Genomic DNA, 55708 nt, shown 5'->3' on the forward strand with positions numbered 1-55708 from the left:
CCCCTCGTGGGGCTTTCTTGCGTTTTAAGCCTTCAAACACCCCACATCCGATGGCCTATGCTCGCCATCAGGAGGCTGGTCAGCTCGCGCGGGCGAGTTCGATGATCCAGTCTTTCGTCTGCTCGACGGAGAAGCGACGACGGGAGGCGGATTTGACGACGAGAAACTCACGATAGGTGCTCGTTCTCTCTTCGATCGGAAGCCTCACCAGGTCTCCCTTCTCGACGGCCTGACGGACATAGGGGTGCCAGCCGAGGGCAACCCCGTGTCCGAAGCGCGCGGCCTCCAGAACCATGGCGTAGGTCGTCAGTCGCCGGATGATCGGGTTTACGCCCGTTTCGAGCCAGGTATTCCAGTCCATGAGCGGGCTGGTGAAATTCTCGAGTTGCAGCAGGGGAACGCGGCCGAGGCACTGCGGCCCCCTTAATTCATGGGCAGCTATGAACTCCCTGGATGCGACGGGATAGACCTGCTCCTCCAGAAGCGGATAGCTGTCCACGTTCGGCCAGGACCCGGTCCCGAAACGGATTTCGAGATCGAAGTCGCTGTTGCTGAACTCCGGCAGTTCGTCGATGCAGACCAGATGCAGCCGGATATCGGGAAACCGGGCATAGAAGGCGCCCAGCGCCGGCATGAGCCAAAGCGAGGCGGCGGCGACGTTGACGCGGAGCGAGACGACCCCGTCATCCTCGCGCGGCAGGGCCTTCGCCGCATGTTCGATGCTCCGAAAGGCGGTCGTGACGGCATTCTGGAACTGCTGCCCGGCGGCGGTGAGCCGGATCCGCGTTCCCTGCCGCTCGAACAGGTCCGTTCCGAGGGCCTGTTCGAGCTGCTGGATGCGCCGGCTGATCGCCGGCTGGGCGACGAGCAGTTCACGCGCCGCGCGGCTGAAATTGCCGTGCCGCGCGGCCGCCTCGAATGCCACGAGGTTATCAAGGGTTCCGACGGTCTTCCTCAGATCGCTCATGCATATTCCAATCGGCGCGGCGAGTACGGGTCGTACCAGCGGCACATCTTATAACGCCAGCGTATAACGACTATCAGACTTTTCGCCGTTCTCTCAACCGGCATTTGCCCGCAAGCTTCCTCTCCGGCGGGCTGAAGACGCCGCATGAGAAAAAGGGAACGGACATGAACAGATTGAAGACCATGGTGGCGTCTACGCTGCTGACGCTGACCACGCTCCTGGCGCCTGCCGCCAAGGCGCAGGAGGCAACCGATACCATCGCGCAGATCAAGCAGGCCGGCGTCCTGAAGGTCGGCATGGCCGACTCGGTGCCCGCCCAGCAGAAGAACCCGATTTCCGGCGAATGGGAGGGGTTCAATGTCGACATGGCGAAGAACCTCGCCGAGGTCTTGGAGGTGAAGCTCGAAATTGTCGATACGACCTGGTCGACGATCATCCCGTCGCTGGTCCAGAAGCAGTTCGACCTTGCCATGGTGGACATGTTCCGGACCCCGGCGCGCGCCATCACTGTCGATTTCACCGACAGCTACATGACGACCGGCAACACCTGGCTGGTCGGCGCCGATGTGGATGTAACCGACTGGAAGCAGCTCAACGATCCGAAATACTCGGCGGTGAGCATCGCGGGCATGGCGGCGGTTGCACAGAGCGATCGTCTCCTGCCCGAAGCGCAAAAGAAGGTCATCGTCTCGGACAACGCAGTCGCCGGGCAGCTTGAAGTCGCGGCGGGTCGCGCCGACGCGCATCTCAGCGACCTCTTGCAGAACGCGCTGTTCATGAAAGCCAACCCGAACGCCAAGGTGAAGGTGCTGGGTGCGGATACGCCCATCGAGGCGACGGGCTATTCCTACGCGGTGCGCCCGGGCGACTATCACTTCCACGCGTTCCTCAACACCTGGATCGCCTATACCAACACGACCGGTTTCATCTCGCAGACGAAACTGAAGTGGTACGGCATCGAGTAAGCGGTTTCGCACGCGATGTTCGATACACTCGCTCCGTACATCCCCGCTTTGGCGCAGGGATTTCTCCTGACACTGTTCTACTTTGCGCTCGGAACCGTCGGATCGATGGTTCTGGGGCTGCCCGTGGCCTTGGCCCTGGGCAGTCCCTCGGCCATCGTCCGCTTTCCGGCCGTCGCGTTCGTGGAGTTCTTCCGCAACACACCCTTGCTGGTGCAGTTGTTCTGGCTCCATTTCGCCTTGCCCGCGCTGACGGGGTTCAACACCACGGCGCAGCAGACCGGCGGGATCGCGCTGGTGATCGTGATGACCGCCTACATGGCGGAAGTCTATCGCACCGGCTTCAATTCCGTGGCGCGGGGGCAGCATGAGGCGGCGCTGGCGCTCGGGCTCAATCCGCGGCAGCGGTGGCGGCTCGTCGTCATCCCGCAGGCGCTCGCCATGACGATGCCGGCAATCGGCAACACATTGGTCAGCCTCCTCAAGGCCACCGCGATCCTCTCGATCCTGGCGGTCCCCGAACTGATGCGTACGACCTCACGCATCAGCGACTACACGGCCGATCCGATCCTGTTCTACTCCGTCGCCGCCCTGATCTACATCGGCACCGGTCTGGCACTGGCGGGCGGCCTCCACAGGCTGGAAGTGCGGCTCAACCGCTGGAGGCACCGGTAATGTTCGATTATCAGATCGTCATTTCGGCCTTTCCGGCCCTCTTGCAAGGGCTTCTCACGACGGTGCTCGTCACTGCCGCCGCCTTTGTCCTCGCAACGTGCCTGGGCAGCGTTTTGGGTGCCGTCTCCTTGTCTCCGCGGCGCGCCCTGTCACGAAGCGCGATGGGCTTCCTGCATGTCACCCGGGCCACGCCGGAAATGATCGCGATATTTTGGGCCTATTACTGCCTGCCCATCCTGCTCGGTGCCAACCTCTCCGGCCTGACCTGCGGCGTGCTGGCGCTCGGTCTCATCGGCGGCGGCTACATGGCGGAAATCGTGCGCGGCGGCATTCTCGCCGTTGACCGGGGGCAATGGGAGGCCGCTCGATCGTTGGCTATCCCGAGGCCCGTCATCTGGTTTCGCGTCATTGCGCCTCAAGCCGTCAAGAAAATGCTGCCGGCGGTGGTCAACTATTTCACCGACTTGCTCAAGGCGACGACATTGTTGGCCGGCATCGGCGTGGGAGAGGTTGCCTATGTCGCCTATCTGAATGGATCGGCCTCGTTCCGCTATCTCGAGCCGCTGACGGGTGTCGCTATCCTCTTCTTCCTTCTCATCTTTCCGCTCAGCGTGATGGCGCGCCGCCTCAACGCCAGCGGCTCCGGTCATTGAAAAGTCGTCATGATGAACTCACCCGCTACCACCTATCTGCCGTTCGATGCCGTCTGGAAAATGCGGATCGACCACCCGTATTCCCTGTTCGTCCGGGAAGGCGCGATCCTCTGGTCCTGCGGCCAGTGCCCGCTGGACACTCTCGGAAATGTCCTTCATCCCGGCGATCTCCTGCGTCAGGCGCAAGCCGTGGCCGGTTTTATTCGCCGGTTCCTGGGGGACATGCAGAGCCGGACCTCCAGCATCGGCCGGCTCGTCGTCTATTACGTGAAGACCGGGCCGGAGGATGCAGTGCTTCTGAAGGAACTGTTCCACCACGAGTTCGGGCAATCGGTTCAGGTCATGCCGGTGGCCGTACCGCATTTTTACTATGACGGCATGCTGATCGAGGTGGACGTGTTTGCTTCGGACGAGAAGGCGGGGGACACCCGCTTCGTCGATGAGGAAAGCGGCCTGACACTTGAGCTATGCGATGCCGGTCCCTTTTTCTGGGCGACGGTATCCTCTCCACGTGCTGCCGGTCAGGAAATCGGTCCACGATTGAACCGGCTGCTCCTCCGCGCAAACCTTTCGCCCGACACCCTGCTTGCGGAGCAGTGGTTTCTTCCGGCCGGCTTCGACATTTCCGAAACAGGCTTCTCGGTGAGGAAGGGACCTGCCGCGCGAAACGGCGCGCGGGTTTCCGATGTGGACACTGATATCATGGCGGAGCTGACGTTCGCCAAAGCGCCGGTCTCGGATGGCGGCTTGCAAGCGATGGTCGCCGATGTCGAGCATGTATCGATATCGCTTCATATGGCCGGCGGCTATTTCCACCTGACGGCTCTCGATGCCTTGCCGGATCGCGACCTTGTGGAGCAGACAGCGACGATCATGCGGCGTGTCGAGGCTGTCTTCGCGCAGGCCGGCTTGAGTTTCCGGGATGTGCGCAAGTCGACCACCTACTACATCGCCGGCAGCTCGGCCGATGAACTGCACGACAACATGTCGGTTCGAAACGGCTACTACGCAAAACCGGGGCCCGCTTCGACCGGCCTGCCTGTCGAAGGCCTGTCGGCCCGGGGGGCGCAGATATCGATCAGCCTGTTCGGAGTGATGCCGCTTCATGGCCGCTGAAAAGATTATCGTTGCCGGAGAGGGGATCGTCGTCCATCGCTTCGGCATTCCCGGCTCCCGGCCGAAGGTGTATCTGCAGGGTGCCCTTCATGCCGACGAGGTCTCGGCCACCGTGGCCCTTGCCGAACTGGTCGGTTTGCTGCGGGTGGCAGATGCTGCGGGCCAGGTTCGTGGTGAGATCATCGTCGTGCCGCACTGCAACCCTCTCGGGGCGAAGCAATTCATTCTCGGGCGCCATTCAGGCCGCTTTTCCCTCGATGGCCGAAATTTCAACCGCGCCTTCCCGCACGTGGGAGAACGGGTGGTCGAACACCTGAAGCGGCTTTGCCCGGACCAGCGAGCGGCCGATGACGCCCTGCGGATCGGCGCGGGAATCCTAGACAGTCTCACGCGCGTCGGCACCCCGGTCGAGCGACTGCAGGCGGCCCTGATGGGATTGGCATGGGGTTCCGACGTGATCGTCGATGTTCACGCAGATATGGAGGCCACCCTTCACCTTTATACATCCGAGAAATCGTGGCCTGTGTTCCAGCCTCTGGCACGAAGGCTCGATGTGCCTGTTGTCATTCTCGCGGATAAGTCGGCAGATTCTCCGTTCGACGAGGCACAGGGCGATGCGTGGTCCATGATCAATGCGCATCTGGGCGAAAGCATCGACCGGCCCGCATTCCGTCCGGCGGCCTGTACGCTGGAGCTGCGCGGACTTTCCGATGTCACCCCCGAATTGGCCGCCTCCGACGGCCGGGCGCTTCGCGATTTCCTCGTTCAGTTGGGCGCTGTCGCTGGCACGGGCGAAAGCGCTGTTGGCTCGGCCCCGCTCGTCACGGCGCTCGATGCGGTCGAGGTGGTGAAAAGCACGATGACCGGCGTGCTCATCCACCTGAAACCGTTGGGCGTGAAGGTTACTGCGGGCGAGTGCGTCGCAAGGCTTTACGATCCTTTCGAACCGGAAGCGAAGGCGAGCTGGCAGGATGTCGTCGCCGGAACCGACGGCGTCATCTTTGCACGCTGGCACCAGCGCATGATCCAGGCCGGCATGGCGGTGGTCAAGATTGCGGGTTCGGATGGGCCGCTTTTCGACCGGCCGGCGCGATTGCTTGACTGAGAAAAAGATCTCTCCTCCGGGGGAACCGATGACCGGCGCATGGCTCAACTGCGCCCTCAGGCGCGCGCTGGGAGCGGCCGCCGTCGGATTTCCGTCAGTGACCTGGGAACGACGAAGGCGAGGCCGGTCGTTGAAAGGCGGCTATCGAGTAGATACGTCCCCCAGCCCGGCCAGACTTTCCTTACCAAACTGCTACCGAGGGAATTTGTAGAAACGAGATCCTTGGTCGGTGTGGCGCTGCGTGGATAGCTCACCCACTGCAGCGAGGGCGCATCGGTAGCTTCGTAGCAAAGCTGCCGCCTTTCGCACGGCTGGGCGGCAATGCCCGACAGGTCTCGCGTCAGATCCGGTTCCTTCCATTTCCACCGATACTGGCATTTCCAGCCGGTCGAGCGTCAGGTGGGCATCGGGAAATCCTTCAGTTCCCGATGCCTTCGAAAAACCCTGTTGACGTGCCGCATCTGCCTGTGTATCCATTTAGACAAACGTTTGACTAATTTGTTTTCGACCGTTTTCTACGGGTGGGGAGTTTGTTTCGTGTTTTTGGGGATCGATCTCGGCTTGGGAAGCCTGAAGGTGTCGCTCGTGGATGGGGCGGGCGTACTTGTGGCCGATGCGTCCTCCGGCGTTCGCACGGACAATCCGGCGCCGGGACGGGCTGAACAGCATCCTGCGGACTGGGAGCGCGCCATGGTCGAAGCGTTGAAGGCGCTTGGCGACCGGTGCGACCTTTCGAAGGTCGAAGCCATCAGCTTCACCGCCGGAACCCATTCCAGTGTTCTGCTGGACGAGGGCGGTGACGTCTTGCGGCCGGTGATCATGTGGTCGGACCAGCGGGCCGGCGCGGAGGCGGAAGACCTCAATCGCCGCATGCAGGATCGCTTGATGGCGATCGGCCACAACAGGGCTGCGCCGACCTGGTCCATCGCGCCGCTCTATTGGCTGCGCCGCAACGAGGCCGATACCGTCGGTCGCGTGCGGACCGTGCTGTTTGCCAAGGACTGGCTGCGTTCGCGGTTGACGGGTGACCGGCTTACGGACCGTATCGACGCGCAGGGCGCGCTGATGCTCGACGTCGATCGGCTGCAATGGTCTGGGGAGCTTTGCGATGCCATCGGCTGGGACCTGCGGACCATGCCTGAGATTCGCAATCCGACCGATCTTGCCGGCCATGTCCTGCCGGAAGCGGCCGCGCGCTACGGATTGCGCGCCGGCACGCCGGTCTATGTCGGAACCTGCGACACGGCGGCGGAGGTGTGGAGCGCAGGAGCGATCCGTCCCGGCGATACGGTGGTCAAGCTCGCCTCGGCCGGCGTCGTCAACGTCGTCTGCGACCGGCCGACGAAAGTGCCCGACGTGCCGTCGAAGGGCTTCGTCATGCTGGGCCTATTCTACGCGCTCGGCGCCATCAATTCCTGCGCCACGGCGCATAAATGGATCGCGGAACTGCTGTTTGGGCAGGCGGCCGATGGCGATGCGTTCGGAGAGCTCGATACGCTTGCGGGACGCATCTCGGCTGGCAGCGAGGGACTGTTGTTCCACCCCTACCTGCTCGGAGAGCGGGCACCCTATTGGGATCCGGGCCTTCGGGCCAGTTTCGTCGGCATGAACATCACCCACGGCCGCGGCCATGTCGTGCGCGCCTTCTACGAGGGGATCGCCTTTGCGCTGCGCGACGCGGCGCATCCGATGCGGGCAGCCGGCCTGACGATTGGTCCCGCTGCGCTGATCGGCGGCGGCGCGAAGAGCGATCTTTGGGCGCAAGTGATTGCGGATGTGCTGGGCGTTCCCCTGCGTCGTCCCGTCCATGGCGATGCTTCCTACGGCGCGGCGCTGATCGCGGCCGTGGGGGCGGGCGCCTTTGCGAACGAGGCGGAGGCGATCGACAAATGCGTGGCCTTCGGGCCGGATATCGCGCCCGATCCGGAACGCGCCGCCGTCTATGACGGCCTGTTCGACCGCTATCGGCGGGTGAAGGTCCTGCTGACCGAGATCAATCACGAAATTTCCGGCCGCTGAGGGCGACCGGTCATCAGCCGCGCGACCGCGCGCATTTTGAGGGAGGAAGCAATGAAACTGTTCAAAACCCTGGTCCTGGCCGCGGGTACCTTGTCCCTTGCCGGGGGCGCGTTTGCCGAGGAGGAGACGTTCAAGGTCGGCATGGTGACCTATCTCACCGGCGACTGGGGCTATCCCGGCACTTCGACGAAACGCTCGCTCGAAATCGCGGCCGAAACGTACGGCACGGTTCTCGGCAAGAAGATCGAACTGGTGATCGTCGATGCGCAGAACCCGAACAACCAGATTCCCGAAGCGCAGCGCCTCATGGCGCAAGGCATCAAGCACTTCATCCAGGGCTACAACCTCGTGCCGGTTCCGCTGGCGCGCTATGTCGTCGACAATGGCGGTCTGATGGCCGACGGCACGAGCTGGTTCCCGGACCTCACGGAGGAGGGCGGATACGATAACTATTTCATGTTCATGCCGTCCTGGAAGGTCTTCTCCCAGACGCTCGTCGATTATTCGCTGAAGTTCGGTGAAGAGAACCTCGGCAAGAAGCCGGAAGAGCTGAAGATCGCACTCATCGGCAACCCGATCATGAGCTATGTCGGTGACGAGGCCGCGCGCATCCTGACCGAAAAGGGTTATCCGCCGGCGATCCACGAGACCTACGGCAACGATATCGCCGACTTCACGCCGATCATCACCAAGATGAAGGAAGCCGGCATCGATATCGTCATTCCCTACCAGCTCGGTTCCGATGCCGAACTCTACCGCCGCCAGGCCGCCGGCCTCGGCCACACGCCGCCGATCCTGCTTGCCGCCGGCGTCGGCTACGACCAGCCGGAATTCGCCAATATGGGCGATGCGGCGCTCGGTTCCATGTCGCTCTCCTACACGGTTCCGGAAATGCGCGAGGAATTCGCGCCCGGCCTCAAGCAGTTCAAGGAGACGTACCAGCAGAAATACGGCGAGCAGCCGGTGACGCACGGCCTGCAGACCTTCGCCACCGCCATGGCCTTCTTCCAGATGGTCGACAAGGCGGGCAGCCTCGATATCGACAAGGTCAGCAAGACCATGGCGGAAACCGAGATCGAACGCGGCAAGCTGCCAAACTACTGGGGCGTGAAGTTCGACGCGAACCACAACAATCTCTACGCCAATCCGCTCATCATCGGCCAGTGGGTGCCGGGTGAGAACGGCAAGCCGATCTACAAGGTCGTCTATCCGGAAGAGCTGGCCGTTGAAAAGCCGCTCATCCCCTACTTCAAGAAGTAAGTCCTCCCGGACAGCGAGGGCGGCCGGACCATCCGGCTCCGGCCGCCTCGCCTTACCGATACGGGTTCGATCATGACCTTCGACGTCTTTGCGACGCTCCTTTTGAGCGGCATCTTCACGGGTGCGCTCTACGGCCTCTTCGCCAGCGGCCTCACCTTCCAGCTCGGCTCCCTTTCCATCGCGAATTTCGGCTATGGAAGCTGGCTGATCCTCGCCATGTACACCACCTACTTCGCGCTGCAGGTCTGGGGTGTGCCGCTTGTCGCGGTCATCGTGGTGCTGCCGCTCGCCTATTTCGCCGCCGGGTATCTCATCCGCAACATCTTGCTGCGGCAGGAAACGCTTGCGGTACAGATCCTGACGACCCTCGGCATCGCCATGATCGTCGATGGCGTCATCATCATGGCCTATTCGCCGGCACCCCGCACACTCGGCATTGTCGAGCCGCTGTTCTACATCACGCCGGGCATCCATGTCGGGCAGTTGCGCTTCCTCGCCTTCGTGGTTGCCGCCGTCGCCCTGATCGCTTTCCAGGTCTTTCTGCGACGCTCCTATCTCGGCAAGATGATCCGCGCCGTGGTGGAAGAGCGCGAGACCGCGCAGCTGATGGGCATCAACTCCGACCGCGTGCTCGGCATCGCCTTCGGCCTCAGCTTCGTGCTGATCGCGATCGCCGCCATGCTGATGATCCATCTCTTCCCGGTGACCACGTCGGCCGGCGCGGTCTATCAGCTCATGAGCTTCCTCATCGCCACCATCGCAGGGCTTGGCAACATGCGCGGCGCCTTTCTTGCCGGCATCGCCATCGGCGTTCTCAACGCCTTTCTGCTCTACTTCGCGGCGTCCTATGCGACGGTGGTCCTGTTCACGGTCTTCGTCGTCGTGCTGGTTCTGTTTTCGAACCGCACGGCCGGCATCAAGCACATCTGAGGGCCGATCATGTCTTTCCGCTTCCTTTCGCCCGCAGCGCTCCGCACCACCGGTTATGCCGGCGTGGCGGCGCTCGTCGCGGCCGTGGCGATCCTGCCGTTCTTTCCCTCGCCCTCCGTTACCTACGCGATGGGCCTGATCCTGCAGATCATGCTCTTCGTCTATCTCGCGCAGGCCTGGAACATCGCCGGCGGTTTTGCCGGCCTGTTCAGCCTCGGCCACAGCGCCTTCTTCGGGCTCGGGGCCTATTCCTATGCCATCGGCGTTGCGAAATACGGGCTGGACCCCACGATCTGCTTCCTTATCGGCAGCGTGCTTGCCGCCGGCCTCGGTGTCGTCACGGCGGTCATCAGCACGCGACTTTCCGGCATGTTCTTCGCCATGGTGACGCTCGGCCTCAACGAGATCCTGCTGAACCTTGCCTCGCAGCTCACCTGGCTGACGAATGGCGACGCCGGCACGTACCTGCGCAAGCAGTTCACCGTCAGCGCCGGCACGGCCTACTATCTCTTCCTCGCGCTCTGCATCGCCATCTTCGTGCTGGCAGCGCTGGTGCGGCATTCCAAGCTCGGTACCATGTGCGTGGCGGTCAAGGAAAACGAGGCTTTCGCGCGCGCACTTGGCGTCAATCCCGCGCCGTGGAAGATCGCGGCGGTCGTCATCAGCGCGATCGCGACCGCTATCGGTGGCGGGTTCTTCGCCATGTACCAGGGCATCGTCATGCCGACGATGGTCTTCACCTTCTCCATTTCCATCAAGATGCTGATCGTCACCATGATCGGCGGGGTGGGCACGCTGTGGGGGCCGCTGGTCGGCGCCTTCCTCGTGCTCTTCGACGAGCTGGTGCGCGCCTCGCTCGGCGCCACCTTCGGCGGTGTCTCGCTGATCGCCTATGGCGCGATCCTCGTCTTCTCCGCGCTGTTCCTGCCCAAGGGCATCATGGAAGCGGTGCGCAGGCATCTTCTCGACAGGAGCGCCCGCCATGGCTGACGCCGACATCCTCAAGGTCGAAGGACTCACCAAGGTTTTCGCCGGCCTCACCGCCAACGAGGACATTACCTTCAGCGTGGCGCGCGGTGCCATCTCGGGGCTGATCGGCCCGAACGGCGCGGGCAAGTCGACCCTGTTCAAGACGCTGCTCGGCGTGCACAGGCCGACGCGCGGTCGCATCCTGCTCGACGGCCGCGACATCACCGCCGACAGTCAGCAGCAGCGCTGCCGGCAGGGGCTGTGCTGCACCTTTCAGATCGCCGAGAGCTTCCACGACCTGTCGATCCTGGAAGCGGTGATGGTGGGGGCCTATTCACGCCTGTCGCGCCGGGCCGAGGCACGCGCCGCCGCCCGCGAGGCAATCGCCGCGGTCGGCCTCTCCGACTGGGAGGATCTGCGCTATTCGGAGCTGAATGCCTTCCTGCGCAAGAAGGCCGAGCTTGCCACCGCGCTTGCGACGAAGCCGCAGCTCCTGCTGCTCGACGAGCTCTTCGCGGGCTGCTCGCATCAGGAGATCGCCGAACTGATTTCCCTCATCGACGGGCTCAACCGGCGCGAGGGCATCACCTTTATCATCGTGGAGCATGTGCTGCACGTCATCATGAGCCTCTGCGCCAAGGTGATCGTTCTGGAAAGCGGCCGCATTCTCGAAGTGGGCAGCCCCCGCGAAATCTCCACGTCGCCCGCCGTGCTGACGGCCTATCTGGGGGAGGACTACGATGCTGATGAGCATCAGAAATTTGGACGTTAGGCTCGGCCGCCTCGACGTCATCCGCGATGTCAACCTCGATGTCGAGGAAGGCCGCATCACGGTCATCGTCGGGGCGAACGGCGCCGGCAAGTCGACGCTGCTGCGCACCGTCGCCGGCCTGAACAAGGTGGCGCGCGGCAGCATCCTCTTCAAGGGGAAGGAGATCGCGAACCTGCCCGCGCATCGCATCGCCGCGATGGGCATTTCCATGGTGCCGGAAGGCCGCCATCTCTTCCGCGAGATGACGGTGGCGGAAAACCTCGAAATGGGCGGCTATCTCTGCCGCGGCAAGCCGGGAGCGATGGCAGCCAACATGGAACGGGTCTTCGATCTCTTCCCGGTGCTGAAAGAACATCGCCACCGCAAGGCAAAAACCTTTTCCGGCGGCCAGCAGCAGATGATCACCATCGGCCGCGGCCTGATGAGCGATCCGCAGCTGCTCATCGTCGACGAACTGTCCCTCGGCCTGGCGCCGAAGGTCATCAGCGAGATCCTCGAGAAGATCGTCCTGCTGAACCGGCAGGGGATGAGCATCTATCTCGTGGAGCAGAATGTGAAACAGGCGCTGAAGATCGCGCATCAGGGCTACGTGCTGGACAACGGATCGATCACGATCCGCGGCAGCGCGGAAAACCTGCTCGCCGATCCGGAAGTCCAGCGCACCTATCTGGGACTTTGATATGTACAGAACAGTGGAAAATCCGTCGCATCGCGTGCTCGGCGCACCGCGCGAATACGTGCAGGGGCCGGGCGCTCTCGACGAACTGCCGCATCTTGCCGCCCGTCACGGCAAGGGCCACCTCCTTGCCGTCATCGACGGCTTTCTGTTCGACGCCTTGTCGAAGCGGTTGGACGCCTTGTTCGCCGCGCGGGGCCAGCGCGTGACGTGCCTGCGCTTCGCCGGCGAGGCGACGCGGAGCGAGGGAGAGCGCATCGTCGCGGCGATGGGCGAGGCGGACGTGGTGGCCGGCATTGGCGGCGGCAAATGCATCGATATCGGCAAGTTCGCCGGCCTGCATGGTGGCAAGCCGGTCTTCTCCGTCCCGACCATCGCCTCCAACGATGCGCCGACGAGCCGCCTCATCGTGCTCTACACCGAGGAGCACGCCGTCGCCGGCACGGAATTTCTCGACTACAACCCCGACCTCGTTCTGGTCGACACCGACATCATCGCCGCCGCCCCGCCCCGCCTCTTGAGGGCCGGCATCGGCGATGCGCTGACCAAACTCTACGAGGCGCGGGCCACTGCCGTTTCGAACGGAGCAAACAGCTTTTCCGCCCGTGCGCCGTTTCTCGGCCGCAAGCTCGGCGCGATCTGCCGCGAGGTCATCCGGCACTCCGGCCCGCCCGTGCTGGAGGCGCTTTCGCGCGGCGAACGGCATCCGGATTTCGAGGAACTGGTCGAGACCCTCATCCTGATCAGCGGCATCACCTTCGAGAGTGGCGGCCTTTCCGTCGCCCATTCGATGATCCGCGGCCTTACGCGCGTTCCCGCACTCGCCGGCTACCTGCACGGCGAGCAGGTCGCCTACAGCACGCTGGTCCAGATCGTGCTCGAAGGCGATGCGGACGAGCTGCAGGATGCCGTGGCGTTCAACCGCAGCATCGGCCTTCCCGTCAGCCTGGGTGAACTCGGCGTTCCACCGGAAGCCCTCGTGGCGGCCGCGGAAGACATTGCCGCCGGCACGATGACCGCCCCCTACATCACCAACTTCCCGCGAAAGCTCGAGGCGCGCGACATCGTCGACGCGATCCGCAAACTCGAGGCAGAGACATCGGAGCGCCCAGCAAATGCCGGTCATTGATCTCGTCGAACTCTACTATGCCAGCGCCGACCTGCCCGCGCCCTTCGAGCCTGCCTGGGTGCCCGGCAGCCGGCGCATGAAGACCGGCTTCTATCTCATTCGCATCGCCACCGATGACGGCGTCGAAGGCTGGAGCGGCTTTTCCGCTTCCGGCAAGGAACGCGCGGGCATCGGCGACGGCATTGCCGACGCCTTCCTCGGGACCGACCCGACCGATATCGACCTCGTGCACGAGCGCATCAAGATTCTCGCCAACGGGGGGCTGCGTCACTGGTGGATCGAGCCGGCCTTCTGGGACGTCAAGGGAAAGCTCGCGGGCCTGCCGGTCTACAAGCTGCTCGGCGGAACCGACGACAGGATCTGGCTCTACGCGTCCTCCGGCGAGGTGCGCGGCATCGAGGCGCGGCGGGAGGAGGCGGAGGCGCGTTTCGCCGAGGGCTTCAACGTCATGAAGATGCGCGTGCACGACTGGGACGAAGCGGTCGACATTGCCCAGATCCAGGATCTGGCGGACCACATGAAGGGGCGCATGCGCATCGCGGTCGATTGCAACCAGGCCTTCCGCATGACGCTGCACGGCAATGCCCCCATCTGGGACCTCGGGCGTGCGAAACGCTTCGCGGATGCTGCAGCCGAGGCCGGGCTCTTCTGGGTGGAGGAACCGCTCTACATGGAATGGTACGACGACATGGCCGCGCTCGCCGCCTATTCCCGCGTGCCCATTGCCGGCGGCGAATTGCACACGTCCGGTTATCCGGAACTGCGCTACATGGCGCAAAAGCGCTGCTACGACATCTTCCAGCCGGATGCGATGTGGAGTGGCGGCATCAAGCAGGTGCTGCAGGTCGGAGAGTTCTGCCGCAGCCAGGGGCTCGGTTTCAGCCCGCACAGCTGGGGCAACGGCCTCGGCTTCCTGATCAATGCCCATATCATGGCGGCCAGCGGGTTCGCGAAGGAGTATCCGTTCGAATATCCCTATTGCCCGCCGGGCTGGACGCTGGAGGCCCGGGATGCCATCCTTGCCCGCCCGTCGATGCACGAGAACGGCTGGTTCTCCATGCCGCAGGAGCCGGGGCTCGGCATCGAGATCGACCGCAAGGCGCTGGACAAGCAGGGTGTCTGCTTCTTCCGCGCCACGCGCAAGGAGCGGCACTGGATGCCGGAAACCCTCGATGGAAGCGCCATGCGCCGGGAAATCAGTCGGGAGGGCGCGCAATGACCTACGGCTTCCAACACCAGGAGGGCCTTGTCTGGACTGGCGGGGAGATTTTCGAAACGAGAAATCCCGCTCGTCCCGATAGGGTTTCGGGGCGCTATGGCGAAACACGCCTCGATGACCTCGACGTTGTCTTCTCCACCGCCCGCAAGGTTGCCGCCGAATGGGCGGCGACACCGGGCCTGCGTCGGCAGGAACTGACCGCAGCCTGGCTCGACCGCATCGCGGATGCCGTCGAAGGCATTGCCCATGCCGTCACGCTTGAAATGGGCAAGACCATTGGCGATGCGCGGGGCGAAATCCTGCATTCGCTGAAGGAAGCCCGTTTTGCCGTCGCGGAGGCGAGCCGCTCGATCGGCGAGGTCATGCCCTCGGCGCGCCCGGGTCTGCGCAACATGACGCTTCGCCGCCCGCGCGGCGTCATCGTCGCCTCTACGCCGTGGAACTATCCGGTGCTGACGCCTTTGCGCAAGCTGGCACCGGCTTTCGCCCACGGCAATGCGGTCGTGCTCAAGCCCTCCGAGGTCTCGCCCGCCGCAGCCTGCCTGATGGCGGAGCTGTCGGTCGGTCTCTTTCCGCACGGTCTCTTCCAGATCGTCCTGGGTGGTGGCCGCGTTGGCGCCGCGATCACCGGCCACCCGGCGGCCGACGGCGTCACCTTCACCGGCTCGGTGGCAACCGGCAAAGCGGTCTACGCCGCAGCGGCGAGAAATCTGGCGGAGGTGCAGCTCGAACTCGGCGGCAAGAACGGCATCATCGTCCACGACGCCGACGATCTCGATGCCTGTATCGACGAGGTGGTCGCGGGTGCGCTGGAAAATGGCGGCCAGCGCTGCACGGGCATCAGCCGTGTTCTCGTCCAGCGCAGGCTGGCGAGCGCGGTGGAGGAGGGGATCGCCGCCCGTATGAACAGGATCGTCGTCGGCGACGGCATGGACGCCGGCGTCGGGATGGGGCCGATGGCCTCGGAGGCGCATTTTCGCCGGGTTGAAGCGGCGATCGCCGCTGGCGAGGCGGAGGGCGCGCGGCGCGTGACGGGCCGCAGCAACGAGATCGGAGCGGGCTTCTTCATCCGCCCGACGCTCTTTGCCGACGTCACGCCCGACATGATGCTGGCACGCGAAGAAGTCTTCGGGCCGGTGCTCTCGATGCTGACCTACGACAGTATCGACGAAGCGCTGTCGATCCTCAACGGCGTCGACTATGGCCTTGCGGCCGCGCTCTATTCCAACCGGAACGATGTTGTGCAGCGTTTCGTGAACGAGGCTGAAGCAGGCATGCTGCATGTCAACCATCAGTCTTCCATCGACACGAACATGCCCTTCGTGGGCATTAAACATTCCGGTGTCGGGGCGCCCTCCATCGGCCGGTCGGCCATCAATTTCTATACGACCGAACACGCGGTCTACGTCAAATCCTAGGAGGAAATCGGTGGCAGGGGAGATGTATGACTTCGTGATCGTCGGTGCCGGTTCGGCGGGCTGCGTGCTTGCCAACCGGCTGAGCGAGAACGGCCGCCACTCGGTGCTGGTGCTGGAAGCCGGCGGCAGCGACCGCCGCCCGTGGATCCAGATTCCGATCGGTTACGCCAAGACGTTCTTCGACGGCACGGTGAACTGGAAATACAGTGCCGAGGCCGATCCGGGCCTTGCCGGCCGCGCACTCTACTGGCCGCGCGGCAAGGTGCTTGGCGGCTCCAGCTCGATCAATGCGATGGTCTATGTCCGCGGCCAGCGCGAGGACTACGACGCCTGGGCCGCGTCGGGTCTTGAAGGCTGGTCCTACGACGATGTGCTGCCCTTCTTCCGCAAATCGGAAGACAACAGCCGCGGCGCGGATGCCTACCACGGTGCCGGCGGCGGTCTCGCCGTCTCCGATATCGGCGGCGACTGCCATCCCGTCATCGAGCATTTCTTCGAGGCGGCGCGCGAATCGGGGCTGCCGCTCAACAACGATTTCAACGGCGCCGTCCAGGAGGGTGTCGGGCGCTACCAGTTCAATATCCGCGACGGCGTGCGCTCCAGCGCGTCGAACGCTTTCCTGCGGCCGGCGCGGGGGCGGCGAAACCTGACCGTGCTGACCGGTGCGCATGCGACGGCGCTTGTCATGCAAGGCAGCCGGGTGTCGGGCGTCACCTTCCGTAAAGACGGCGCGGTGCGCACGGTTTCGGCCGGCCGGGAAGTGATCCTTGCGGCGGGCGCCATCAATACGCCGCAGCTTCTGATGTTGTCGGGCCTCGGCCCGGCGGTGGACCTTCAGGCGGCCGGCATTCCGGTCACTGCCGATCTGCCCCAGGTGGGCCGGAACCTGCGCGATCATCTCTATTGCCCCTATTTCTTCCGGGTGCGCGAGAAGACGCTCAACGACAGCCTGACCTCCTGGCCCTGGCTGATGAGGGCGGGCCTGCGCTATGCCTTGTCGCGGCGCGGGGCGCTCGCGACCAGCGTAAATCATGCCGGCGCATTCCTGAAGACGCGTCCGGGCCTCGACCGGCCGAACATGCAGTTCTACTTCATGCCGATGAGCCTCGAACCGAAGAAGGGCGGCTCGGAAATCGGCTTCCACGACTTCTCCGGCATCACCATTTCCGCCAGTCCCTGCCGGCCGACGAGCGCTGGGCACCTTTCCGTCGCCAGCAGTGATCCTTTCGCCCCGCCGGTCATTACGCCGAACTACCTTTCCACGAACGAGGATGTGGAGGACATGCTGTCCGGCGTCCGCTTCATCCGGCAACTGGCGGCAAGCCAGGCGCTTTCCTCTCTGATCGAGGCGGAGGTCGAGCCGGGGCCGTCCATCCGGGAGGAGACCGACCTCGTCAGGGACTTCCGGGCGCGCTCCAACACGACCTTCCACCCCGTCGGCACCTGCCGGATGGGGCCGGGGCGGGTGGATTCGGTGGTCGACCGCAGGCTGAAGGTGCATGGCATCGACGGGTTGCGTATAGCCGACGCATCCGTGTTCCCGGACATGATCTCTGGCAATACGAATGCAACCTGCATTATGATCGGCGAAAAGGCATCCGTCGAAATTCTCACCGCGCCGGGCTAGAGCGTGGCGGAGGATTGACGGCAAAAGGGGATGGACATGACGATGTGGTCGCGGAAGGGCGCAGAGTGAAAAAGCGCGTAACCCTGAAGTTCCTCGCGGAGCGAACGGGCTTTGACATTTCGACCATCTCGCGCGTGTTGCGCGACGACGCCACGCTGTCGATCCGTCCCGAAAATATCGAGATCATCAAACGCACGGCGCGCGAACTCAACTATGTGCCGGACACGGCCGCACGCAGCCTGCGTTCGGCCCGCAGCTACTCCATCGGCGCGATCCTGCCTTCCCTGCAGAACCAGATTCACGCGCAGATCGTCGAGGGCGCCTCGCGGGTTTGCCGCGATCGTGGCTATTCGTTGATCATCGCGCATCTCGCCGATCCGACCGACGAACAGGAAGTGATTGCCGACCTGATCGCGCGCAATCGCATAGAAGGCCTCATGTCGCTGACTTTTCGCGAGGAGCTTCGGCGTTTTGCGGGGAGCCATGACGGGGATTTTCCTGTCATGGCGGTAAACTGGTGGGCGCCTGGCTTCGAAAGCGCCGTGACGCTGGACGAACGCCCCGGCGCACGCCTTGCGACCGAGCATCTTGTCGATTTGGGTCACACTCGTATTGCGCACCTTTCGGGCGACCTCAACCGTTTCAACGCCGCCGAACGTTTTGCCGGATATCGGGAGGCGCTCATGCTGCGGGATGTCATGTTCCACGAGGATCTGACGCAGACGGCCGGCTATGGTTACGAGGACGGCGCACGCGCCATGGAGGCGCTCCTCGATCGCAAGCAAGGGGGCTTCACGGCGGTGTTCGCGGTCAGCATGCTCACGGCCGCGGGAGCGATCGGCGTGCTCAACCGTCGTGGGATTCGTGTTCCGGAAGACATCTCCGTTATCGGCTTCAACGACGGCATGCTGGCGGAGGTCATGAGCCCCAGCCTCAGCACGGTTGCCTATCCACTTGCCGATCTTGGCCGGGCCGCGGCGGAGGGGATGATCGCGCTTGTCGAGAAATCTGTGCCCCAATATCGTCTGGTCATTGGCGGGCCTCGTTTGATCCAACGCGGCAGCACCGCCGTTTGCCCTTAGCCGTTGCATGCGCACGCCATTGATCATGCACATTCTCTCATGCGGACCGGGATGAACCCAGTGTCGCTGACGGCGGCGGCACCCCTATCTTGAGCAGCGCGACGTTCTCATCGTGTTTCGGCATATCATGCCGCAGAAGACAGGGCGCCCTGTAGGGGCAAGGCGAAAAACGTGGTAAGCGCCAGCCAAACAACACAGGAGTGTCATCGTGAGCGAACCGACCGTAGCAGAGGCAACAAACCGCATTTATGAATCGCTCCAGGCGGACAATGCAGACATCGACGAACATATTGCGGTTCTCAAGGCGGCGTTGACGCGGGAGGGTTTGAAAGAGGCCTTGTTCGACCCGGCCAGGCTCGCGCACAGCAACCGTTCCGGCAGGAAGCTGATGCAGGCCTATTTTCGGCAGCGCGGCGTGACGGTAAAATACTCGGCTTCGTGAAGCCCGTTTGACGCCAGACCGGAAGGAATAAACCACTGTGAATGTGATGAGATCCTACCTGAGCGCATGCGCTGCGCTCAGGTTTTTGTGTCACTCGATGGGCAATGGGGTCGCCCATGCTGAAGACCTGCCGACGGACCCCGCTGCGTTTGAACTGACGCCACAGATACTCGCGGCGCTTGCCGAATGCCGTGCGCCGCGCGACGTTCTTGGCGAGGTTGGAATGGCGCTCTTCATGGGAGGAACGGTGCCGGCCTGGCTCACGCCTGTCGATGCTGACGGCCACGATGGAATGATGGGCCTGGAAACCTTCGATCTCAAGGAGCCGATCACGGTGTTTGGCGCACCCGCAACACGGATCTCGTTCCTTCAGGAATGGGTCGTGACGGAGCGGGATTATGACGCCGCACTCGCCACAATCCAGAAAGAGGGCATGAAGCGCGCACCGATCAGGCTGACCGAGCAGTATTATCGCTTCGTCCATCCTGAGAGCGGGCCGATGATCGGCGCCTTCGCTCCGACCGACGATGCGCTGGCCGTGCTGCTGGGCATGCCGGCCGAAGCAGGCAAACCCAAAACGATGTTCGTTGGCTGCAACTATACAGTTGCTTCGCAGGAAGAGTTCCTCGATGCAGCCGGCAAAGCCGACGCGATGGCCGGCGATGCGGCGAGAGACATCGAGGACATGCTGGAAGGGGAGCCTTAAGCCGTCCGTGAACTCAGTCCGAGATGCCTCCTTGCGGCAGGCTTCGGACGTCTCCTGGCCGGACGAACGCCATCAAAACTGGCAAAAGTTCGTAGCCCGGACATGAGCTGAACCTGCGCCGCCGCGCTCGGTGACATCCGTGTCGCCAGCCTCTCCAAGACACGAAGAAGGCCCATGCATGGCAAGGGCCTTCTTCTGTCGACTGCTGCCTTTGAAAGGGTTCCGTCAGCTTGCACCGTGCGGGATGGGCTCTTCCGAAAAGGCCGGCGCCGGAAGGCTTTCGCCGTCGAGGATGCGCCGGGCGCGGTCCTTGTCTATATCGCCGACCCAGGTGGCGATGACCACGGTCGCCACGCAATTGCCGAGATAGTTGCCCAGCGCACGGGCGATCCCCATGAACCAGTCGACCGAGAGCACCAGGACGAGACCGATGGCCGGGATGCTGGGAATGGCCGCCAGCGTCGCGGCGAGGATAACGATCGCGGAGCCGGGAACACCATGGGCGCCCTTGGAGGTGACGAGCGCCACGCCGAGAATGGCGAGGAGATCGGTGAAGGCGAGCGGTGTGTTGGTCGCCTGGGCGATGAAGACGGCGGCAAGCGTCAGATAGATCGAGAAGGCATCGAGATTGAAGGAATAGCCCGTGGGGATGACGAGGCCGACGGTCGAGCCCTTGATGCCGAGATGCTCCAGCTTGCGCATGGTCTGCGGCAGCACGGCGTCGCTGGAGGCCGTGCCGGCGACGATGCTCACCTCTGTACGCAGGTAGCGCAGAAGCTTGACGATGCTGAAGCCGGCCACGTGCAGGATGGAGCCGAGCACGACGATGACGAAGAGCGCGATCGTCACGTAGAACAGGGCGACGAGGTAGCCGAGTTGGGCCAGCGAGCCGACGCCGTATTTGCCGGTCGTAAAGGCGATGGCGCCGAATACGCCGAGCGGGGCGAGGCGGACGATGAAGGCCATGATCTTGAAGACCACGTCGCCGGCCATCTCGATGATATGCAGAAGCGGCTTGCCGCGCTCGCCGACCTGCGCCAGGGCGCAGCCGAAGAGGATCGCGACGAGCAGGACCTGCAGGATGTCGCCCTGGGCGAAGCCGCTGATCATGGTGGTCGGGATGAGCTTCATCAGGAATTCGACGGTACCGCCGCTCGAAACCTCATGGGCCTTTTCCACATAGGAGGACAGGGCGGAGGCATCGAGCGTGCTGACGTCGATGTTCATGCCGTGGCCCGGCCCGAAGAGGTAGGCGACGATGATGCCGAGTACCAGCGCGATGGTGGTGACGATCTCGAAATAGACGAGCGCGCGCACGCCGACGCGCCCAACCTTTTTCAAACTCCCCGCACCCGCAATGCCATGCACGACGACGCAGAAGACGATGGCCGGAACCAGCATCTTGATGAGCTTGATGAAGCCGTCTCCGAGCGGTTTCATCTTCGTGGCGAGGTCGGGCATGAAGAAGCCGGCGGCGACGCCCAGCACCAGTGCAATGCAGACCTGCCCGAACAAGGACTTCGACCAATTGGGCATATATATTCCTCCCTTTGACAAAGGGGGAAAACCGCGACCGGAACGCCTGCGCATGCACGGCCTCCACCGTCTCCTCGCATCGCCAGCGTTGTCGCATCTCCCCCCTGACGTCACGACTGTTGCCGAATATGTCATCCTTGTCTAATATCGATTTATCCGCGATCTATAGGGTTACGCTATGAGAATGCGCCAGCTCCAGTGTTTCGTGGTTCTCGCCGAGGAGCTGAACTTTACCCGCGCGGCCCAGAGGCTGAACATGTCGCAGCCGCCACTCAGCACGCAGATCCAAACGCTTGAGCGCGAATTGGGGACCGATCTCATCAACCGGACCAGCCGCAAGGTGGCACTGACGCGGGCGGGCGAACGCTTCCTGCAGCGGGCACGCAACATTCTCGATCAGTACGAGCGCAGCTTGCAGGAAATCCGCGAAATACAGCAGGGACAGGACGGCATGGTCGAGATCGGCACCACCGGATCGATCCTGCGCGGTGGCCTGTCGGAACTTCTCTCCAGCTTCGCGGCGAGCCATCCGCGCATCACGCTGCGGGTGCACGAGCAATCGCCCGTCGCGCAGATCAACGAGGTCCGCCGCCGCCGCACGGATGTCAGCTTCAACCGTTCGATACCGCATGACGAGGAGCTTGCCCACGAATATGCCTGGCAGGAGGAGCTGGTCGCGCTGGTGCGCAGCGACCATCGGCTCGCCGGTCGCGCCAGCGTTTCCATTGCGGATCTGCGCGGCGACCAGTTCGTGGTGCTCCAGTCGGAAAGCTCGGATTTCGCGGCCTATGTCATGTCCTATATCGTTGCCTCGGGCTATCGGCCGCGCATCTCGCAGCAGGTGATCGATGCGCAGTCGATCCCCAGCCTCGTCGCGGCGGGGTTCGGCGTCAGCATCGTGCCGGCGGGCATTGCCAAGCTGACCACGGGGCCGCTCGTCTTCCTGCCGATCCGCCCCGATCCGCCGCATTCCGAAGTTTACATCATTTATCACCAGCACGACCCGACGCCGGCCCTGCAACTCTTCCTGGCCGAGACGCGCCGGATGCTCGGGCACGATCCGGTCGGTACTCCCTAGCCGGCTACCGGCCTACGGGTTGCGCCTGGCCAGGTGCTGCGCGAGCCTGTCGATGTCTTCAGGCGTCCACCCCGGCGGATCGGTGACGGCCAGCCAGGCCTTGAGATAGTGCTCCGGTGCGAAGACGTGGCCGTAGCCCATGGGCGTGCCGTTGGCGACCGCCATGTCGACGGCAAGCTGCAGCATGGTCACGATGGGAAACCATTGCAGGTGCTCGGACACATCAGGACCGCGCGGCGCATTCATCCAGTCGGGTCGGCGATAGAGGTCGCGGTAGTCGAAGAAGGTGATCGCGTCGCTGGCATATTGCAGATAGACGATGCGCATACGCCCCCAGGGCGTCTGGGCGGGCACCGTCGGGCCGTTCTGGTTCATGAAGCGGAATGTCGCGCCGTCCCGGAACTCCGGCAGCCAGGCGGGTGAGCCGGGGTTGCGGGCCTGCGTCACCTGACGCCAGATGCGGCTCGCAAAGGGCGGCCCGCTCCAGAGGGCACCGTCGATCGGATCGCCGAGGATTTCGAAAACGTCCGTGGAGCGTTCGGAATTCAGGGCGCCGAGGCTGAGGCCGTGCAGGTAGAGTTTCGGCCGGTGCTCACGCGGCAGGCTCGTCCAGTAGCCATAGACCTCGGCGAACAGGGCCTGGGCCGCTTCCATCCCGTAGTCGGGCTCGACCAGCAGAGACAGCGGGCTGGAGAGATAGGAATACTGGAGCGCCACGCTGGCGATATCGCCCCGGTGGAGATATTCGGCGGTGTCGATTGCCGCGGGATCGACCCAGCCCGTTCCCGTCGGCGTGATCACGACGAGGACAGAACGCTCGAAGCCGCCGACACGCTTCAGCTCATCGAGAGCGAGCTTTGCCCGTTCGCCGGCCGTATCGCCGGCGCGCAGGCTCGCATAGACCCGGATGGGCTCCAGCGCCGGCTTTCCCGTCACGGTTTCGATGTCCCCGACATCGGGGCCGGAGGAAACGAAGCGCCGCCCGGTTCTTCCAAGCTCCTCCCAGGCGAGAAGCGAGGCCGCGCTGCCGGTCTGCAGCGGGGATGTGGGCCGGTCCTGATCCGCTTCGAACAGGGCGTCGAAGGCGGCAAAGGACGAGTCCGCCAGATGCAGGGCGTAGCGCACCAGGAGACCGTTGGCGATGGACCAGAAGAGCACGATCCCGACCGTGAAGCCGATCACGCGCGAAACCCGCGGCGGCATGAGGCGATCCGCGCCTTTCGAGATCAGGCCGATGACGAGAAGGAACAGGCGGGCGAGCAGCACCAGAGCCACGAAGGCCAATACGGCGATCAGGCTGACCTCGATGGGATGGGCGCTGCCGACGGGCTCCATCTCCATCAGCACACGGATCGAGTTCTGCCATTCGGTGGTCTTCCACAGGAACGCGACGGCGAGGACGAGGCAAAGGCCCAGAACCACGGCCTTGAGCCACCACTCCATGCGGCCGCGTGGTTCGGGCAATTGCATGTAGCGCCAGAGCCAGCGCCACCCGACGCCCATGGCATAGCCGACGGCGAAACACGCGCCGGAAAGGGCGCCCTGGATGAGGTAGGTGCGCGGGATGAGCGTCGGCGTCAGGGAGGCCGCGAAGAAGATCGTTCCGAGCACGACCCCGCCGGCCGACAAGGACCGCAGGAACCGCAGGATGACGCCAATCAGGATCTGCCGCTTCACGAATGTCAGCATGGCGAACGGCTGGGGAAATCAGGCAAGGCTGTGATGGTTTTCGTGGTCATGGCCATGATGGTCGTCTCACACGGGATGGAGCGCCGCCACCATTGCGCGCACCGAAGCGCCGAGCCGGATGACCATGTCCCGGATGGGACGGTCGCGCAGGATGAGCGGTGGGGCAAAGGCGGCCTCGTTGCGGTGATATTCAGGATGGGGCGGTCAGGACGACTTGCGCGAGACGCGGTCGCGGTTTTTCTCCGGCGTCGCCGGTTCCGCAGGCGCCACCGGCACGAGCGCCTTGAACGCGCCTTGTCCCAGCAGCATCAGCCAGGTGACGAGAACGAAGGTGGACGTCAGCACCGGCATTCCGATCGGCTTCAGGAAGATCGCGACGGAGGCCCAGAGCCAGCTTGCGATGATGGCTCCGAAAATCGCGTAGAGCAGGCTTCGCCAGTTGAAGACGAGAAAGACACCGCAGAGCGCCATGGCGGTCAGCGCCGAGTTGTAGCCGAACAGCCCGTCTCGCACCGCACCCTCAGGGCCGCCATAGAGCGCCGCGACGGCCGTGCCGACGATCGCGCCCATAAGGGCCATCGCCGCGCCCAGACGGGAGTTCAAGGCGATGCCGACGAGAATGAGATAGCCGGATATCCAGTTGTCCTGGAAGAAGATCTGGCCGATCGACGTGCCTATGCCTTCATACCAGGTCGCAAGGACATAGGGCACCGTTTCGGAAAACTGTTCCGGCGAGATCGGCTTGGCCATCGGACCCGCATCGATCGCGTCGAATTTCAGCACGGCGAAGAGGAAGAGCCAGCCGACGAGGACGAAGGGCGCCGTCAGCGCAGCCGTCTTGTAGGGCGCCAGAAGGGCGGAAAAGCTGGCGAAGGCCATGGTGGTGAGTGCGGCCGCGCAGAGGAGATAGCCCAGCATCGCGGGCGACGGCACGGCGCCGGTGCGGAAATTTTCACTGGTGAAGGCAATGAGCGCGAGACCGACCAGCGCCCCGTTGAAGCCGAACAGGCCGTCACGCAGGAGCGCTCTGTCGGCCTTCAGGAGAACCGCAGTGCCGGTGGCCGCCACGACGCCCGCAACGCAGATCGCCGCATAGATCCACGAATTCAGCGCCAGCGCGGCAAGGATCACCAGGCCGGAGAGCGGATTGTTCTGGAAAACGACCTGCCCGATGCCCCGCAGGCACCAGTCGGCGAAGGCGAGGGAGGGGTGGTCCTGGAAACGGTTCGTCTGCATGCGCCTTGCTTTCGCTCGAAGGGACGAGACCGGGCGCATCACTGCGCCCGGAGCCGTTTGCAAAGGGGTCAGAACAGGAAGTAGCGCTGAGCCATCGGCAGCACGTCCGCCGGTTCGCACGTGATCAGCTCTCCATCGACCCGGACGTTGTAATTCTGCGGATCGACTTCCAGCTTCGGCGTGCGGTTGTTGTGGATCATGTCCTTCTTGCGGACGGTGCGGGTGCCCTTCACGGCGACGAGCTGCTTCTGGAGCTTCAGCTTCTCACCGATCCCGTCGTCGAGTGCCGCCTGCGAGACGAAGGTGACGCTAGTCGAGCCGAGCGCGCGCCCGAGCACTCCGAACATCGGGCGGTAATGCACCGGCTGGGGTGTCGAGATCGAGGCATTGGGATCGCCCATCGGCGCCATCGCGATCATGCCGCCGATCATAACCAGATGCGGCTTTACCCCGAAGAAGGCCGGCTTGTAGATCACGAGGTCCGCCCGCTTGCCGACCTGGATGGAGCCGATCTCGTGAGCGAAGCCATGGGTCAAGGCCGGGTTGATCGTGTATTTGGCGACGTAGCGCTTGACGCGGAAGTTGTCGTTCCGGCTGCTGTCCTCGGGCAACGGGCCGCGCTGCACCTTCATCTTGTGGGCGGTCTGCCAGCAACGCAGCGTCGTCTCGCCGATGCGGCCCATGGCCTGCGAGTCCGACGACATCATGGAGAAGACGCCGAGATCGTGCAGGATATCTTCCGCGGCGATCGTCTCGCGGCGGATGCGCGATTCGGCGAAGGCGACGTCTTCGGGAATGCTCGGGCTGAGGTGATGGCAGATCATCAGCATGTCGAGATGTTCATCGACCGTGTTGATGGTGTAGGGCCGGGTCGGGTTCGTCGATGCGGGCAGGATATTCTCCTCCCCCGCCGCCGTGATGATATCGGGGGCGTGGCCGCCGCCGGCGCCCTCGGTGTGGAAGCTGTGGATCGTCCGCCCCTTCATCGCCGCGAAGGTATCGCGCACGAAGCCGCTTTCGTTGAGCGTGTCGCTGTGGAGCGCGACCTGGATGTCCATCTCGTCGGCGACCGTCAGGCAATTGTCGATCGCTGCGGGCGTCGTGCCCCAGTCCTCGTGCAGCTTAAGGCCGACGACACCGGCGCGGACCTGTTCGCGCAACGGATCGGGCAGGCTGACATTGCCCTTGCCGAGCAGCCCGACATTGATGGGCAGAGCTTCGACCGCCTCCAGCATGCGGTGGATCGCCCAGGGACCGGCCGTCACGGTCGTCGCGAGCGTGCCGACGGTCGGGCCCATGCCGCCGCCGACGAGCGTCGTCGTTCCGCTTGCCAGCGCCTCTTCCGCCTGCTGCGGGGCGATGAAGTGGATATGCGTATCGATGCCGCCTGCGGTGACGATCATGCCTTCGCCGGCGATGATATCCGTGCCGCCGCCGATGAGGATGGTGACGCCCGGCTGGATATCCGGATTACCGGCCTTGCCGATACCGGAGATGCGACCGTTCTTGATGCCGATATCGGCCTTGATGATGCCCCAGTGGTCGAGGATGATGACGTTGGTGATGACCACGTCAGCGACTTCCGCCGCCGGTCGCTGGCCCTGTCCCATCCCGTCGCGGATCACCTTGCCGCCGCCGAAGGTGACTTCCTCGCCATAGACGGTGCGGTCTTCCTCGATTTCGATGACGAGTTCCGTATCGGCCAGCCGCACCCTGTCGCCCTTTGTGGGGCCGTAGAGATCGGCATAGGTCTGTCGTGTGATCGTTGCCATCCGTGCCTCCTACAGCTTGCCCATGACTTTGGCGTTGAAACCGTAAACCTCGCGCTTGCCGTCGAGCGCCACGAGTTCCACCGTGCGTTCCTGGCCCGGTTCGAAACGGACAGCCGTTCCGGCGGGAATGTTGAGGCGGAAGCCGCGCGTCGCCTCGCGATCGAACAGCAGGGCCGTGTTCGTTTCGTGAAAATGGTAGTGCGAACCGACCTGGATGGGGCGGTCACCTGAATTGGCGACGTCGAGCGTGATCGTCTGCCGTCCCTTGTTCAGCTCGATGGAGCCATCCTCGATAAAATATTCGCCGGGAATCATCATGGCCTCCTTACGGGATGGGGTTGTGGACTGTGACGAGCTTGGTGCCGTCGGGGAACGTCGCCTCGACCTGCACGTTGTGGAGCATCTCCGGCACACCCTCCATCACGTCGTCGCGCGTCAGGAGCGTCGCGCCGTAGGACATGAGATCCGCAACGGTTCTTCCGTCGCGCGCGCCCTCCAGAAGGGCCGCGGAAATGTACGCGACCACTTCCGGATAGTTCAGCTTGAGGCCGCGCGCCTTGCGACGCTCGGCGAGCAGCCCTGCGGTGAAGATCAGCAGTTTGTCTTTCTCACGCGGCAATAGTTCCATCGGTCTACCCTCGTTGTTTCAATTCACGTTGCCCAGATGCGCGGAGCCACGGCCGGCTTGTTGAGGCCTCCCTCGCGAAGGAGGCTCCATGCCTGGAGGAAGAGTGCCTTGCCCTGCGACATGCGGTCGCCGAGATAGCGGCACACGATGACCCGTTCGAGCTGGCTCACCGAAAAGACGCCGCGCGCGGCCTCGCCGACGCTGTCGCGGATGCGCTCGACGGTGTTTTCGAGCGCCGGCCCGGCATAGACCATCGTTCCCACGATAGGCCGGCCGGCCAGGGAGAATGGCGTATCGAGCGCGCACGGTGCGCCGGAAAGCGCCATCTGCTCGAACCAGATGGGTTCACCGTCGCGAAAAATCTCGACGCGCTGGCGAAGGCGGCCGGTCAGGAAGCGCTCGCCGATAGCCGGCCGGCCCAGGCTGACGAGATCCCAGCCGAGATAGGCCGCATCGGCTGCAAGGGTGACGCGGGTGGCGATCGAAGCGTCCGCCCCCTCGAACAGGATCGTCTCCTGCGGAAGATTTTCGCAAATCCCGCCTGCGCCGACATCGATCGAGACGCGCTGCGCACTCAAGCCGCTTTCGCTGCGGTAGAATTTCGTGGCGCCCGGCGTCGTGATGACGGCGCGGGCCTCCGGGGCCAGATGACAGGTGATGTCCAGCCGGTCGCCGCCCGCAACGCCCCCCGGCGGATGCAGGAGATAGACATGGGCCGAGCCGTCCGTTTCCGGGTGGAAGGCGCGCTGAACCGCGAGCGGACCGCAATGGCGCCGGCGCATCAGCCGGGTCTTGCCGTGCGCATTCGCAAACCAAAGCTCAAGCTCAGCCTGCCAGCCACCTGCCATACGTTAAGGCCCCCAGATTACGCGGATTGCCCGCCCGCCTTCATATGCCGTTCGGAACAAATCACTTTTATCCCGTCCTGTCGAATGTTGTCTCGACAAAAATACACATTCAAGGTTGAATTGCGCGAGGTTCGGCGCGCTGCCGCAACCAAGCTTTCGAGGCAATGAAAATGGTATCAACGAATGGCCCTTTGCGCGTCGGCATCGGCGGCCCCGTCGGATCCGGCAAGACCACGCTGACGGAAAAACTGTGCAAGTCGCTGCGCGATCGGTTCTCGATCGCGGTAATCACCAACGACATCTATACCAAGGAGGATGCGATGATCCTCGCGCGCCAGCAGGCGCTGTCCGAGGACCGGATCATGGGGGTGGAGACCGGCGGGTGCCCCCACACCGCGATCCGCGAGGACGCCTCGATCAACCTCCAGGCCATCGCCGAGATGAACCGGAAGTTTCCCGACCTCGACATCGTCTTCATCGAATCGGGCGGCGATAATCTGGCGGCGACTTTCTCGCCCGATCTCGCCGACCTCACGCTCTATGTCATTTCCGTCTGCCAGGGCGAGGAAATTCCCCGCAAGGGCGGACCGGGCATCACGCGCTCCGATTTCCTCGTCATCAACAAGTCCGACCTTGCGCCGCATGTGAACGTCAACCTCGACGTCATGCAGGCCGACGCGACGCGCATGCGGGCCGGGCGCCCCTTCGGCTTCACGGACCTGCCACGCGGAAAGGGGCTCGACGCGGTCATCGCCTACATCGTGGAAAACGGCGGCCTCGAAGCCTCGCAAGGCTCCGGCGCCTAGCACAAGAGAAGAGGGATCGGGGGATTGCCGCCTGGTCATCAGGGTCAGTCCCGCGTTTCCGAGGGGCCGTCGTTCCGGCCCCTCCGCTCCTGCTCCGACAAATGCGAGGAGCTGGCCGCCAGCTTCATGGCTCCGCCGAGCAGCAGGGCGGAGACGGGCAGAACGAGCGCGTTCCAGTCCAGCGGGGCCTGTGCTTCCCCCACCTGAGCGGCGAAGTGCACCACCAGATAGAGAATGATCATCTGGAAGAACAGGTTCTTCAGCTCCGCCACCGTGTCGATGATCATCCATTGCGGCAGCTTGGACCGCTGCTCTGGGGGAATGTCGAGGGCAAAGCCGAGTGCAATGCCGCACCCGACGACCATCAGCACGATCCCCAGCAGGATCTTGTCGGTGCCGCGCAGGACCGCCACGATGACCGAGAGATCCGGGTCGAGCCGCGCCATGCGAAAGCCTTCCAGCAACATCAGGGTCGCCTCCCAGAACATCAGGAAGGCGCCGAACAGCACGGCGGCGGCGGCGAGGATGAGGATATAGCGGAGGCCGCTGAACAAGGATACCATAGTGCCGTCCCTCCGGGATCAGTTCGAGGCAGTGGGAGTCGACGTCCCGCTCTCGTCCGGGCTGCCGGACGAGCCGAAGAGACGGCGCTTGGTCGCTTCGCGGAATGACTGCACGAGAATGTAGAGCAGCGGGATGATCAGCAATCCGAACACGGTACCGACGAGAAGGCCGCCCAGAACGGTTGCGCCGATCGCCTGACGGCTGCCGGCGCCCGCGCCGGTGGCCAGGACGAGCGGCACGACGCCGAGTATCGAGGCCATTGCGGTCATCAGAACCGGCCGGAAGCGCTGCGAGGTTCCCTCGGTCGCCGCCTCCAGGATGCTCATGCCTTCCTCTCGTCGCTCCTTCGCGAATTCGACGATCAGAATGGCGTTCTTCGCCGCCAGTCCTATGAGAAGGAGAAGACCGATCTGGGCATAGATGTTGAGGTCGATGCTGCCGACGACGAGCGCCCCCAAGGCCCCCAGCACCGCCACCGTGACCGACATCATCACCGCGACCGGCACGCTCCAGCTCTCATATTGAGCGACGAGGAAGAGATAGGTGAAGACGATACCGGCGATCAGGATCATCACCGTCTCGCCGCCGGATTGCTTTTCCTGCAGCGCGAGGCCTGTCCATTCGTACCCGAAGCCGGCCGGTAGCGCCTCTTCCGCCAGCGCCTGCATGGCGTTCAGTGCTTCGCCCGTGCTGGTGCCCGGGCCTGCCTGCCCGTTGATCGCGGCGGAGGGGAAGAGATTGTAGCGGTTGATCGCGTTCGGGCCGTAAACCGTGGAGATCGACAACAGACCCTGCAGCGGAACGAGGTCGCCTGTCCCGCTGCGTACTCTCAGCCGCTGGATGTCCTCGATCTGGTTGCGGAATGCGGGCTCGTCCTGGATGCGGATCTGGAAGACGCGCGAGAGGATGTTGAAATCGTCCACATAGGCCGACCCGAGATGGGCTTGAAGCGTGCTGAAGATCGTGGCGGGGGAGACGTTGAAGAGCTCCGCCCGTTCACGGTCAATGTCGAGGTAAAGTTGCGGCACATCGGCCGAGAAGGTGCTGAACACCGAGGCGAGGCCGGGCGTCTGGTTCGCGCGGATGATGAGGCTGCGCATCACCTCGGCAAGCTCACCCTGGCTCTGCCCGGCGCGTGCCTGAAGACGGAAGTCGAAGCCGCCGGTCGCGCCGAGGCCAGGAATTGCCGGCGGATTGAAGGGGATGACGGAAGCCGTCGTGATCGCTGCAAGCTCGGTGCGCAGGCGCGTCATCAGCGCGAAGACGCTCTGGTCCGCGCCCCGTTCGCTCCACGGTTTCAGCGCCACGATGACCATGCCCGAATTCGAGCTGGCGCCGCCGATCACGCTCACGCCGGCGATGCCGATCGTGTTGGCGATGCCGGGTGTGCGCTGGAGAAGACTGCTGACCTCGGCGATCGTCTCTTCCGTACGCTCCAGCGAGGCGGCATTCGGCAATTGCACGTTCATGAAGAGGTAGCCCTGGTCCTCGGCCGGCACGAAGCCGGTCGGCAGGACGCGAAAGAGGCCGTAGATGCCGCCGACGACCGCCACGAGGATGACCGCGGTCACCACGAACCGTCGGGCGAAGGCAAGAAGCAGCTTCAGATAGAAGCGCCGGGACGCATCGAGGCCGTTGTTCAGCTTCTCGAACAGGCTGTGACGCCGTTTTGGCGAGGGCCGCAGCATCAGCACGCACAAGGCCGGGCTGAGGGTCAGCGCGTTGATCGTCGAAAAGACGATGGTGATGAGGATCGTGACGGCGAACTGGCGGTAGAGTTCACCGGTGATGCCGGCGAGGAAGGCCACCGGCACGAAGAGTGCCGCGAGCACCAGCGTCGTGGCGACGATCGGGCCCGTGACCTGCTGCATGGTGCGTTGCGTCGCCTCGCGCACGTTCGCCCCGGTCTCGTCCATGATGCGCTGGACGTTCTCGACGACAATGATGGCGTCGTCGACGACGAGGGAGATGGCGAGAATGACCGCAAAGAGCGTGATCGTGTTGGCGGAATAGCCCAGCACGAAGAGCACGGCGAAGCCGCCGATCAGCGATACGGGGATCGTCAGCGTCGGGATGACGGTGGCGCGCCAGTCCTGCAGGAAGGCGAAGACCACGGCGACAACGAGGGCGAAGGTGATCGCCAGCGTTATGAAGATCTCGCGGATGGTTTCCTTGACGAAGTCGGTCGTGTCGAAGACGACCGTATAGGCGATGTCGTCAGGGAATTGCCGTGACAGCGTCTCAAGCTCGCGGACGACAGCGTCGGAAACCGCAAGCGCATTGGCGTCGGAGGATTGATAGACGACCAGCGTGGCGCTCGGCAGGCCGTTGAGCGTCGACGTGGTGTCGTAGGACTGAGCGCCGAGTTCGACGCGCGCGACATCGCGAAGGCGCACGATCGCGCCGTCGCGGTTCGTGCGCACGATGATGTTGCCGAATTCCTTCTCGTCGGCCAGCCGCCCCTGGGCCAGCACCGTCAGCTGCAGTTGCTGGCCGGCTTCGGAGGGCGGCGCGCCGATCTGGCCGGCGGAGGCCTGTGCGTTCTGCGCCCGGATGATGGCGGTAAGATCCGCCGCCGTGACGCCGAGCGCCTGCATGCGGTCCGGGTTCATCCAGATCCGCATGGCGTAGCTCGGGCCGAACACGCTTGCCTCGCCCACACCGGGCAGTCGAGAGATGGCGTCGCGAATGTTGACCGTCGCGTAGTTGCTGAGGAAGACGTTGTCGTACGTGCCCTTGGGCGAATAGATCGCAAGACCCATCAGCATGCTGGACGAGCGGCTTCGGACCGAAACGCCGGTCTGGGTAACGGCTGCAGGCAGGCGGGGCGTCGCCATCGAGACGCGGTTCTGCACGTTGACCTGCGCGATGGCGGGGTCCGTCCCCGGCGCGAAGGTCACCGTCAGGCTATAGGTGCCGTTGTTGGTGCTGGAGGAGGACATGTAGAGCATGTCGTCGACGCCATTCACCTGGTCTTCGATCGGCGCGCCGACGCTGTCGATCATGACGCCGGCATTGGCGCCCGGATAGCTCGCCGAAACCTGAACCTCAGGCGGGGTGATCTGCGGGAACTGGGCGACGGGTATCTGCAAAAGCGCGACGGTGCCGGCGATCATCATGATCACGGCGATGACCATGGCAAGCCGCGGGCGGCCGATGAAGGGAGCGGAAATGTTCATTGCGTGCTACCCGGCTGCGATTCGGTGGAGGCAGCCGTTCCGGCGCCGTCGCCGTCCGATGCCGGCAATGCCGTGACGGCGGAACCCTCGGCGACGTTCGCCAATCCTTCGACGATCAACGTTTCGCCGCCGTCGAGGCCGCTATCGACGGTCCAGTTGCCGTCTGCCTGCTCTGAGACCGTGATGCGGCGCAGGACGGCCTTGCCGTCGTCGCCGACGAGAAGCACATATCGGCCCTCGCGATCCTGCTGTACTGCGCCGATGGGGACAACGGGGCGCATCTTTCGTTCGTTTTCGGCGATCACCACCGTCACGAACTGGCCCGGAACGAGCAGGAGGTCCGGATTGGCGAATTGCGCCCGGACGGCCAGCGTGCCGGTCCGCTCGTCGATTTCGTTGCCGAAGAATTCGATCCGGCCGGTCTGGCCGTATTGCTGCCCGTTCGAAAGGCGCACCGACGGTTCGTAGCGCTGGGCGAGCGCATCCTTGCTGATCTCGCCCGCCGCCACGCGTAAATCCAGTACTGCGCGGTCGCTCACGGAGAAGACCACCCGGACCGGATCCGTCTGCACGATCCGCGCCAGCGCCGACGAAGCGGCATTGACGAAGCTGCCGGCCGAAAGCGCCGCGGCGCCGATGCGGCCCTTCAGCGGCGATGTTATCTTGCTGTAGCTGAGATTGAGTTCGGCCTGGTTCACCCTGGCCTCCGCGGAAAGCACGGCCGCCTGCGCCATGTCGCGCGCCGCCTGGCTTTCCTCCTGCACCGCCCGCGATACCGTCTGGTTCAGGGCCCGGTTGCGTTCGAAACGACGGGTGGCATCATCGAGCGTCGCCTTGGCGCTCGCCAGATTGGCTTTCGCCTCCGCCAGTGTGATTTCCAGTCCGCGCGCGTCGATCAGGAAGAGCGGCTGGCCGACCTCGACGACGCCCCCTTCCTCGAACAGACGCTTGTCGATGAAGCCTTCGATGCGGGAGCGGACATCGACCGTATCGATGGCCTCCACCCGGCCGACAAATTCATGCCTTGGCGACACGTCGTCCACGCGAACCTTTATGGTTCCTACCGTGGCTGCCGTCTGCGCAGCAAGACCGGACGGTGCGAGGCTCGATGCTGCAAGGAGAAGGATGCCGCAGATGCGTGGCATACCGGGAAAAGGCTTCATGTCGACACTCCGGAAGGAAACAGAACCTCGCGCGGGCGCTTTTCTGGGCGCGGCGCGCGAGGCAGGAAACGGAAGGCTCCCGCTGTCGGGCATGCCGACAGCGGGAGCCTTCCGTCGATAGTCAACGGGGGCAGGTGTCGATATAGCGCCTGCCGTAGCGGTCGCGATAATAGCACTGGCCCGGGCGCCCGGCGACATTGCCGATCACCGCGCCCGTCACGCCGCCGATCGCCGCGCCGACAGCCGCGCCACGCACGTTACCGGTGATGGCTCCGCCGATCACCGCGCCGGAAACCGCACCGATGCCCGCGCCGCGTTCGGTGGGGGAGCATCCTGCCACCGCCAGCGTTCCGAGAAGGAGAAGAAGGGAAGCTCGTTTCATGGATTGCTCTTTATCTGTGTTGCCAACAGGCACAACGTAACATTGTAGGCCTCCCAGTCCATCCCTGATGTTTGATGTACTTAAGAAAGTTTCAGGGATTCTCGACACCAGAGGGCAAGAGAGGAATATTGTGTAGGTCTACCACGCAAAACCGATCTGCATATGAAAGCCAGGGACCGACATGGACGACGGAGCAGGGAAGACCAACACGCCAGCAGTCTCCGAAGCCGGGCTTGACGATTTTCTTCCGCTGTCCCCGGCGGAAGCCGAGATCGTCGCCAGGCTGCAGGGGGATGGCCTCGAGCGTGTCGGCGATGGTCTTCGGCCGCAGGAGGTCGACCCCGAGCGCTCCGTGCGTGCCGAATTCCTGCGCTTCCTCATCCTGAAGGACAGCGGTTCGTCCCATCAGCGCAGGGGGCTCAGGCTCAGCGGCGCGTGGATAACCGGCGTCCTCGACCTCGAAGGTTGCCGCATCCCCCGGGATATCGGTCTGAAGGACAGCCATTTCGAATCGGTTCCCGTGCTGCGCTCGGCGATCATCGACAGCCTGTTTCTGGACGGCTCCCGGCTGCCGGGGCTGTTGGCGGAGCGGCTGGAGGCGCGTGGATCCGTATCGATGAAGGGTGCGCTCTTCACCGGCGGGATCAGGCTGGCCGGTGCGCGCCTCAGCGGGGCGCTGGAGGCGGATGGGGTCTGCCTCGACCTGCCCGGCGAAACCGCGCTGGACGCCAGTGGAATCGAGGTGCGCGGGAGCGTGCTGATGCGTGGGGCCGAGGTGACGGGGGGCATCAATCTCTCCTCGGCCAAACTGGGCGGGGGCGTCAACGCCGCCGGCGTGCAGATAGAGCGGCCGGGCCAGGTCGCATTCAATGGCGATGCCCTCGTCGCGGACGGGCATTTCATCCTGAGCGGCGCGCGCATTTCGGGCGAGACCCGGCTGGCGGCCGTTCGTCTCGGCGGGGATGTGGATTGCACCTCCGCACAGCTTTCGCAGCCCGGAGACTTCGCACTGCGGCTCAATCACGCCGCGATCGCGGGTGCATTCGTGCTGCGGCAGGAGGCGGCGGTCGATGGCATACTGGACCTGACGGCCGCCACCGTCGGGGCGATCGACGATGACCGGCAGAGCTGGCCGAAGACAGGCGACCTGTTGCTGAACCGCTGCCAGTACGGCGCCTTCATCGGTGGCCCCGTCGATGCGAGGAGCCGTCTCGAATGGCTGGCGCGGCAGACCCCCGCGCATTGGGACACGGATTTCTGGCCACAGCCCTACGAACACCTGTCGGTGGTTTTTTCCGACATGGGGCACGACGAGGATACGCGGGAGGTGCTGATCGCCAAGGAGCGGTTGCTGCGCCGGGCCCGCCGGGCGCGCACGCGCAATTGGCTGCTGCGCTTTGCCCTCACGCTTCGCGACGGCATTCTCAACATCACGGTGCGCTACGGCCGGCAGCCGCTCTACGCCCTCATCTGGATTATCCTGTTTTGGGTCGTCGGCATCGGGGTCTTCTTCTTCGCCTACGAGAGGGGCGCTATGAAGCCCAACAGTCCCGTCATGCTGCGTTCGCTGGAATGGACGATGTGCAACCTTCCCGAAACGGAACAGCGTTACATGCCCTCCAGCGGCCAGACCATGTCCGGTCGCGCCAGGGCCAGGCAAACGCAGCTCGCCTGCTTCCTGGATCAACCCGAGGCGTCAAGCTACCCGGAGTTCAATGCGGGCATGTATTCGCTCGATGTCCTCCTGCCTGTCCTGTCGATCGGACAGAAGGACTTCTGGCGGCCGGATTCGATGAAGCCGGGCGGGACCTGGGCGCTGCGCTATTACTTCTTCCAATCGATCATCGGCTGGGCGCTCGGTCTTCTGGCGGTCGCCGGGTTTTCCGGATTGGTGAAGTCCAGATAGCGCTTACGAACGGAAGAGGCGGCTGTACTGGGTCTCGTGCCAGGCGCTTGCCATGGCCATGGCCGGCGCGGCATTGCCGATCTCCTCATCGGGCAGGGAGGCCGCCTTTTGGGCTGCGCGCTCGATCACGGGGGGGCTTGCCACGAGAATGCGCTGACCGGCCGTATGCCCGAGCGGTACGAGGCGGATTGCCGCCATCACCTGGTTTTCGATGACGCTCCACAGGAGCCCGCGCAGCGCGTCTTCGGGGTCGATCTTCCAATGGGCGGCGGCCAGCGCGAAGGCGGCGGGAAAGCCGAGTTTCCGCTCCGTGAGCGTTCTGGCGTCGGGCACGTCGAGATCTTGAAGGAGGCGAAGCAGGGATTCACCCATCCGCCTGTCCTCCAGCTCGATCTCGCGGCTTTCACGCGCCGCCGAAAGCCAGGCGTCGGCTTTCAGGAAGGCGGCCTGGTCGCCCGCCTGCAGGGCCTGCATCATGCGCCAGAACAGGGCTCCGTCGAGCGCCGCGTAGCTATGGTCGATGAGGCCGAAGATCCAGGATGCGGCCGACTCCTCGTCGTTCACCGTGCCGGCATGGACGGCCCATTCCAGGGCGCGCGAATAGGAGAACGCACCGACCGGCTGGCTCGGACTGACGAGCCGCAGCAGATGGACCATGCCGCTTCTGGAGCGGTCGGAGAGATCGGCGGAGCACTGCATCGATGGATGCTCAGAACGAACCGAAGGTCGAGCCCAGAAGGAACACGGCGACAAGCGAGATGATGACGCCGACGATCACGGTCATCACCATGTCGAAATAGCTTCCGGCATGGGTCTGCTTGCTGATCTGGAGCAGCAGCAGCACCGTACCGTTATGGGGCAGGGCGTCGAGCGTGCCGGCGCTGATCGTCGTCAGGCGGTGCATCAACTCGGGATTGATGCCATATTCCACGGCAAGCCGCATATATTCCTCGCCGAGCGCGTCGAGCGCGATCGCCATGCCGCCGGAAGCCGTTCCCGTCAGCGCGGCCAGCGAATTCATCGCGACGACCAGCGATACGAGGGGACCGCCAGGGATCTGCAGGACGGCGTCCCGGACGATGGCGAAGGCCGGCATCGCCGCAACGACCGCGCCGAAGCCGACGAGGCTCGCCACCGTCATGATCGGCAGGACCGCGGAGTTCGCGCCCGCATCGAGACTCTCGCGCAGGTTTCCCAGACGCCCGTAATTGACCGCGATGGCCGTCAGGATCGCCGCGCCGAGCGCGATGAGAACCGCCCAGACGCCGATGGCGGACGTGATATTGATGCCGAGGGCCGCTTCGGCGGCGGAAAAATCCATGCGGGGCAGCACCACCAGCGCCATCAGGAAGTTGACGGTGATGACGACGACGAGGGGCAGGACGGCGAAGAAGAAGGGCGGGGCCGTGTCGCTGCGCTGACCATGCGTCAGTTCGTTCGGGTCGAAATCGCCCGATACCGTCGCCTGCTCGCGCACTTTCTCGCTGATGACGACGGTGTCGTCATCCTCAACATAGCCCTCGCCGGCCGCGCGTGCCTTCGCCTCGATGCGCGCCAGCCACCACAAACCGAAGGCGAGGGTGATGATCGATGCGATGATGCCGAGGCCGGGGGCGGCAAATGTTGTCGTGCCGAAATAGGGCATCGGAATGGCATTGTTCGTCGAGGGCGTTCCGGGCATCGCCGACATGGTGAAGGTGAACGCGCCCAGGCCGATCGCCGCCGGCATGAGCCGCGCCGGGATATTGGCGGCCTTGAACATCTCCCGCGCCATCGGAACCAGCACGAAGAACGCCACGAAGACGCTGACGCCGCCATAGGTCACGACGGCGGAGGCGAGAACCACCGAAAGCATGGTCCGCTTGACGCCCAGCTTCTCCGTCAGGAAGCGGGCGATAGCGGTGATCGAGCCGCTGTCGTCCATCATCTTGCCGAAGATGCCGCCCAGCAGGAACAGGGGAAGCCACTGCGCGACGAAGCGCGCCGTGCCGCCCATGAAGGTCGATGTCCAGTGCGGCAGCAGGGGCTCGCCCGACACGAAGGCGGCGACGAGCGCCGCCGCCGGCGCCAGAAGCAGCACGCTCCACCCGCGATAGGCGAACCACATCAAGAGGGCGAGTGCGAGCAAAATTCCTAACAGCCCCATGAGCTTGTCCTATCCCGATCCGTTCCGCAACTGCCGCATGCAAAGCAGGCGAGTGGCATCAAAGCATTTTCTGGTTGTGTATTTCAAGCGGGAACGACCTCGCCCGCATTTTCTCTGTCTCGCTCGGTGAAAAGACCACTATCGCCCCCGCTGTCCCGCTTCGTTTCGGGAAACGTGGCCGTCGGGCAGGAAAATGGTCAGGGGAAGCGCGATGGCGCTCGATGTGACGGCTTCCGCAAGCCCGGCCGGCGACAGCACCGGGTTGCCGCTGACGAGGGCGTCGCGCGCCGTCCGGCTGTTTTCAACCAGCTTGGTCATCGCCTCGGATTGCGCGAAGACGGTATGGCCGCCGCCGTCCACCTGCGAGACGTCGATGACCGTAATGCCATTTCTTTGCAGGGGGGCGATATCGCGCGCATTGCCCACGCGGGGATGTCCGCCGGCAAGGAAACCCGACAGGCCGATCGCCCGGTCGCGCTGGGAGACCAGAATGGTGAAGGGTGCCGGCAGCGTGCCGATATCGGCGAGCTGGCTGTCGAAAACATCGACATCGATATCCGGAGCGGCCAGAACGACGCCGCCGAGGCGCTTGAACGTGGCGGACTTTCCGCGAAGCGCCAGGGTCCGCAGCGCTTCCATCGCTGCAAACGCGCCCATCGAATGGGCGACCAGAACGACGGCTTTCGCCTTCGTCTGCGCGGCCAGCTCGATCGTCTCGGCAAGCCCGTCGCGGGCGAAGATAGCGCTGTCGCGGTCGAATACATAAAGCGGCAGCGATCCGGCCGAGGGCCAGGCATAGTGCAGCGGAACGGACCGGATGCCGAAGTCGGTGACGATCTGCGCCGTGCGGAAAAGGCTCTCGGAAACGGTGTTGTTATAGCCGTGGACGAAGATGAAGATTTCCCGGTTCTGCGGTGGAAGCCGTTCCAGGGCGGCATTCATTTCGGCGATGAGCTGCGCACGGCCGCCCACGTCGCGGTACGTCGCCGTGAAATGGCGTTGAGGATTGTGCCCGCCGACGGGAACCTGCCCCAATTGCCGGCTGGCTGGAGCGGTGACGTCGAAACGCGCGAAACTGAGCGCGAGTGACCGGTCGGCCGAAAACGGCCGGCCCTCGGTTGCGACCCTTAGCCTGCTGGTCGCGAGGAAGACTGGCGTCGAAGTTTCCATGACGGGGCCGGAGCCGGCAGGCCGCAGACCTGTCGGTGCGCGCTGCATCGAGCAGGCGGTGAGGGTCATGGCGGCGCAAAGGGCGATGAGGAACGGTGCGGACCTGCGTGCGCGCCGGCTTTCGGGACCGGACTGCATCACGTCGGCTGTCCGGCTGGCATGGGGGCCGCGTGAACGATGTCCCCGGCCCGGGTGAACTTTTCGAGGGATCGCGGCAGGACGTTGTCCTGTACGCTTACGAGGTCGAGACGCAGGCAACGGGCAAAGATGACCTTAAGCAGCCGTGCGGCTTCGTGCTTGAAGCCGATGCCTGCCCGCCAGACCGTTTTGCCCCATGTCGTACCGCTGAGCGCGGGCAGGAATCCCGCCGCGCTGGCGACACCGCGATATCTGACGTTCATGAAGCCTCCTGGCTCGACCTGGCCGCGCCGCCTTGCCGCGTCCTAGCGGCCGAGGCAGATGTGCCCGCGCGCACCGTGGAAGCAGATGCTGCCCGCGCCCGGGCGATGACCACCCGACACGCGGTCGAGGAAGCGGGAGTTGATCCATCCGCTGCGTCCCCGGCGCGGCTCCACATGGCACCAGCGCAGCGAGCGGGCGCATCGCGTTACGCGCACCCGTTCGCGGGCATGCACGCGGCCGATCACCCGGTAGTTGGTGCCTGGTCCGGAACGGAGCTGGACGGTGTTGGTGACGACCGCCGAGGCGGCCTGGGCTTCGGCGACGCCCGCCAGCGCCATGGCGCAGAAAACGACGGCGATCGAAAGCAATCTTTTCAGAAACATCGACTTGTTCCTCAGTTCCATCTGTATCGGAGCCCGACGCACGGCCTCACGGCGGCATGAGGACAGCGAATGCCCCGCTTGGCAAGGTTGTTTTTCGGCATCCTGCAATTTTCGGTGAGACGACCTTCCCGATTCCTTAACGGGCTCGTGGCGGCGGCACGGGCCGCTTACTACTGGACGGCGGCGGTCAGCGCCGTGGCGGCCGAGTACCACGTCATGCCGTGATCGAAAGCGCCCGTTTCCAGGAAATGAAGGGTTTCCATGACGACGACGGGATTGAACATCATGAATGTATGCGTGGCATGCACCACCAGATGATCGGCCGCGCCTTCGAGCCGCGTGGAGGCGACCGTGACCTTGCCGTCATTCGGTCCGGCGAGAATGGAGGCGTAGATCGGATTGAGGGAGATATCGCCGGCGATGATGCCGAGAGGAAAGTCCGGTTTCGGCAGGATCGCGGGTACGGCGTTTCGATCCGTCCCCAGCTCCAGGCCCGCCGGGCCATTGATCCAGTAGAAAGGCTGCAGGTCGCCGAAGACGTCGACGATTTCAGACCCGTGGTTCGGCGGCGCAAGCATCACCACGCGGCCCAGTTTTTCCGGGTGCTGGCTGGCAAGCCAGTAGCGAACCAGGATGCCGCCCATGGAATGGGTGACGAAGTTCACGCGACGCTTCCCGCATTCGGCGACCGCGGTGCCGACATGGGCGGCAAGTGTGGCAACGGTGGCTGTCGTGGAGGGATAGTCCCGGTTCACGACATGATAACCCCGTGCGGCCAAAAGTTTTTCGACGAGCCAGAGCGAGCCGCTGCCGCGCGCAAGTCCATGCATGAGGACCGCGCATTCGCCGGTGTCCTGCTGCGCCCCTGCCGGTGGGGATGGGAGCAGGCAGGCGAGGACGAGAAACAGGCGGATCGCGGAAAGAGCCGGAGGTTTCCGGCGGGTGGCGTCACGCATCGGGGCCCTCGGGCGGCTTGTTCGCCAGGATCGCCGCAAGCCAGCTGGCCGATGGCGCGCCCTCGCAATAGACCACGAAGGCGATCAGCAGCGGCACGCCGATGAAGGCCCCCGAAACGCCCCACATGAAGCTCCAGAAGAATACGGCGAAGATCACCGCGAAGGGGGAGAGCGACAGCGAGGCGCCGGTCAGCTGCGGCTCGAGATAGCTGCCGATCACGAACTGGATGATGTTGAGGCTGGCGAAGATCACGACGGCCATTTCCCAGGAACCAAAATGGGCGACCGCAAAAAGCGTGGGCAGGACCGTTGCGACCAATGGGCCGATGAACGGGATGTAGTTGAGGGCAAAGGCGATGGCCCCCCAGGCCGCGGCCAGTTCCAACCCCATGCCCAGCGTGAAGATCCAGACGACGAAGCCCGTCAGCACGCTGGCGACCGTGCGCACGATCATGAAGCGCCTGAGTTTGGCGGCGATGGCGCGGTTGGCGACGAGGATGCGGTCGCCATAGGGCTGCGCATGCGGGGAGGCGAGACGTGCGCCGAATTCGTTCACTTCCAGAAGGCCGAGCATCACGAAGATCAGGACAAGCACCGCGAAGCCCGCGAAACTGTTCAGCCGGCCGGCCATGCTCTGCATGAAGCCGACGAGCCAGCGGATGTCGAACCGGTCCGACAGGGTTCCCATGACGGGTATGCCTTGCAGTTCCAGCCAGTCCGCCCAGACCGTGTAGATCGTCTGAAGCCGCTCGGCGTTGAGGAACAGCCAATGACCGAGCTGGGTGAGGCCCCAGGCGACCGAGGAGCCGAGCACCAGGATGGCCGTCATGGTCAACGTCAGACTGACGAACAACGCGACAAGGCGCGGCAGTTTCCGCTGCAGGGCCAGCTGGCACGGCCACATGAGCGCGATGATGAGGAGCGAAAAGAAGAGCGGCGCGAAGATCGGCTGCGCAAGGCGAAGAAGGGCGAGAACGAGGATACCGGTGCCGATCGCGCCGAACATGCCCCTATTGCCAGCGCCAACCATGCCAACCTCGAAATGTTCGATGCGAAATCCGCACGCGGGAGGCTTTTACCCCCCGCGTGCGTCTAAGAGCGGGCCGAAGCGCCGATCAGCTGGCCGCCTGTCCTGCCTGCTGCAGCGCGTTGCGCAGCACCTGTTCCTTGCCCTCGTCGAGGGAGGTCTGCAGAACCTCGCCGCCATGGGAGGAAATATCCTTCAGCACCTTGTCGGCCGTCATGCTGCGCACGAGCACGAAGAGGGCGGCACTGTCGCCCGTGAGTTTGCCGGCAAGCTCCTTCATGAAGGCGTCGTTGATGCCCACATCCGACAGCGCGCCGCCGATGGCGCCCGAAGCCGCGCCGACGGCGACGCCGAGCAGCGGATTGAGGAAGAGGACGCCGATCAGCAGGCCCCAGAAACTGCCCGTGGTGGCGCCGGCCGCCGTCGTGTTGAACAGCTGGTTGAGCTTGACCTTGCCATCGGCGGATTTCGTGGCGATGACGGCGTCGCCGACCGTGATCAGATATTCCTTCTGAAGTTCGAAGATGCGCTGGCGGACTTCTTCGGCCTTTGCTTCGCTCGGATAGACAATCGCAATAAGATCAGACATTTCGGTCTCCTCGAGAGTATTCCTTGTCTGAGCAGAGGAAGCAAATTTCAACCGTGAATGCAATGCACAATCGTCTCTAACGGAAAGGCTGTCGGAAAGTATCTTAAGATTCCGATACCGCACCCGTCGGCTCGGTCAGTCGAGGGCCTTGCGCATGATCGGCAAGATTTTAGGGCTGGATCGTGTTTGCGGGGAGTGCCATCATCGCCCCGGTTGAACAATGAACTGCGAGGGCGCCATGAGTTTCGAGTTCCCAAATCCGCCAATCGATAGCCTTCGCCGCAAGCTGCTGATCGGCTCGCTCGCCTCTACAGCTGTCTGGGCGCTGATGCCTGCGGTGGCGAGGGCGCAGGATGTCGCCGCTCCGGCCTCGGCAAAGACTGCGCGCGATGCCGTGGAGACGGTTCGCGAGGCGATCTTGCGCATATCGCGCGAGGTCTGGAACACGCCGGAACTGTCCCTGCACGAGGAGCACTCTTCCGAAATCCACCTGCGGGAGCTGCGCGCCGCGGGCTTCACGATCGTCAGCACGGGAACGTCGGGCATCCCCACCGCCTTTCTCGCCGAATGGACGCAGGGCGAGGGCGGGCCGAAGATCGGCTTCCTGCCGGAATACGACGCCCTTCCAGGCCTCGGCAATGCGGCTGAACCGCGCCAGGTGCCCGGGCCGGCCGGCGTCGAGGTCGGTCATGGATGTGGCCACAACATGCTTGGCGCGGGCTGCACCGGCGCGGCGCTGGCGCTCAAGAAGATGATGATCGACGGCGGCCATGCCGGAACCATCCGGGTCTATGGCTGCGCGGCGGAGGAAACGGAAGGCGCGAAGGTCTATATGGCCCGCGACGGTCTGTTCGACGATCTCGACGCGGCCCTTGCCTGGCATCCCGGCCCGATGAACGCCACGGGGCTGCTGCGCACGGCGGCCGTCAACATGCTTCGCGTGCGTTATACCGGGCGCTCGGCCCATGCCGGCGTCGATCCGTGGGAAGGGCGCAGCGCACTCAAGGGCGCAGAACTCTTCGGCACCGGCGTCCAGTTCATGCGCGAGCACCTCAAGCCGACGACAAGGCTGCACTACACTTATACCGACGGCGGCGGCGCCCCCAATGTCATTCCCGACACCGCCGAGGTTCTGATCATGATCCGCGATCAGGATCGCACGGAGGTGGACGAGGTGACGGCCTGGGTGAGAGATGTCGCGAGCGGTGCGGCGACCTCCACCCAGACGACGGTCGCCGTCGACCATTTCTTCGGCATGCATGACCTTTTGCCGAACGAGACGCTCGTCCAGCGCCTGCACGACCACATGACGGCGCTGCCGCTCGAGTGGACCGAGGCCGAGCAGGTCTTCGCCAAGACCTGCCAGCGCGAGATGGGGTTGCCGGAGGCGGGCCTGATGCCGATCGTCATGCCCATCCTTCCGGAAGTCACGATCGGCGGCAGCACCGATGTCGGTGACGTCAGTTACAACACGCCGACGGGCCTCTTCGCCATTGCCACGATGCCGATCGGCGTCGGACTGCATACCTGGCCCGTCACGGCCTGCGGTGGCACCAGCATCGGTGACAAGAGCTCCATTCTCTCCGCCACGGTGATGGCGGGCGTCGGCTACGACCTGATCATCGATGCCGACCTGCGCGCCGCCGCCCGGGCCGATTTCGACCGTCGCAAGGCCGGTCGGAAGTACGTGTCGCCACTGCCAAAGGATCGTGTGCGGCCCGATGGCATTCCGCCCCACCTGCTGATTCGCGATGGTTTTGATGAATTTATCGCCGGATACAGGGAAAAGCAGCCGTAAGGCGCGCGCTGAAACCCGCCGATGTTCTGTTGCGGTGTCGCGAGAGAGCGATGCGTTAAGCGCGACAGGCAATTTCGAGGGGAGACCGTCTGACGATACACGCAGCCGGTTGCAGCCGCGACTGCTTTTCCACTAGTCTTGCCCAAGGCCCTCACGGCCGCCGGCAATGCCGATATCCAAGGAGAATATGATGAATGTGAGCAGCGCGTCGAAGACGATCTATCGTGCCGGCAAAATCTCTCTGGCCGCCGCCTGCGTCGCCATGCTCCTGAGCGGGCCGGTGAACGCGCAGTTTTCCGGGGCGAAACGGACGCCCGACGTCACGACGGTCGAGCAGGCCAGGGCTGCACGGCATGGCGCGCGCGCCTCGTTGAAAGGTTCGCTGACGAAGGAAGTCCGAATGGCCCAATATCTCTTTCGGGACAAGACCGGGGAAATTCGCGTCCGTATCCAGCGGGAACTCTGGCGTGGGCGTGAGATCACGGCGAAGACGCTGCTTCGCGTGCGGGGCAAGATCCAGTCCGATGTGCGCGGCAGGTTCGTGAATGTCGATTATGTGCAGGTGCTGAACTAAACCTCGGGGGCCAGCGGCATGATGTGGAGATGCCCGTATCTCACGGCGCGCTCCGAGATCACATGTTCGGCAAAGTGCTGCACTTCGCCGGACGTTCCCTTCAGGATGCTGACTTCGAGGCAGTTCTTCTCATCGAGATGGATGTGCAGGCTGGATACGGTCAGGTCGTGGTGGCTGTGGAACGTGCTCGTCAGCCGCTTCGCCAGTTCGCGGGCTTCGTGATCGAAGACATAGCTCAGCACGCCGATGGCGTTGCTGAGCGAACCGCTTTCGATCGAGGCCTGTTTCAGTCCGGCGCGCGCGAGGTCGCGAATGGCTTCCGAACGGTTCTGGTAGCCGCGCGCCTTGATCATGCGGTCGAGCTCTTCCATCAGGTCGTCGTCGAGCGTGACGGTTACTCTTTGCATGAAAAATCCTGACTGGCGCCGCCTGCGCCTCCGGAGGTCGAAAGCCCGATATCGATAGCCCATGGCAAGGCAAGCTCCAACTGCTTTCCGCGGCGAGGGCCGGCCCGGGCGGGTCCGAAAGGTGTGTAAGCAATTTTTCCATAGACATCATACGGTGTTCGTTTCTATCCTGCGTTGACATTGTGATCGAGGTTGCTGACGCCGATGATGAAGCTGTCCATTCTTGCAGCGGTTTCCACGCTTTCCCTGCTGAGCGCTCCGGTCCTGGCGGCGGAGAAATCCGAACTGGTGCTGGCCATCGGCGGGGAGCCGGATACCGGCTATGATCCGTTGCTGGGATGGGGACGCTACGGCCATCCCCTGTTCCAATCCACCCTGCTCAGCCGCGATGCCGATCTTGCCACGAAGTCCGATCTTGCGACGGCCTGGGCGCTTTCCGACGACAAGCTGACCTGGACCATATCCATCCGCGAGGGCGTGACTTTTTCGGATGGCACGCCACTGACCGCAAGGGACGTCGCCTTCACCTTCACCAAAGCCGCCACGGCGGGTGGCGCGATCGATCTTCATGCGATGGTGTCCGCCGAGGCGACCGACGACAGGACCGTCGTGATCCGGCTCAAGCAGCCATGGATCACCTTCACGGAGAATTTCTACTCGCTGGGCATCGTGCCGGAAGCGACGTACGGCGCGGACTATGCGCGCAACCCGGTCGGCTCGGGGCCGTATCGGCTTGTCTCCTGGCGGCAGGGCGAGCAGCTGATCGTGGAGGCCAACCCGAACTATTACGGTGAAAAGTCGCCGTTCAGCCGCCTGACTTTCCTGTTCACCGGAGAAGATACAAGCCTGGCGGCCGCCAATGCGGGGCAGGTGGACATGGTGTCCGTGCCCGCAGCACTTGCCGATGCCGTTCCCGCCGGCTTCAGCACCGTCGTGGTCGATACCGTCGACAACAGGGGTATTCACTTCCCGATGGCGCCCGACGAGGGGAAGAAGGACGCCAAGGGCAATGCCATCGGCAACAATGTCACGGCCGACGTTGCCATTCGCCGGGCGGTCAATATCGGCATCGACCGCCAGAAGATCGTGGACACGGCCCTTCTGGGCCACGGGACGCCGGCCTATGGCCCGGCGGACGGATTGCCCTGGTCCAATCCGCAGGCCGCCGTGACATTCGATCTCGACGCGGCCAGGCGCCTGCTGGACGAGGCCGGATGGGTGCCCGGCGCGGATGGCATACGGGAAAAGAACGGCCTGCGCGCCGCGTTCCGCATCCATTATCCCGCTTCCGATTCCACCCGGCAGGCCATTGCGATGGTTCTCGCCGAACTGCTGAAGCCGCTTGGCATCGAGGGGACGCCGAACGGCACGACCTGGGAAGGCATCGAACGCGTCATGCATTCCGAGCCGGTCGCATTCGGATGGGGCAGCCAAAGCCCGCTGGAAGTCTACAGCCTCTACCAGAGCGGATGGGGCGGCGTGGACTATTACAACCCCGGTTTCTTCTCCAATGCTGCCGTCGACGGGTATTTCGAGGCGGCGCAGCGCGCATCGAGCCTTGAGGCGTCCTATCCGGAATGGCAGAAGGCCGAATGGGACGGTGCGACGGGCTTCAGCACGAAGGGCGAGGCCGGCTGGGCCTGGCTGGTCAATCTCGACCATGTCTATTTCGCCAACAAATGCCTCGACGTCGGCAAGACGCAGATCGAACCGCATGGCCACGGATGGCCGATCACCGCGGGCATCCAGGGCTGGACCTGGACCTGCAACTGAGGAACGACCATGGGGTCCTGGACGGCTTTCGTTCTCGTTCGACTTGTCCGCCTGGCACTTGTGCTGGCGGGTGTGGCGGCGGTGGCCTTCCTGCTGGCGAAGTTTTCCCCGGTCGATCCGATCGATGCCTATCTCGGCCCGGATATCGCGCGGGTCGGCCCGGAGCAGCGGGCGCTCATCGCGGAGAAATGGGGATTGGACCAGCCCGCCGGCGTCCAGTTCGTGAAGTGGTTTTCACGCATTCTGACGGGTGATCTGGGGTGGAGCGTCACCTACAACGCCCCCGTCGCCGACGTCATTTCGGAGCGCTTCCGGTCTTCCGTCGTTCTCATGGGGCTGGCATGGGTCTTTTCCGGGGTCATCGGCTTTTCGCTCGGCATCTGGGCCGGTGCCAGACCCGGCAGCTGGAGCGATCGCGTCATCCGGCTCTATGCCTATATTCTGGCGGCGACACCGACCTTCTGGATCGCGATCCTGCTGCTGATCGTCTTTTCGGTGGGTTTGCGCTGGACGCCCGTCTGCTGTGCGGCGCCTATCGGCCTGCTGCCCGAAGACGTCACGCTGCTGCAGCGCCTGCATCATCTCCTGCTGCCGCTCGTCGGCCTGTCGATCCTGGGCATCGCGCAGATCGCACTCCACACGCGCGTCAAGATGATCGAGATCATGCAGTCCGACTTCGTGCTCTATGCGAGGGCGCAAGGCGGCACGACGCTCGATATCATCCTGCATCACGGCGTGCGCAATACCGCCCTGCCGGCGATCACCGTTCTCTTCGCCTCCCTTGGCGAGCTTTTCGGCGGCTCGATCCTTGCCGAAACCGTGTTCTCCTATCCGGGCCTGGGAAGCGCCACCATTGAGGCCGGCATCCGCGGCGATGTGCCTCTGCTTCTCGCCATCACACTCATGACGACCCTGTTCGTCTCCGTCGGCAATACGATCGCGGACGTCCTCTACCACGTCGCGGACCCGCGCATTTCATCGGCAAGCGAAACATGGCGGGGGGTTGCGGAATGACGGTGGCATTCGAAAGACCCTCGGAAACACCGTCGCTCGACAAGGTGGGGCCCGTGCTCGTTGCAACCGGGATCGCGGTGCTGCTGCTCGCCGCCATCCTGCTTGCGGCCTGGCTCACCGGTGCATCCGGTCTGGCGAGCGACCTTCAGGCGCGGCTTCAGCCGCCCTCCTTTCAGCATCTCTTCGGCACCGACATGTTCGGCCGCGATGTGCTGGCACGGACGATCAAGGGGCTGGCGCTCAGCTTCCGCATCGGTTTTCTGGCGGCTGGAATATCGGTGATCATCGCCACCTGCCTTGCCATCGTGGCGGCCAGCGGCTCGCGGCTGGCCGACAGCATCGTGTCGCTGCTCACCGACATGACCATGGGATTGCCGCATCTCGTGCTGCTGATCCTGATTTCCTTCGCGCTCGGCGGCGGCACGACCGCCGTCGTCATCGCCGTCGCGGTCACCCACTGGCCGCGGCTTACACGCATCCTGCGCGCGGAGATCCTGCAGGTGCGCAATGCGGACTATGTCGCCGTTTCACGCAATTTCGGCAAATCGCGCTGGTTCATCGCCCGGCATCACATCCTGCCGCACCTGATTCCACAGATGATCGTCGGCTTCGTCCTGCTCTTTCCGCACGCCATCCTGCACGAGGCGGGGCTGACCTTTCTCGGCTTCGGGCTGGAACCCGGCAAGCCGGCGATCGGCATCCTGCTGTCGGAATCGATGCGCTACCTCATGGCCGGCAAATGGTGGCTCGGCCTGTTCCCGGGTTTTCTGCTGCTGGTCGCCGTTCTGTGCTTCGATGTCATCGGCAACGGGCTGCGCGCATTGACGGATCCACGGGGAGGCCGGTCATGAGCGTGCTCGAGATCGAAAGGCTGACGGTTTCGTTCCATCGCCGCGACGGCCTGATGCGCCGGATTGCCATCGATTGCGTGCGCGATATTTCGCTTGCTGTCGCGCGCGGCGAAGTGTTGGCTTTGTTCGGGGCCTCGGGCGCGGGAAAGAGCCTGCTTGCCCATGCCGTCATGGGTCTTCTGCCGGCCAATGCCCTGGCCGGCGGCACCATGCGCTTCGACGGGCGCGTTCTGGACGCGCGGGCGCAAGCCGCCTTGCGTGGCAACCGCATCGCATTGATCCCGCAGTCGGTCGCCCATCTCGATCCGCTCGCCACGGTTGGCCAGCAGCTTCGCTGGGCCGCCCGGCGCGCGCGCCATCCGATGACGACGCCGGGCGCGGTGGAAGGGGCATTGTCGCGCTTCGATCTCGCACCCGCCGTTGCCGGCACCTTCCCGCATACGCTGTCGGGCGGCATGGCACGCCGCGTCATGCTGGCGATGACGACGGCGTCGGGCGCCGATCTCGTCCTTGCCGACGAACCGAGCAACGGCCTCGACGCGGAGAACACGGCACGGGTCTTTCGCTGCCTGAAATCCTTCGCCGAAGCGGGAAAAGCCGTCATCGTCATCTCCCACGATCTTTCGGCGGCGCTGAAGATCGCGGACCGGGTGGTCCTCCTCAGCGGCGGGCAGGTCGCCGCCGAGGAGCGGGCCGGTGCCTTCGCGGGTGACGGCGGAGCGCTGTCCACCGCCTATGCCCGCTTAATCTGGAATGCCCTGCCGCAGAACGGCTTTTCGCGAGTGCGCCATGAGGCTTGAGGCGGTGGCGGTCGGATTTGGCTTTGGCGGCGGGACGCCTGTCCTCGATGGGGTCGATCTGGCGCTCGAAAGCGGCCGGATATCGGGCCTGACGGGAAAGTCGGGGCGAGGCAAGTCGACGCTGGGGAAGATCCTGGCCAGGCATCTTCTGCCGACGAAGGGCAGGGTGCTGATCGACGGTGCCGCACCGGTCTCGTCAGGCTTCAATCCCGTTCAACTCATACACCAGACCGCGATTTTCGCCGTCAATCCGCGGTGGAAGATCGGGCGGATCGTATCGGAAGCCTGTCTGCCCGATGAGGCGCTGATGCAGGCGCTCGGCATAAGGCGGCAATGGCTCGACCGCTATCCCCACGAACTGTCCGGCGGCGAGTTGCAGCGGGTGGCGCTGTTGCGTTCCCTGACGCCGCGAACCCGCTTCCTGATCGCCGATGAAATCACATCCATGCTCGACCCCATTGCGCAAAGCGAGATCTGGCATGCCCTGATCGATGTTTCGGAGAAACGGGACATCGGCATATTGGTGATCAGCCATGATCGGGCGCTGCTGGACAGGGTAGCGGCTCAGACGGTCACGCTGTAGCAGTTCTTACCCGATTGCCGTCAAAAGACGATCCTGCCGGCAAGGTAACTGACCGCAATGGTGCCGATCCCGATGACCAGGGTGCGGATGAGGGTGAACGAGACGTTCAGACGCCCGGCGCGGGCTCCGACGATCGAGGTCAGCGTGAGCGATGCCGCGACAGCGGCGAGGATTACCCCCGTTTCCAGACGCACGGGCACGGCGATGGTGATGGACAGCGGAATAGCCGCTCCCAGTGCATAGGCGATGGCCGACCCGGTGGCGGCCCTGAGGACGTCGGCGTTCGACATGACATCGAGGATGCCGTGTTCGCTCTCCAGCTGCGCCTTCAGCGGCGAGCGCCGCATCAGCTCCGCCGCGACTTCCTGCGCCAGGTGCGGACTGAGCCCCTTTTCTTCGTAATATGCGGCGAGTTCGGAAAGCTCGGTTTGCGGCTGCTGCCTGATCTCGACCTTTTCTTCCCGTATCGCATTGAGCTGCGCTTCGCGTTCGGCCGCTGCCTCCGCCCATTTCGCGCCGCCGGCGCTGAACATCCCGGCTATGGTCGCGACGGTCGCCGCCATCACGAGCGTCGTTTCATCGGCGCCCGCGCCGGCAAGCCCTTCGAGAATGCCCGCCGTCGCGATGATACCGTCATTGGCCGCCAGCGTCGCGTTGCGGCGTTCTGCGGGATCCGTCAAAACAGGCATCGATTTTTGCAGCAGGTCATCAAGCGCACGTGTCATGCTGTTTCCAGATATCGGCGCAAGCGCGCCGGTCCCTCAGCCCAATGTGTTGTACCCGGCATCGACATAGATGGTCTGGCCGCTGATATAGCGGGCCTTGTCGGACAGCAGGAAAGCGGCGGCCTCGCCGATCTGGTCTATGGTGACGAGCTGGTGGAGCGGCGCACGTTCGGCTGCCTTGGCCATCAGGTCGTCGAAATGCGTGAGGCCGGAGGCGGCGCGTGTCTTCACCGGACCGGTCGACAGGGCGTTGACGCGGATGGCGTGCGGGCCAAGTTCGGTGGCGAGATAGCGCACGCTCGCCTCCAGCGCCGCTTTGACCGGCCCCATGATGCCGTAGCCGGGTACGACTTTCTCCGCCCCGTAAAAACTCATGGTGAGGATCGATCCGCCGCTTGCCATCAGCGGCTCGGCGTGTTTCGCCAGGCGGACCAGCGAATGGCAGGAAATATCCATCGCCGTTGCGAAGCCCTCCGCCGAGCTGTCCGTCACGCGGCCGTGCAGGTCCGCCTTCGGAGCGAAGGCGATGGAATGCAGCAGGAAGTCGAGCCGGCCCCAGCGGTCCCCGATCGTCTCGAACAGCGCCGCCGTCTGCCCGGCGTCGCGCACGTCGAGCGGCAGGAGGATGGGCGCGCCGACCTCTTCGGCCAGCGGCGCGACGTGGCTCCGCGCCTTGTCGTTCTGATAGGTGATGGCCAGTTCCGCCCCGGCGGCCTTCAGAGCTCTCGCGCATCCCCAGGCGAGCGATTGATCATTGGCAAGGCCGATGATGAGACCCTTCATGCACTTTTCTCCCGTGAAGCCTGTCCGGAAGGCCGCATTCCTGCGGCCCATCGGGAGGAGAGACCGTCCTGATCCTCTATCGCTGTAGACCGTGACAGGGATTTTGCAAGCGATGTATCCCGGACAATACCGGCCGGATGCGAAAAACCGGCAGGGCACCGGAATACGCCTGGAAGAGCATAGACGCTGTTTCGCGGCACCAGGCATCGCCGGGCAGCCGTTCCGGCGTCAGACATGTCGCGGGGTCTCTCGCCGTTCAAACGACCCCAAAATCACGGGCGGTTTTCCCCGCTTCCACTGCTCGATCTAAAATCGTCCGAAGCCCAACTGGAAACCGGACGACATGGACGCAACCGAAAACCTGAACCTGCCCTACATCCTCCCTTCTCAAGCCCAGAAACACGTCACCCACAACGAGGCCATCAAGGCACTCGATGCCGTCGTGCAGCTGGCCGTGACGAGCAGGACCGTCGCGACACCGCCGCCGGCGCCTGTTTCCGGTGCGCGCTACATCGTGCCGGCAGGCGCCTCGGGCGCATGGGCCGGGCGTGAAAAACACGTTGCCGCCTGGCAGGACGAGGCATGGGTCTTCTACATGCCCCGTACCGGCTGGCTTGCGCATGTCGTCGATGAAGGCAGGTTGCTGACCTTCGGCTCCACCGACTGGGCGCTTTCCGCTTTCAACGTCGCGCTGCCGGACAGACTTGGCCTCAACGCGGCGGCAGAAGCGCCAAACCGGTTGGTCGTCGCGGGCGAAGCTTCTCTCTTCACCCATGAAGGAATGGGGCATCAGATCAAGATCAACAAGGCTTCTGCCGGAGACACAGCGTCCTTCGTCTTCCAGGCCGGCTTCTCGCCGAGAGCCGAGATCGGCCTGGTCGCGAACGACGATCTGCGTTTTAAGGTCAGTCCCGCCGGAACGTCTTTCATCGACGCCATCGTTGTCGACCGCAGCACCGGACGCGTCTCCTTTCCCGTGGGTGCGACGGGCCTCCGCATACAGCTGACCGCCGCGCGCACCTATTATGTCGCCACGACCGGCAGTGACAGCAATAGCGGCTTGAGCGCAGGTGTTCCGTTTGCAACCCTGCAGAAGGCGGTCGATGAGGCGCACAAGCTCGATTGCGCAACCTACGACGTGACGATCCAGCTCGCGAACGGCACCTATGCCGCAGGCGCCACCGTGGCGCGTCCGTTGCTGGGCGGGGGCACGCTGATCATCAAGGGCAACGAGACGACGCCGGCCTCGGTCGTGCTGAGTGCAGGCCTGAGCTTCCGCAACGGTGCGCAGGTGCGTGTCGCGGGCCTGCGCTTCGTCATCGCCACGGATCTGATCCATGCGCTCTCGGTGGGCAACGGCGTCCATCTGCGCACAGGCAAGCTCGAGTTCGGTGCGGTCGGCGCCAATGCGGATCACATCTTCGCGGACAATCCCTGCCATATCGCCATCGAGGAGGATTATACGATCTCCGGGGGCGGGCGACGGCACATGAATATCGGCGCCGGCTACGTGTCGGGCGCGAGCCGCACCGTCACGCTGACCGGAACGCCTGCCTTCACGCATTTCCTCGCGGCGAGCAACTGCGCCGCCATCGCCCTGTCGAACCTGACGATCTCCGGTGCGGCGACGGGCAGCCGCTACATCGCCGAGACGAATGGCGTCATCAACACCTTCGGCAAGGCGACGACCTATCTGCCCGGCTCGACGGTCGGCACCAATCCGACGGGCGGTATCTACGCCTGACGAAAGCATCGTATGCGTTGCTTGTCCGGCGGCTCTTGCATCAGGCCCGCCGGACTGGCTATGACAGGAACATGTCTCTCGAATCCGTCCGCACCTTCTTCACCGAAAACGCTCCAGACATCGCCGTTCTCGTCACCGAGCAGAGCTCGGCGACCGTGACGCTTGCGGCCGAGGCGCATGGCGTGGCGCCCGAACAGATCGCCAAGACGATCTGCCTGCGCGTCGGGGAGGAGATCGTGCTTTTGGTGGCGGCCGGCACGGCGCGGCTCAGCAATCGCAAATTCAAGGACCGTTTTGCCGCAAAACCGCGCATGCTCGATGCGGAACAGGTGCTGGCCATCACCTCCCACCCCGTCGGCGGCGTCTGCCCGTTCGGCCTGCCCGCGCCCGTGCCGGTCTATTGCGATGTGTCGCTAAAACCCTTCGACGAGGTTGTTCCGGCGGCGGGCGCGACGAATGCGGCGGTGCGCATCGCGCCGGAACGCATGGCGAGCCTCGTCAGAGGCGAATGGGTCGATGTCTGCGAGTAACGCGGACCCTTGTCGATCGCGTATGGCCGCCTCCCAACCGGCTTATCGTGAAAGAGTTTCGCGAAAATCCGGGGAAATGCCCGGCTGGCAAAATTGCGCTCAAGCAAGCAATATGACGAAACTGTGATCAACCGCGGCCGGCTTCCGGCGGACAGCGGCGCGCGGCCGCGGGAGACCCGCGGGCAGGCGCTTCGCAGTGCGAAGCGTCGGCTTGGTTCCGGGCTGCTGGAGGAGCATCTGGCCCGGAGGTTTTGCACGGCGCCGCCGCTGGCGCGCCAGGGGGAGAAAACATGTTCGAAAAGCTTTTCAAGCTGAGTGAGCACGGCACGTCCGTGCGCACCGAAGTGGTGGCGGGTCTGACGACCTTCCTCACTATGTCCTATATCATCTTCGTCAATCCGGACATCCTGTCGACCACCGGCATGGACCGCGATGCCGTCTTTGTGGCGACCTGTCTTGCTGCCGCACTCGGCTCGCTCGTCATGGCACTCGTCGCCAACTGGCCGATCGGCATGGCGCCCGGCATGGGCCTCAACGCCTTCTTCGCCTTCACCGTGGTGGCCGCACTCGGCTTCACCTGGCAGCAGGCGCTGGGCGCGGTCTTCATCTCCGGCATCATCTTCGTGCTCCTGACGGTCACGGGGGTGCGCAGCTGGCTGATCGAAGGCATCCCGCATTCGCTGCGCAGTGCCATTGCGGCCGGTATCGGCCTCTTCCTCGGCATCATCGCGCTGAAGAACGCCGGCATCGTCGTCGACAACCCGGCAACGCTCGTCGGTCTCGGCAGCCTCAAGGCCACCGGCCCGCTGCTCGCCATCCTCGGCTTCTTCATCATCGCCGTGCTTGATGCGCTGCGCATCAAGGGTGCGATCCTGATCGGCATTCTTGCCGTGACGATTCTGTCCTGGGTTACCGGCGTCAGCCAGTTCCAGGGTATCG

54 protein-coding genes (1 of these 54 cut by a window edge) are annotated in these 55708 nt (G+C 64.1%); 31 read left to right on the forward strand and 23 right to left on the reverse strand.

Annotated elements, in window-relative coordinates:
* Positions 1–79: 79 nt before the first annotated feature.
* Positions 80–967: a LysR substrate-binding domain-containing protein gene (locus tag MUO32_RS15355; RefSeq protein WP_257949239.1), complete on the reverse strand. Its 888-nt coding sequence runs from the start codon at positions 965–967 to the stop codon at positions 80–82.
* A gap of 164 nt (positions 968–1131) precedes the next feature.
* Here MUO32_RS15355 and MUO32_RS15360 point away from each other — a divergent pair, with 164 nt between their 5' ends.
* From MUO32_RS15360 to MUO32_RS15445, 18 genes are all read left to right on the forward strand, one after another.
* Complete coding sequence (locus MUO32_RS15360) at positions 1132–1932, forward strand: ABC transporter substrate-binding protein (protein ID WP_257949240.1); 801 nt, start codon at positions 1132–1134, stop codon at positions 1930–1932.
* A gap of 15 nt (positions 1933–1947) precedes the next feature.
* Positions 1948–2604 carry an amino acid ABC transporter permease gene (locus tag MUO32_RS15365; protein ID WP_257949241.1) on the forward strand — a complete coding sequence of 219 codons (657 nt, stop codon included), beginning with the start codon at positions 1948–1950 and terminating at the stop codon, positions 2602–2604.
* A complete protein-coding gene (locus tag MUO32_RS15370) occupies positions 2604–3257 on the forward strand; it encodes an amino acid ABC transporter permease (RefSeq protein WP_257949242.1) in 654 nt (217 codons plus the stop codon). Before MUO32_RS15365 ends, MUO32_RS15370 begins: the two co-directional genes overlap by 1 nt.
* Positions 3258–3266: 9 nt before the next feature.
* Positions 3267–4373: a hypothetical protein gene (locus MUO32_RS15375; RefSeq protein WP_257949243.1), complete on the forward strand. Its 1107-nt coding sequence runs from the start codon at positions 3267–3269 to the stop codon at positions 4371–4373.
* The gene (locus tag MUO32_RS15380; RefSeq protein WP_257949244.1) at positions 4363–5478 is read left to right on the forward strand and encodes a succinylglutamate desuccinylase/aspartoacylase family protein; all 1116 of its coding nucleotides are present in this window, start codon (positions 4363–4365) and stop codon (positions 5476–5478) included. Before MUO32_RS15375 ends, MUO32_RS15380 begins: the two co-directional genes overlap by 11 nt.
* Before the next feature lie 537 nt (positions 5479–6015).
* Positions 6016–7497, forward strand: a complete 1482-nt coding sequence (locus MUO32_RS15385; RefSeq protein ID WP_257949245.1) for a xylulokinase — start codon at positions 6016–6018, stop codon at positions 7495–7497.
* A 51-nt stretch (positions 7498–7548) separates the two neighbouring features.
* The gene (locus tag MUO32_RS15390; protein ID WP_257949246.1) at positions 7549–8757 is read left to right on the forward strand and encodes an ABC transporter substrate-binding protein; all 1209 of its coding nucleotides are present in this window, start codon (positions 7549–7551) and stop codon (positions 8755–8757) included.
* A gap of 72 nt (positions 8758–8829) precedes the next feature.
* On the forward strand, positions 8830–9687 hold the full coding sequence (locus tag MUO32_RS15395) for a branched-chain amino acid ABC transporter permease (protein WP_257949247.1): 858 nt from the start codon (positions 8830–8832) through the stop codon (positions 9685–9687).
* A gap of 9 nt (positions 9688–9696) precedes the next feature.
* Complete coding sequence (locus MUO32_RS15400; RefSeq protein WP_257949248.1) at positions 9697–10677, forward strand: branched-chain amino acid ABC transporter permease; 981 nt, start codon at positions 9697–9699, stop codon at positions 10675–10677.
* Positions 10670–11428 carry an ABC transporter ATP-binding protein gene (locus tag MUO32_RS15405; protein WP_257949249.1) on the forward strand — a complete coding sequence of 253 codons (759 nt, stop codon included), beginning with the start codon at positions 10670–10672 and terminating at the stop codon, positions 11426–11428. Before MUO32_RS15400 ends, MUO32_RS15405 begins: the two co-directional genes overlap by 8 nt.
* Positions 11403–12107, forward strand: coding sequence for an ABC transporter ATP-binding protein (locus MUO32_RS15410; RefSeq protein ID WP_257949250.1), 705 nt, complete (start codon positions 11403–11405; stop codon positions 12105–12107). Before MUO32_RS15405 ends, MUO32_RS15410 begins: the two co-directional genes overlap by 26 nt.
* 1 nt (position 12108) lies before the next feature.
* Positions 12109–13233 (forward strand): glycerol dehydrogenase, encoded by a 1125-nt coding sequence (locus MUO32_RS15415; RefSeq protein ID WP_257949251.1) that lies wholly within the window; start codon positions 12109–12111, stop codon positions 13231–13233.
* A complete protein-coding gene (locus MUO32_RS15420) occupies positions 13220–14452 on the forward strand; it encodes a mandelate racemase/muconate lactonizing enzyme family protein (RefSeq protein WP_257949252.1) in 1233 nt (410 codons plus the stop codon). Before MUO32_RS15415 ends, MUO32_RS15420 begins: the two co-directional genes overlap by 14 nt.
* A complete protein-coding gene (locus tag MUO32_RS15425; RefSeq protein ID WP_257949253.1) occupies positions 14449–15870 on the forward strand; it encodes an aldehyde dehydrogenase in 1422 nt (473 codons plus the stop codon). The genes MUO32_RS15420 and MUO32_RS15425 overlap by 4 nt, the downstream gene beginning before the upstream one ends.
* Positions 15871–15880: 10 nt before the next feature.
* Positions 15881–17497 carry a GMC family oxidoreductase N-terminal domain-containing protein gene (locus MUO32_RS15430; protein ID WP_308311295.1) on the forward strand — a complete coding sequence of 539 codons (1617 nt, stop codon included), beginning with the start codon at positions 15881–15883 and terminating at the stop codon, positions 17495–17497.
* Between the two features lie 44 nt (positions 17498–17541).
* On the forward strand, positions 17542–18579 hold the full coding sequence (locus tag MUO32_RS15435; RefSeq protein WP_257949254.1) for a LacI family DNA-binding transcriptional regulator: 1038 nt from the start codon (positions 17542–17544) through the stop codon (positions 18577–18579).
* Positions 18580–18784: 205 nt separating this feature from the next.
* Entirely contained in the window at positions 18785–19021 is a 237-nt protein-coding gene (locus MUO32_RS15440; protein ID WP_257949942.1) for a hypothetical protein, read from the forward strand.
* A gap of 97 nt (positions 19022–19118) precedes the next feature.
* Positions 19119–19727, forward strand: coding sequence for a hypothetical protein (locus MUO32_RS15445; RefSeq protein WP_257949255.1), 609 nt, complete (start codon positions 19119–19121; stop codon positions 19725–19727).
* 225 nt (positions 19728–19952) lie between these two features.
* On the opposite strand, the gene MUO32_RS15450 is transcribed toward MUO32_RS15445, so the two are convergent.
* Positions 19953–21263: a dicarboxylate/amino acid:cation symporter gene (locus MUO32_RS15450; RefSeq protein WP_257949256.1), complete on the reverse strand. Its 1311-nt coding sequence runs from the start codon at positions 21261–21263 to the stop codon at positions 19953–19955.
* Between the two features lie 178 nt (positions 21264–21441).
* On the opposite strand from MUO32_RS15450, the gene MUO32_RS15455 reads away from it, so the two are divergent.
* Positions 21442–22341 (forward strand): LysR family transcriptional regulator, encoded by a 900-nt coding sequence (locus MUO32_RS15455; RefSeq protein ID WP_257949257.1) that lies wholly within the window; start codon positions 21442–21444, stop codon positions 22339–22341.
* Between the two features lie 12 nt (positions 22342–22353).
* Here MUO32_RS15455 and MUO32_RS15460 read toward each other — a convergent pair whose 3' ends face one another.
* The 6 genes from MUO32_RS15460 to MUO32_RS15485 all read right to left on the reverse strand — a co-directional run bounded on the left by MUO32_RS15460 (position 22354) and on the right by MUO32_RS15485 (position 28514).
* Positions 22354–24030 carry an alpha/beta-hydrolase family protein gene (locus MUO32_RS15460; protein WP_257949258.1) on the reverse strand — a complete coding sequence of 559 codons (1677 nt, stop codon included), beginning with the start codon at positions 24028–24030 and terminating at the stop codon, positions 22354–22356.
* A 204-nt stretch (positions 24031–24234) separates the two neighbouring features.
* On the reverse strand, positions 24235–25266 hold the full coding sequence (locus tag MUO32_RS15465; protein WP_257949259.1) for an urea transporter: 1032 nt from the start codon (positions 25264–25266) through the stop codon (positions 24235–24237).
* 68 nt (positions 25267–25334) lie between these two features.
* A complete protein-coding gene (gene ureC / locus MUO32_RS15470; protein WP_257949260.1) occupies positions 25335–27038 on the reverse strand; it encodes an urease subunit alpha in 1704 nt (567 codons plus the stop codon).
* A gap of 9 nt (positions 27039–27047) precedes the next feature.
* On the reverse strand, positions 27048–27353 hold the full coding sequence (locus tag MUO32_RS15475; protein ID WP_257949261.1) for an urease subunit beta: 306 nt from the start codon (positions 27351–27353) through the stop codon (positions 27048–27050).
* A 10-nt stretch (positions 27354–27363) separates the two neighbouring features.
* Positions 27364–27666, reverse strand: coding sequence for an urease subunit gamma (gene ureA / locus MUO32_RS15480; RefSeq protein WP_257949262.1), 303 nt, complete (start codon positions 27664–27666; stop codon positions 27364–27366).
* Between the two features lie 23 nt (positions 27667–27689).
* Positions 27690–28514 carry an urease accessory protein UreD gene (locus tag MUO32_RS15485; RefSeq protein ID WP_257949263.1) on the reverse strand — a complete coding sequence of 275 codons (825 nt, stop codon included), beginning with the start codon at positions 28512–28514 and terminating at the stop codon, positions 27690–27692.
* 170 nt (positions 28515–28684) lie between these two features.
* Here MUO32_RS15485 and ureG point away from each other — a divergent pair, with 170 nt between their 5' ends.
* On the forward strand, positions 28685–29320 hold the full coding sequence (gene ureG / locus MUO32_RS15490) for an urease accessory protein UreG (RefSeq protein ID WP_257949264.1): 636 nt from the start codon (positions 28685–28687) through the stop codon (positions 29318–29320).
* 44 nt (positions 29321–29364) lie between these two features.
* Here ureG and MUO32_RS15495 read toward each other — a convergent pair whose 3' ends face one another.
* The 4 genes from MUO32_RS15495 to MUO32_RS15510 form a co-directional block, all read right to left on the reverse strand.
* Positions 29365–29883 carry a YqhA family protein gene (locus MUO32_RS15495; protein ID WP_257949265.1) on the reverse strand — a complete coding sequence of 173 codons (519 nt, stop codon included), beginning with the start codon at positions 29881–29883 and terminating at the stop codon, positions 29365–29367.
* An 18-nt stretch (positions 29884–29901) separates the two neighbouring features.
* Complete coding sequence (locus tag MUO32_RS15500; RefSeq protein WP_257949266.1) at positions 29902–33063, reverse strand: efflux RND transporter permease subunit; 3162 nt, start codon at positions 33061–33063, stop codon at positions 29902–29904.
* On the reverse strand, positions 33060–34226 hold the full coding sequence (locus MUO32_RS15505) for an efflux RND transporter periplasmic adaptor subunit (RefSeq protein ID WP_257949267.1): 1167 nt from the start codon (positions 34224–34226) through the stop codon (positions 33060–33062). Before MUO32_RS15505 ends, MUO32_RS15500 begins: the two co-directional genes overlap by 4 nt.
* Positions 34227–34347: 121 nt before the next feature.
* Entirely contained in the window at positions 34348–34608 is a 261-nt protein-coding gene (locus MUO32_RS15510) for a YMGG-like glycine zipper-containing protein (protein WP_257949268.1), read from the reverse strand.
* 181 nt (positions 34609–34789) lie between these two features.
* Between MUO32_RS15510 and MUO32_RS15515 the strand changes: the two genes are divergently transcribed.
* A complete protein-coding gene (locus MUO32_RS15515) occupies positions 34790–36514 on the forward strand; it encodes a hypothetical protein (RefSeq protein ID WP_257949269.1) in 1725 nt (574 codons plus the stop codon).
* Between the two features lie 3 nt (positions 36515–36517).
* On the opposite strand, the gene MUO32_RS15520 is transcribed toward MUO32_RS15515, so the two are convergent.
* The 8 genes from MUO32_RS15520 to MUO32_RS15555 all read right to left on the reverse strand — a co-directional run bounded on the left by MUO32_RS15520 (position 36518) and on the right by MUO32_RS15555 (position 43187).
* The gene (locus MUO32_RS15520) at positions 36518–37213 is read right to left on the reverse strand and encodes an urease accessory protein UreF (protein WP_257949270.1); all 696 of its coding nucleotides are present in this window, start codon (positions 37211–37213) and stop codon (positions 36518–36520) included.
* A 10-nt stretch (positions 37214–37223) separates the two neighbouring features.
* The gene (locus MUO32_RS15525) at positions 37224–38660 is read right to left on the reverse strand and encodes a GntP family permease (RefSeq protein ID WP_257949271.1); all 1437 of its coding nucleotides are present in this window, start codon (positions 38658–38660) and stop codon (positions 37224–37226) included.
* Between the two features lie 138 nt (positions 38661–38798).
* Complete coding sequence (locus MUO32_RS15530; protein ID WP_257949272.1) at positions 38799–39968, reverse strand: alpha/beta hydrolase; 1170 nt, start codon at positions 39966–39968, stop codon at positions 38799–38801.
* Positions 39968–40231, reverse strand: a complete 264-nt coding sequence (locus MUO32_RS15535; RefSeq protein WP_257949273.1) for a hypothetical protein — start codon at positions 40229–40231, stop codon at positions 39968–39970. Before MUO32_RS15535 ends, MUO32_RS15530 begins: the two co-directional genes overlap by 1 nt.
* A 42-nt stretch (positions 40232–40273) precedes the next feature.
* Positions 40274–40615 carry an SH3 domain-containing protein gene (locus MUO32_RS15540; RefSeq protein ID WP_257949274.1) on the reverse strand — a complete coding sequence of 114 codons (342 nt, stop codon included), beginning with the start codon at positions 40613–40615 and terminating at the stop codon, positions 40274–40276.
* 170 nt (positions 40616–40785) lie between these two features.
* A complete protein-coding gene (locus tag MUO32_RS15545) occupies positions 40786–41571 on the reverse strand; it encodes an alpha/beta fold hydrolase (protein ID WP_257949275.1) in 786 nt (261 codons plus the stop codon).
* Complete coding sequence (locus MUO32_RS15550; RefSeq protein WP_257949276.1) at positions 41564–42577, reverse strand: AI-2E family transporter; 1014 nt, start codon at positions 42575–42577, stop codon at positions 41564–41566. The genes MUO32_RS15545 and MUO32_RS15550 overlap by 8 nt, the downstream gene beginning before the upstream one ends.
* 109 nt (positions 42578–42686) lie before the next feature.
* Complete coding sequence (locus tag MUO32_RS15555) at positions 42687–43187, reverse strand: DUF1269 domain-containing protein (protein ID WP_257949277.1); 501 nt, start codon at positions 43185–43187, stop codon at positions 42687–42689.
* Between the two features lie 238 nt (positions 43188–43425).
* Here MUO32_RS15555 and MUO32_RS15560 point away from each other — a divergent pair, with 238 nt between their 5' ends.
* Positions 43426–44985: an amidohydrolase gene (locus MUO32_RS15560; RefSeq protein WP_257949278.1), complete on the forward strand. Its 1560-nt coding sequence runs from the start codon at positions 43426–43428 to the stop codon at positions 44983–44985.
* A gap of 190 nt (positions 44986–45175) precedes the next feature.
* A complete protein-coding gene (locus MUO32_RS15565; RefSeq protein WP_257949279.1) occupies positions 45176–45559 on the forward strand; it encodes a YgiW/YdeI family stress tolerance OB fold protein in 384 nt (127 codons plus the stop codon).
* Here MUO32_RS15565 and nikR read toward each other — a convergent pair.
* Positions 45556–45966, reverse strand: a complete 411-nt coding sequence (gene nikR / locus MUO32_RS15570; RefSeq protein WP_257949280.1) for a nickel-responsive transcriptional regulator NikR — start codon at positions 45964–45966, stop codon at positions 45556–45558. The two genes, MUO32_RS15565 and nikR, sit on opposite strands and share 4 nt — an antisense overlap.
* A gap of 204 nt (positions 45967–46170) precedes the next feature.
* Between nikR and MUO32_RS15575 the strand changes: the two genes are divergently transcribed.
* The 5 genes from MUO32_RS15575 to MUO32_RS15595 are packed head-to-tail and all read left to right on the forward strand — an operon-like array spanning position 46171 to position 50987.
* Entirely contained in the window at positions 46171–47739 is a 1569-nt protein-coding gene (locus MUO32_RS15575; protein ID WP_257949281.1) for an ABC transporter substrate-binding protein, read from the forward strand.
* A 9-nt stretch (positions 47740–47748) separates the two neighbouring features.
* Positions 47749–48753 (forward strand): ABC transporter permease, encoded by a 1005-nt coding sequence (locus MUO32_RS15580; protein WP_257949282.1) that lies wholly within the window; start codon positions 47749–47751, stop codon positions 48751–48753.
* Positions 48750–49604 carry an ABC transporter permease gene (locus tag MUO32_RS15585; RefSeq protein WP_257949283.1) on the forward strand — a complete coding sequence of 285 codons (855 nt, stop codon included), beginning with the start codon at positions 48750–48752 and terminating at the stop codon, positions 49602–49604. The genes MUO32_RS15580 and MUO32_RS15585 overlap by 4 nt, the downstream gene beginning before the upstream one ends.
* Positions 49601–50404: an ATP-binding cassette domain-containing protein gene (locus tag MUO32_RS15590; protein WP_257949284.1), complete on the forward strand. Its 804-nt coding sequence runs from the start codon at positions 49601–49603 to the stop codon at positions 50402–50404. The genes MUO32_RS15585 and MUO32_RS15590 overlap by 4 nt, the downstream gene beginning before the upstream one ends.
* Positions 50394–50987 carry an ATP-binding cassette domain-containing protein gene (locus MUO32_RS15595; RefSeq protein ID WP_257949286.1) on the forward strand — a complete coding sequence of 198 codons (594 nt, stop codon included), beginning with the start codon at positions 50394–50396 and terminating at the stop codon, positions 50985–50987. Before MUO32_RS15590 ends, MUO32_RS15595 begins: the two co-directional genes overlap by 11 nt.
* A gap of 20 nt (positions 50988–51007) precedes the next feature.
* On the opposite strand, the gene MUO32_RS15600 is transcribed toward MUO32_RS15595, so the two are convergent.
* Positions 51008–51712 carry a VIT1/CCC1 transporter family protein gene (locus MUO32_RS15600; protein ID WP_257949287.1) on the reverse strand — a complete coding sequence of 235 codons (705 nt, stop codon included), beginning with the start codon at positions 51710–51712 and terminating at the stop codon, positions 51008–51010.
* A gap of 36 nt (positions 51713–51748) precedes the next feature.
* Positions 51749–52495 carry an enoyl-ACP reductase FabI gene (gene fabI / locus MUO32_RS15605; RefSeq protein ID WP_257949288.1) on the reverse strand — a complete coding sequence of 249 codons (747 nt, stop codon included), beginning with the start codon at positions 52493–52495 and terminating at the stop codon, positions 51749–51751.
* A 343-nt stretch (positions 52496–52838) separates the two neighbouring features.
* Between fabI and MUO32_RS15610 the strand changes: the two genes are divergently transcribed.
* From MUO32_RS15610 to MUO32_RS15620, 3 genes are all read left to right on the forward strand, one after another.
* Positions 52839–54239, forward strand: coding sequence for a DUF2793 domain-containing protein (locus tag MUO32_RS15610; protein ID WP_257949289.1), 1401 nt, complete (start codon positions 52839–52841; stop codon positions 54237–54239).
* Between the two features lie 71 nt (positions 54240–54310).
* A complete protein-coding gene (locus MUO32_RS15615) occupies positions 54311–54769 on the forward strand; it encodes a YbaK/EbsC family protein (protein ID WP_257949290.1) in 459 nt (152 codons plus the stop codon).
* Between the two features lie 290 nt (positions 54770–55059).
* A protein-coding gene (locus MUO32_RS15620; protein ID WP_257949291.1) for an NCS2 family permease crosses the window boundary here: on the forward strand, positions 55060–55708 show its 5' portion. Its footprint extends 644 nt past the window's final position; the window shows 649 of its 1293 coding nt (coding positions 1–649); the start codon lies at positions 55060–55062; its stop codon lies off the right edge, out of view.

It is taken from the genome of Shinella sp. CPCC 101442, assembly GCF_024704725.1.
Lineage (GTDB): Bacteria > Pseudomonadota > Alphaproteobacteria > Rhizobiales > Rhizobiaceae > Shinella.

What these genes read in the sequence shown, in the direction of transcription:
- MUO32_RS15355 (WP_257949239.1), bottom strand. Translation starts at nt 967, where the DNA reads ATGAGCGATCTGAGGAAGACCGTCGGAACCCTTGATAACCTCGTGGCA.
- MUO32_RS15360 (WP_257949240.1), top strand. Translation starts at nt 1,132, where the DNA reads ATGAACAGATTGAAGACCATGGTGGCGTCTACGCTGCTGACGCTGACC.
- MUO32_RS15365 (WP_257949241.1), top strand. Translation starts at nt 1,948, where the DNA reads ATGTTCGATACACTCGCTCCGTACATCCCCGCTTTGGCGCAGGGATTT.
- MUO32_RS15370 (WP_257949242.1), top strand. Translation starts at nt 2,604, where the DNA reads ATGTTCGATTATCAGATCGTCATTTCGGCCTTTCCGGCCCTCTTGCAA.
- MUO32_RS15375 (WP_257949243.1), top strand. Translation starts at nt 3,267, where the DNA reads ATGATGAACTCACCCGCTACCACCTATCTGCCGTTCGATGCCGTCTGG.
- MUO32_RS15380 (WP_257949244.1), top strand. Translation starts at nt 4,363, where the DNA reads ATGGCCGCTGAAAAGATTATCGTTGCCGGAGAGGGGATCGTCGTCCAT.
- MUO32_RS15390 (WP_257949246.1), top strand. Translation starts at nt 7,549, where the DNA reads ATGAAACTGTTCAAAACCCTGGTCCTGGCCGCGGGTACCTTGTCCCTT.
- MUO32_RS15395 (WP_257949247.1), top strand. Translation starts at nt 8,830, where the DNA reads ATGACCTTCGACGTCTTTGCGACGCTCCTTTTGAGCGGCATCTTCACG.
- MUO32_RS15400 (WP_257949248.1), top strand. Translation starts at nt 9,697, where the DNA reads ATGTCTTTCCGCTTCCTTTCGCCCGCAGCGCTCCGCACCACCGGTTAT.
- MUO32_RS15405 (WP_257949249.1), top strand. Translation starts at nt 10,670, where the DNA reads ATGGCTGACGCCGACATCCTCAAGGTCGAAGGACTCACCAAGGTTTTC.
- MUO32_RS15410 (WP_257949250.1), top strand. Translation starts at nt 11,403, where the DNA reads ATGAGCATCAGAAATTTGGACGTTAGGCTCGGCCGCCTCGACGTCATC.
- MUO32_RS15415 (WP_257949251.1), top strand. Translation starts at nt 12,109, where the DNA reads ATGTACAGAACAGTGGAAAATCCGTCGCATCGCGTGCTCGGCGCACCG.
- MUO32_RS15420 (WP_257949252.1), top strand. Translation starts at nt 13,220, where the DNA reads ATGCCGGTCATTGATCTCGTCGAACTCTACTATGCCAGCGCCGACCTG.
- MUO32_RS15425 (WP_257949253.1), top strand. Translation starts at nt 14,449, where the DNA reads ATGACCTACGGCTTCCAACACCAGGAGGGCCTTGTCTGGACTGGCGGG.
- MUO32_RS15445 (WP_257949255.1), top strand. Translation starts at nt 19,119, where the DNA reads ATGGGCAATGGGGTCGCCCATGCTGAAGACCTGCCGACGGACCCCGCT.
- MUO32_RS15450 (WP_257949256.1), bottom strand. Translation starts at nt 21,263, where the DNA reads ATGCCCAATTGGTCGAAGTCCTTGTTCGGGCAGGTCTGCATTGCACTG.
- MUO32_RS15455 (WP_257949257.1), top strand. Translation starts at nt 21,442, where the DNA reads ATGAGAATGCGCCAGCTCCAGTGTTTCGTGGTTCTCGCCGAGGAGCTG.
- MUO32_RS15460 (WP_257949258.1), bottom strand. Translation starts at nt 24,030, where the DNA reads ATGCTGACATTCGTGAAGCGGCAGATCCTGATTGGCGTCATCCTGCGG.
- MUO32_RS15465 (WP_257949259.1), bottom strand. Translation starts at nt 25,266, where the DNA reads ATGCAGACGAACCGTTTCCAGGACCACCCCTCCCTCGCCTTCGCCGAC.
- ureC (WP_257949260.1), bottom strand. Translation starts at nt 27,038, where the DNA reads ATGGCAACGATCACACGACAGACCTATGCCGATCTCTACGGCCCCACA.
- MUO32_RS15475 (WP_257949261.1), bottom strand. Translation starts at nt 27,353, where the DNA reads ATGATTCCCGGCGAATATTTTATCGAGGATGGCTCCATCGAGCTGAAC.
- ureA (WP_257949262.1), bottom strand. Translation starts at nt 27,666, where the DNA reads ATGGAACTATTGCCGCGTGAGAAAGACAAACTGCTGATCTTCACCGCA.
- MUO32_RS15485 (WP_257949263.1), bottom strand. Translation starts at nt 28,514, where the DNA reads ATGGCAGGTGGCTGGCAGGCTGAGCTTGAGCTTTGGTTTGCGAATGCG.
- ureG (WP_257949264.1), top strand. Translation starts at nt 28,685, where the DNA reads ATGGTATCAACGAATGGCCCTTTGCGCGTCGGCATCGGCGGCCCCGTC.
- MUO32_RS15495 (WP_257949265.1), bottom strand. Translation starts at nt 29,883, where the DNA reads ATGGTATCCTTGTTCAGCGGCCTCCGCTATATCCTCATCCTCGCCGCC.
- MUO32_RS15500 (WP_257949266.1), bottom strand. Translation starts at nt 33,063, where the DNA reads ATGAACATTTCCGCTCCCTTCATCGGCCGCCCGCGGCTTGCCATGGTC.
- MUO32_RS15505 (WP_257949267.1), bottom strand. Translation starts at nt 34,226, where the DNA reads ATGAAGCCTTTTCCCGGTATGCCACGCATCTGCGGCATCCTTCTCCTT.
- MUO32_RS15510 (WP_257949268.1), bottom strand. Translation starts at nt 34,608, where the DNA reads ATGAAACGAGCTTCCCTTCTTCTCCTTCTCGGAACGCTGGCGGTGGCA.
- MUO32_RS15515 (WP_257949269.1), top strand. Translation starts at nt 34,790, where the DNA reads ATGGACGACGGAGCAGGGAAGACCAACACGCCAGCAGTCTCCGAAGCC.
- MUO32_RS15520 (WP_257949270.1), bottom strand. Translation starts at nt 37,213, where the DNA reads ATGCAGTGCTCCGCCGATCTCTCCGACCGCTCCAGAAGCGGCATGGTC.
- MUO32_RS15525 (WP_257949271.1), bottom strand. Translation starts at nt 38,660, where the DNA reads ATGGGGCTGTTAGGAATTTTGCTCGCACTCGCCCTCTTGATGTGGTTC.
- MUO32_RS15530 (WP_257949272.1), bottom strand. Translation starts at nt 39,968, where the DNA reads ATGCAGTCCGGTCCCGAAAGCCGGCGCGCACGCAGGTCCGCACCGTTC.
- MUO32_RS15535 (WP_257949273.1), bottom strand. Translation starts at nt 40,231, where the DNA reads ATGAACGTCAGATATCGCGGTGTCGCCAGCGCGGCGGGATTCCTGCCC.
- MUO32_RS15540 (WP_257949274.1), bottom strand. Translation starts at nt 40,615, where the DNA reads ATGTTTCTGAAAAGATTGCTTTCGATCGCCGTCGTTTTCTGCGCCATG.
- MUO32_RS15545 (WP_257949275.1), bottom strand. Translation starts at nt 41,571, where the DNA reads ATGCGTGACGCCACCCGCCGGAAACCTCCGGCTCTTTCCGCGATCCGC.
- MUO32_RS15550 (WP_257949276.1), bottom strand. Translation starts at nt 42,577, where the DNA reads ATGTTCGGCGCGATCGGCACCGGTATCCTCGTTCTCGCCCTTCTTCGC.
- MUO32_RS15555 (WP_257949277.1), bottom strand. Translation starts at nt 43,187, where the DNA reads ATGTCTGATCTTATTGCGATTGTCTATCCGAGCGAAGCAAAGGCCGAA.
- MUO32_RS15560 (WP_257949278.1), top strand. Translation starts at nt 43,426, where the DNA reads ATGAGTTTCGAGTTCCCAAATCCGCCAATCGATAGCCTTCGCCGCAAG.
- MUO32_RS15565 (WP_257949279.1), top strand. Translation starts at nt 45,176, where the DNA reads ATGAATGTGAGCAGCGCGTCGAAGACGATCTATCGTGCCGGCAAAATC.
- nikR (WP_257949280.1), bottom strand. Translation starts at nt 45,966, where the DNA reads ATGCAAAGAGTAACCGTCACGCTCGACGACGACCTGATGGAAGAGCTC.
- MUO32_RS15575 (WP_257949281.1), top strand. Translation starts at nt 46,171, where the DNA reads ATGATGAAGCTGTCCATTCTTGCAGCGGTTTCCACGCTTTCCCTGCTG.
- MUO32_RS15580 (WP_257949282.1), top strand. Translation starts at nt 47,749, where the DNA reads ATGGGGTCCTGGACGGCTTTCGTTCTCGTTCGACTTGTCCGCCTGGCA.
- MUO32_RS15585 (WP_257949283.1), top strand. Translation starts at nt 48,750, where the DNA reads ATGACGGTGGCATTCGAAAGACCCTCGGAAACACCGTCGCTCGACAAG.
- MUO32_RS15590 (WP_257949284.1), top strand. Translation starts at nt 49,601, where the DNA reads ATGAGCGTGCTCGAGATCGAAAGGCTGACGGTTTCGTTCCATCGCCGC.
- MUO32_RS15595 (WP_257949286.1), top strand. Translation starts at nt 50,394, where the DNA reads ATGAGGCTTGAGGCGGTGGCGGTCGGATTTGGCTTTGGCGGCGGGACG.
- MUO32_RS15600 (WP_257949287.1), bottom strand. Translation starts at nt 51,712, where the DNA reads ATGACACGTGCGCTTGATGACCTGCTGCAAAAATCGATGCCTGTTTTG.
- fabI (WP_257949288.1), bottom strand. Translation starts at nt 52,495, where the DNA reads ATGAAGGGTCTCATCATCGGCCTTGCCAATGATCAATCGCTCGCCTGG.
- MUO32_RS15610 (WP_257949289.1), top strand. Translation starts at nt 52,839, where the DNA reads ATGGACGCAACCGAAAACCTGAACCTGCCCTACATCCTCCCTTCTCAA.
- MUO32_RS15615 (WP_257949290.1), top strand. Translation starts at nt 54,311, where the DNA reads ATGTCTCTCGAATCCGTCCGCACCTTCTTCACCGAAAACGCTCCAGAC.